Genomic DNA, 57671 nt, shown 5'->3' on the forward strand with positions numbered 1-57671 from the left:
ATCCTGCGGGAGCGGCTGGACGCCACCGCCCCCGGCGCGCTGCACATGGGGCACCGGATGCTCGACTTCGTCCAGCATCCGGACCGGGTGGACCTGCGGCTGCGTACCGCCGAGGGGGAGCGGACCGTGCCCGTGCGGTACCTGCTGGCCTGCGACGGCGGCCGGTCCGTCGTCCGGGAGCAGATCGGCGCGGTGGTCGAGGGCGAGACGTACCAGGAGCGGTACATGCTGGTCGACCTGAAGGTCGACCTGGACGTGGAGAACCCCCGCGACTACCCGTACCTGGCCTACTTCGGTGACCCGAAGGAGTGGATGATCCTGGTCCGCCAGCCGCACTGCTGGCGCTTCCTCTACCCGCTGCCGGCCGGGCAGGCCGAGCCGAGCCGGGAGGAACTGGTCGACAAGGCGCGCCGGTTCATCGGGGACACCAAGACCCTGGAGATCGTCGGCACCAACGTCTACAACGTCCACCAGCGGGTTGCCGACAGGTGGCAGGACGGGCGGGTCTTCCTGCTCGGCGACGCCGCGCACCTGATCACGCCGATGTGGGCGCTGGGTTTGAACACCGGGGTCCTGGACGCCTCCAACCTGCCCTGGCGGATGGCATGGGTGCTGCGCGGCTGGGCCGAGGAGAGCCTGCTCGACGGTTACCAGGTCGAGCAGGAGCCGGTCGCCACCAAGGGCTCCGCGTCGATGGCCGCGGCGGCGCGGGCCTACATGGCCCGGCGGGCGGACGACCCGGGGGTGATGACCGCCGGCAACTGGGGCAACGCGTTCACCCGGGCGATGCTCGGGGTACGCCTCGACGTGGACGGCACGGGCGACTGGTCGATGGTCGCCGCCGGGGACGAGCCGCTGCCGGTGCTGGCCGGGGCGCGCAGCCCCGACCTGCCGCTGTTCGGCCAGTCCGGCACGGTACACCTGCACGACCTCGCGGCCGATGCCTTCGTGGCGCTGTACTTCACCGACCCCCGCCGGGGGCCGGCGTTGCCGCCGCAGGACTCGCCCGCGCTGCGGCACCACGTGGTGAGCCGGTGGGACGCGCCGCACGACTCCGGGCTGCGGGACCGGGCGCTGTTCGACCCGGGCGACCGGGTGCGACGCCGGTTCGGGGTCGCCGACGACACCCTGGTGCTGGTCCGCCCGGACGGGCACGTCGCGGCGATCGTCCCGTTCGACCCGGCCACGGGCTCCGACACGGCCGCCCAGCTCTACTCCCGGATCACGGGATGCCCACCGCCCCGTGACCCGGCCTGACCACACCCTCGTCTGCGAAAGGGATGACAATGAGTAACTACGGTCACGCGACCGCCCCGGACGGAAGCCAGGTCGAGCTGGGCGCCGTCGGCCAGCGGGTGGTCTTCGAGAACGACCAGGTGCGGGTCTGGGAGATCAGCCTGGAGCCCGGTGAGCAGCAGCCCTGGCACCACCACCTCAACCCGTACCTGGTGATCGCGCTGGCGGCTGCCGACAACCGGATCGACGCGCTGGCCGGCGGCGACCCGCGGCTGGTGCACGAGGCCGTCGGCGGGGTGGTCTACCGCGCGCCGGGGGAGGTCCACATGCTCACCAACCACGGCACGACCCGCTACCACAGCCGGCTCGTCGAGCTGAAGTGCCTCGGGGAGAACCTCGTGGCCGGTCAGGGCGACCAGTGAGCGACCTGCCGCCGCTCGTGCCGGCCCCGCCGGTGCCGGCCGGCGTCGACCCGCAGGAGTGGGCCAACAACCTCTCCGAGCCGTCGAACTACGGCGGTGAGGCGGCCGAACGGTCACGGGAGGAACTGGTGCCCGCCCCGGGCGGCGTGGTGCTTGCCCGGTTCCGCGAGATCCTGCTCCAGACCGACGAGCTGGACTGGGCGGACAAGACGCTCGCCGGCCTCTCGCACAAGGCGCTGTGGCGTGACGAGGAGACCGAGGCGTCCATCTCGCTGGTCCGGTTCCGCAAGGGATCCGGCATCCCGCTGCGCCACTCGCACGCGTCCAACCAGTTCATGTTCTGCCTCGGTGGCCGCTACACCTACGTGCCCACCGGGCTGACCCTCACCTCGGGCTCCTTCTACTGGAACCCGAAGGGCAGCCTGCACGGGCCGACGCTCGCCGAAGAGGAGAGCGTCCTGCTGGAGATCTACGACGGGCCGCACTACCCGACCCAGCCGCAGTGGTACACCGATCCGGCGGACGCCCACTAGCCCCACCCTCGGAAAGAGAGGATGACCATGCCCAAGCAGCAGATCGTTTCCCCCGAGCTGGCCGTCCCGAACGGTCACTTCGCCCAGGCCACCCAGATCAGGGCACGGGGCCGGATGGTGTTCGTGTCCGGCATGACCGCCCGCAACCGCGAGGGCGGGGTCACCGGCGTCGGTGACATCACCGCCCAGACGCACCAGGTCTGCCAGAACCTGCGCGCCGCGATGACGGCCGCCGGCGGGTCGCTGGAGGACATCGTGCGGGTGGACGTCTACGTCCGCAACATGGAGGACTTCAACGCCATCCACGAGGTGCGCCGGCAGTACTTCACCGGTGAGCCGCCGGCCTCGACGATGGTGGAGGTCTCCAAGTTCGTGAACAAGGACTACCTCATCGAGATCAACGCGATCGGCGTGATCGACGACGGGCAGGACGCCTGATGAGGCTCGCCAGCGTGCTCGCCGAGGGCGGCCGGCGGATCGGGGTGGTGCACGGCGACACCGTCGCCGTGCTCCCCGCCGAGCTGGGCGGGCTCGACGAGGCGATCCGGGGCGGCGCGGACGCGTTGGACGCGGTTCGCGCCGCCGCGCGGCAGGTCGCGGCGGTGCCGCTGGCCGAGGTCCGGCTCGACGCGCCACTGCGCCGGTTCAACCGGGACATCCTCTGCACGGGCTGGAACTACTGGGACCACTTCGAGGAGTCGCGCGGCAAGCGGGAGGGGCAGGACCCCGCGGAACCCCCCAAGCACCCGACCTTCTTCACCAAGGGCCCGGACACGGTCGTCGGCCCGTACGACGACATCGCCTACGACCCGCGGATCTCCGCCAAGTGGGACTACGAGGCGGAGGTGGCGCTGGTCATCGGCGCGGACTGCCGTTCGGTGAGCGAGGCGGACGCGATGTCGTACGTGGCGGCGTTCTGCGTCGCCAACGACGTGTCGCAGCGCGACCTGCAACGCGCGCACGGCGGTCAATGGCTCAAGGGCAAGAGCATCGACGCCACCATGCCGCTCGGGCCGTGGCTGACCACCGCCGACGAGATTCCGGACCCGGCGGACCTGCGCATCCGGTGCGAGGTGAACGGCGTGGTGCTCCAGGACGCGTCGACAGCGCAGATGGCTTTCCCATTCGCCCGGATCATCGCCGAACTGAGCTGGGGGATGACCCTGCGGGCCGGCGACGTGGTGCTCACCGGAACGCCGAGCGGCATCGGGAACGCCCGCGATCCGCAGGTGTTCCTGAACGACGGCGACCTGGTGGTGACCCGGGTGGAAGGTCTCGGTGAGCTGCGAAACCGAGTGCGACTCACGAAGCTGCACTGATCCCTGGCGGGTGCGGGACGGGGCAACGTGGCACCGCCCCGCACCATTCCACGGCGGCGAAATTGGTACCATTTCCAAAGCGCGCCGGTGCGTTTGTGGGATAAACCGAACACCCATGAACCAGGATCATGTCCCGCATGTTCCCGACGATGACGGGACGCGGACGGCATCTACCAGCGGCTTTACCCGGAGGCACACCGTGGCAGCAACGCATCGTAGAACCGTCCTGGGTGACGCCGGCGATGACGGTCGGGTCGGTGCCGGTGGAGCCGACGGGCAGCACCGCACACTCGCCGACTCGGCGACCGCGGTCCTGCACGAGGCGATCCTCACCGGTCGGCTGCCGGCCGGCACCCCGCTGCGGCTCAACGAGATGGCCGACCTGCTCGGCATGAGCATGAGCCCGGTCCGGGAGTCGATCCGGCGGTTGGCCGCGATCGGCCTGGTCGAGGTGGTCCAGCACAAGGGCGCCTGGGTCATGCCGCTGACCGTCGAGGACGCAACCGACACCCACGAGGCCCGGATCGCCATGGAGACGGCGCTGGTCGAGCGCGCGGCGACCCGGTTCACCGCCGCGGACGCCCGGCGCGCCGAGGCGGCACTCGACGAGCACGTCGCCGCGTCCGAGCGCGGCGACGCCACGGCTGCCCGCCGGGCGCACACCGAGTTCCACTTCACCATCTACCGGGCTGCCGGTTCGCGCTGGCTGCTGCGCGGCCTGGAGCCGGTCTGGGAGAACAGCGAGCGGTACCGGTTCGCCACGGTGACCCCGACCGGGCAGAACGAGGAGCGGGTCCGGGAGCACCGGGCCATCCTCGACGCGTGTGTGGCGGGGGACGTGACGGCGGCGGTGGCCGCCGTGCAGGTCCACATCCAGCACGCGGCCGACCGGGTGATCGGCAAGATGAACATTGACGCCGCGGCGGTGCCCGCGGCCCGGGAGCCGGTGCGCGCGCGTACCGGCAGATGACCACCGGCTTTACCACCGCGCCGCCGCACCCGCGCCGGCCGGCCTGACGCGGCCCGCCACCCGGCGGGGCGGCGCTCGCCCGACTGGCGGCCCGTCGCTCGGATGGGCGGCTCCGCCAGTCACTGACCCGCACCGTCGGCGCGTCCCGTCGTGACCGCCGGTCGGGCCCAACCGTTAAGGAAGCCCAGTGTCCGGCATCGACATGCACGCCCACCTCGCCCCCGACCTGCGCCCCGCCGACCTTCCCGGGGTCGCGGTCGACGGTGACGGCGCGGCCCTTCTCGGCGGCAGGCGGGTCGGCCCGACCGACCTGTACCACCCGGACCGGCTCGAAGACCACCTGGACCGGGCCGGGCTGGACGAGGCGATCGTCAGCGTGCCCCCGCCCTTCTACCGCCAGGGGTTGTCGGGGCCGGAGGCGGCGGCATGGGTCCGCGCGGTCAACGACGGCCTGCTCGCCGTGGTCGCCGACCGGCCCCGGCTCACCCCGCTGGCGTACCTGCCGTTCGAACACCCCGAGGTGGCGCTCGCCGAGTACGACCGGATCGCCGCCGACGACCGCTGGGCCGGGGTGGTCGGTGCCGCCGGGGGAGACGCCGGACCGTTGGACGGCCCGGCGCTGCGCCCGCTGTGGCAGCGTCTCGACGCGGACCGGCGCACCCTGCAACTGCACCCCGCGCACTCGGCGGATCCCCGCCTGGAGCCCTACTACCTGGCCAACCTGCTGGGAAACCCGGTCGAGACGACGGTGGCGGTGGCCCAGCTCGTCTTCGGCGGGGTGCTCGGCGGGCACCCGGGGATCCGGTTCGTGCTGGTGCACTGCGGCGGTTGCGTGCCGGCGGTGGTCGGGCGCTGGGAGCGCGGGCACACCACCACCCGGCCGGGCGTACCGGTGCTGTCGCCCACCCCGGCCGAGGCGGTGCGCGCCCTCTACGTCGACAACCTGGCCCACGACCCGGCGGTGGTCGACCTGGCGGTGTCGGTCTTCGGCGCGGACCGGCTGGTGCTCGGCAGCGACTGGCCGTTCCCGATGGGCACCGCCGACCCGGCCGCCACGGTGACCCACCGGGGCGGGGACTACGCCCGGCAGGTGGCCACCGACAACGCGGCGCGGGCCCTGGGACGGGCACCTGCTGGTTCGTGACCGCGGCACCCCGCGTTGGGGTGCTGGCGATCACGCTGTCGCGCCGAAGGGTGTGATCGGATACGCCGACAAGTGAAGACGGCGCGCGCTGGCGCTGCCGTGGAGGAGGCGTACCGGTGGATGAGACGAAGCTGCTGGTCGGCCGCGGCCTGACCAAGCGGTACGGCGAGGTGACCGCGTTGGCGGACGTGTCGTTCGAGCTGCGAGCCGGGGAGGTCCTCGGGCTGGTCGGGCCGAACGCAGCCGGCAAGACGACGCTGGTGGACCTGATCTCCGGTACGCAGGCGGCCACCGCCGGTGAGCTGTTGCTGCGTGGGCGGCGGCTCACCGGACCGGCCTCCCGCCGGGCCCGGGTCGGGCTCGGCCGCACCTTCCAGCACCCGCAGTTGGCGCTGCGCCTGAGCGTCCGGGACAACCTGCTGCTCGGTCGGCACGCGCAACGAGACAGCAGGCCGTGGCGGATGTTCACCGGCGCGGTACGGCCGCACCGGGCGGCCGACCGCGAGGGCGTCCGCCAGTTGGCGCACGAACTGGGCATTGAGGGCCTCGACCGCGAGGCGGGAGACCTGACCCTGGGCGAGCAACGACTCGTCGAGGTCTGTCGGGCACTGGGTCAGGACCCGGTGGTGCTGCTGCTCGACGAGCCCTTCGCCGGCTCCGACGCGCAGGGCGTGGCCGCTATCGCCAAGGTGATCCGGAAAGTCCAGCGGCGGGGCCACGGGGTGATCCTGGTCGACCACAACATGGACATGGTCACCCGACTGGTCGACCGGGTGCTGCTGCTCGACCGGGGCCGGATCGCCTTCGACGGCGATCCCCGGGAATGCCTGGCGAGCCCGCAGATGCGGCAGGTCTACTTCGGCTCGACCGACGCCGAGGCCGACGCCGGTGGTGACGCCGACGGTGCGGCTGGTTACGCCGAAGAGGGTGACCATGCCGACGCCGAGGACCAGGGGCGGCCGGTGCCGTGACCGATGACGCGTCGGCCGGAGCCGACGCCATGGCGCTGCGCCAACTGGCCGCTGCTCGGCGACGGCCGGCCCTGCGCGGCCTGCTCGCCACCTCCGTGGTGGCGGGTAGTTGACCGCGCTGGGCCGGCCTTGGCAGCCTCCGGCGACGGATCAGAACGTGGGAGACAGGTGGAGGAGCCGGTTGGGCGAACCGGTGCCCGGGTTGCCCACCGCTACGTTGGCGACGCCGAACAGGTAGCTCGCCACCTGGGCCGGTGTCCACGTCGGGTAGTTGCTCAGCACCCGGGCCGCCGCCCCGGCCACGTGCGGTGCCGCGTGTGAGGTGCCGGTCATCATCTGTACCGCCGAGGGCGAGCCGATCCAGGCGGACCTGATGCCCACGCCGGCGGCGAAGATGTCCACGCAGGGGCCGTAGTTGGAGAAGCTGGCCCGGCTGTCGTTGGACTGCGTCGCGGCCACGGTCAGCACGGTCGGCACCGACGCGGGTGAGAAGTTGCAGGCGTTGGCGTTCGAGTTGCCAGCGGGGACCGTCACGGTGATGCCGTCGGCGACGGCGCTGGCCACCGCGTTGTTGAGCGCGGTGCTGGGGGTGGACTGGACCCCGATGTTCGCGACGGCGGGCTGCCCTGCCAGGTGGTCGCCGATCATCCAGTTGATGCCGCTGATCAGGATCGCCAGGGTGCTGGGCAGGACGCAGTCGAACACCTTGACCGCGACCAGCACAACGTCCTTGGCCACCCCGTGCGTCGTCCCGCCGACGGTGCCGGCGGCATGGGTGCCGTGCCCGGTGCAGTCGTCCGCCGGCAACACGCCGTCGACCGCGTCAACGCCGTAGATCGCCTGACCGCCGAAATCCTGGTGCCCGATGTAGATCCCGGAGTCGACGATGTACGCCCTGACTCCGGTGCCCTGGCTGACGTAACTGTAGGCGCCGTTGAGCCCAAGCGGTGCGTCGATCCGGTCCAGGTTCCACGGCGCGTTCAGTTGCGTGGTGGCCAACATGGTCAACCGGTCCTGCTCCACCTGGGCCACCGCCGGGTCGGCGGCCAGCCGGCGGGCGACCGCCTCCGACGCCCGCATGGAGAAGCCGTCCAGGGCGTCGCCCCAGACCTGGTCCGGGCTCACGCCGTACCGGCCGGCCAGGCCGCTGACCGCGCTGGACACCGTGGATCGGCTGCCGACCGCGCTCTCCTTGAGCGTCACGATGTAGCTGCCGGGAACCGCCGTCGCACTGCCGGCGCCCAGGATCTCGCCGATCGCACCTGACGTCGGCTCCGCAGCGGGTGCCGAAGACGCCGGACCGGCGAGCATGGTGGCGGCCAGGGCGGTGGTGGCGAGGACGGCCATGGCGGCCAGCCCGGGTCGACGGGTGTGGGTGAAGATCGTCCTGTGGCGGAGTCTCATCTCTGCGCCATCCCTCTGCTCCGGCCATTCCATCGTGCTCGTGACGCCGATGGAATGGTCTGATCGGTTTTCGGGATCGTACTGCGAGGTTGGCTTGATGGCGATTGGCGGAAATGCGTCCATCGATTGATGGAAGTCTTTTTGACGTGGGTTGATAATTATTGTTTCCGTGTGTATCAAGATCTGGCGACGGCAGCCGGCCAGGCCGTGGCGGCCTGGCCGGGAGCGTGTCGACGGTACGGGGCCGCAGACCGATCCGCTGTGGGGGCAGGAGCGCTTCCCGGAGCAGATCGGCCTGCGGCCGATCGGTTCAGCTGACGGTCACGGGGACGATCTTCGGCGGCTGTTGCAGCTGCCCGTAGTTGTCGGTCCCCCGGACCGAGACGGTGTAGGCACCCGCCGGGATCACCGGTGACGTGTACGCGAAGTTCGACCCCGGGGATCCCGGGCTGGTGAGGAAGACCGAGATCCAGGGGAAGTTGCCCGGGACGGACGGCGTGCTGAACACACCGGAGGCGTTCATCCCCTGGCCGGCGCCGTTGACGATCTGGACGTCCACCCGGAGCATCCCGACATCGTCCACGGCACGTCCGGAGACCACGATCCGCGAGTCCGGGTAGACCTCGCCGTCCTGCGGGGTGAGGCTCGGCTCCAGCCGTGGGTCGAGATCGCCCGGATACACGAGGTACCGAGCGGTGGCGCCGGAGGTCGAACCGTCCTGCTGGCCCGCCGTGTCGACGGCCCACGCCTCGACGCTGTACTCACCCTTGGTCGGCAGGTCGATCGACAGGGCGAACGTGGTGCTCGTCGCGCCGGGTGAGGCGAGGGTGGCGTTCACCGTGGCGAAGCTCGCCGCCATGGTGCCGTTCGGCTGTACGTACCGGCCGGTGTCCAGGTCGCGCAGCGCCACCCGCATGCTCTGCACGCCGTTGTTGTCGGTCGCGCTGCCGGCCAGGTTGAGGTGCAACTGGTCGACGTTCTGGTCGACGCCGGTGAAGTTCAACAGGCCGTTCGGGAAGGCGTCACCGGGCACCTGGGCGGTGACGGTGAGCCGGCCCAGATTGGCGGTCGTCGTGCTCAGGCCCAGGTTGTCGGTGGCCCGTACCCGGAAGTCGTACACGCCGGGCGTGAGCGGCACGGTGGTGTACGACCAGTTGTACGACGGGGCATTCAGGTTGATCGGTGAGACCCGGTGGTACGCCGCGATCGAGTCGGCGCCCCACGTGCCGTCGGCCGCCAGCGCCTCGCGCGTGGTGTTGTTGCGCAAATAGACCTCGACCGACTTCAGGGTGCCGTCGTCGCCGGCGGTCCCCGAGAACGTGATCGAGCCGCCCGGCGCGACGGTGATCGGCGCGGCGGCGGTGGGCGGCGTCATCGGCGTGGGGGTGCTGACGGCCACCGACGGCGCGACGCCGGTCGCCGAGATGATCCAGTCCCGGGTGTCGCCGCGCAGGTCACCCTGACCGGCGTTGTCGATGGCGGTGGCCGTCATCTTCCACTCGCCCTCGGTGGGGAGGGCCACCTCGAACTGCCAGGTGGTCGACAACGCGCCGATGACGTCCGGCTCGCCCCGGAAGGTGTTGTAGACCGGTGCGGCCGTCCCGTCGTCCTGGAGGTACTGGTTGTCCGACCTGCGGAACGAGTACGTCATCGCGCTGACGCCCTTGTCGTCGCTGGCGGTGCCGGTCGCGACGAAGCTCTGAGCGGCGACCAGGCCGGCGGGCGGTGAGGTGATCTTCGTGGTCGGCGGCAGGTCGTCGAAGCTGAAGGTTTCGATCTTCTTGACGGCCTTCGAGGCATCGGCCTGGCCGTTGTTGCCGAACGTCTTCGCCTGGACCTGATATTCGCCGACGGGCAGCGACACGGTGAGGGACCACGAGGTCGAGGCGGAGTTCACCGCTGCGACCGTCGCGTTGATGCTGTTGGCGGCGCCCCACGTCGTGAGGTCGTCCTGCAGGTACTTCTTGGAACCCCGGTTCTGGATCTCGATCCCGACCTTGGTGACGCCGGCCGGAGAGGTCGCCTGCCCGCCGAGCGCGAACGGCGCGTTGGCCTGCTTGACCGCCCCCTCGATGGGCGTGACGACCGTCGTGTCGACCGGCGAGGGCGCCGGTGCCCGGGTGAGGTCGAAGAACCCGACCCGCCCCACCGACAGGCCGCCCTTGGTGTTGCCGTCGCCACCGACGAAGAGGCCGCGCGGGGTGGCCAGCATCGCCTTCTCCCCCTCGTACGAGCTGGAACCCGGGTTCCACTCGATCGCCGTGCCCGTGGCCGGGTCGAGTGCGCCGAGGTGGTCACGGCGGACCACCTGGTCGCCGAGACCGTAGCCGCTCAGGCCCTGACCCGTGCCGTACCCGACGTTGTCCAGGCCGGGCCACGGGACGTTGGAGGTCGGCGATTCCTGCCAACTGAAGTGGCCGCCGACGTACACGGCCGTCTCGGTGATGGCGACCGAGTAGATGCTGTCGAAGTGACGCGACACCCAGATCGGCTCGACGTGGTCGGCGCCGGTCACCGGGAACGCGATCGCCGTGTCGTTGATCGGCGGGCGATCGCCTCCCGAACCGCTGGTGACGACGAAGTAGGAGTCGTCCGGCGCGACGTCACCGGCGAAGACCCGCTGGATGCCGCCGACGAAGGAGAGGTTGTCCTCCCACAGGCGGGTGCGCCACGGCAGGAGGGCCTTGGTGGCGGTGTCGACGAGACCGACGCCGTAGCGGTCCTGACCGGCGATCTGGCGACCGGTGTGCACGACCAGCAGCCTGCTGCCGTTGTGCGTCAGCTTGAGCTGCTGCACGGTGAGCATGCCGCCGACGCCGATGCCGCCGGTCAGGGGCAGGTTGAACCCGCTGTCCACCGCCCCCGTCGTCGGGTTGAGCGCGACCAGCCCGCCGCGGTTCACGCTGTTCACCTTCGTGAACTGGCCGCCCACGTACACCGCGGTGTTGCTCACGGCCAGAGCGGTCGCGCGCCCGTTCCCCTGCGCGGTGAACGCCGCGATCGGAGCGCCGGTGACCGGGTCGAGCCGTACGATCTTGCGCTTCGTCAGGCCACCGACCGTGTTGAACGAGCCGGCGACGTAGAGCGACGAGCCGTCCGGCGAGGCCTCGACGGCCTCGACGGATCCGTCGAACGTCGGCCGGAAGCCGGTGTCAACCAGGCCCGTGTCGATGTTGTAAGAAGCCAGCGACGGCTGCGCCACCGGCGTCCCGCCGACGTTGGCGATCGCGGTGAAGGAGCCGGCGATGAAGACCCGGTTGCCGATCACCTCGATGTCGGTGATCTCGCCGTCGGTGATCCTCGGTACGTCATTGCGCGGCGTGCTGGGAACCAGCCCGGTGTGTCCCGGCACCGACAGTGACGAGGCCGTGCGGACGGCCGTGCGCGTCGCATCGCCGCCGATCGTTCCCGTGGCGACGCGAGCACTGGTGCTCGCGACCTCGTCGGCGGCACTGCCCTGCACAGTGCCCGCAGCCGCCGGTTGGCCTGTCAACAGCACAGCCCCGGCGACCAGACCCGCGATGGCGCGGCTCCGAACGTGCATCGAGACAACCCCCTGTAAAACGCCTGAATCGCGTCGCCGGGTCGATTCCCGGCGACGTCCATTTCCTGGCGTGCCGGAAGTCACCGTAGGAGGTCACCATCCCTTGTGTACGGATGCCCGTCGGAAACCCGACCGGTCGACATCCGTTCCGGTCCTACCGGCCGGGTCCGCCGCCCTTGGATCCAGACCCGCTCCACCAATCGGCTCGGTCGCTGCGCCGAACAAATCGACGAGGCTTCACCGCCCCGGTCTCCGACACGCCCGGACTCGACATGTGGGGTGTGACAACGCCGTAGTCCCTATATATGGTGTCGACCGTAGCTGGTTCGGCCGCTCATCCGGGGCGGTCGAGGCAAGAGGGAACCCGGTGGAAATCCGGGACTGCCCCGCAGCGGTGAGTGGGAACGACCGCCGTCATCAGCACTGGGCCGCCAGCGGCCTGGGAAGCGACGGCCAGTAGAAGACCGGTGAGCCCGGTCACGCCCGCGAGTCCGAAGACCTGCCAGCGCGCCGCGCACCCATACCGGGGTGGGCGGCGGTCCGAGGCCGCGTGGGACGGCCGACGCCACCTGACCCGCGCCCCGCCGGCGTGACGTCCGCCGGTGTCTGTCTCCACGCGTCCGAAGGCCATCAGGTCTCGAGCCCGCGAGGAGTGAGTGGTGGCAGTCACCGAGGTTGTCCCGGTCGAGGGCATGACGGCCGACGAGGCAGCCCTACCGGGCCCGCGGCGGACGCAGATGCGCGTCCGCAAGCGCGACGGCGGCACCGAACCGGTCGATGTCAACAGGATCGTCCGAGCGGTCGAGCGGTGGACGGTCGGCCTCGCCGACGTCGACCCGTTGCGGGTGGCGACACGGACGATCAGCGGCCTGTACGACGGCGCGACGACCGCCGAGCTGGACCGGCTGTCCATCCAGACCGCTGCCGAGATGATCGGTGAGGAGCCGCAGTACTCGCGGCTGGCCGCCCGCCTGCTGGCCGGCTACATCGACAAGGAGGTCCGCAGGCAGGGCATCGGGTCGTTCAGCGAGGCGATCCGACGGGGACACGTCGAGGGCCTCATCGGCGGCGGCACCGCCGCGTTCGTCGCCGCCAACGCCACGCAGCTCGATGACGCCGTCGACCCCCACGGTGACCTGCGGTTCGAGTACTTCGGGTTGCGCACGGTCCATGACCGGTACCTGCTGCGCCATCCGACGAGCCGGCTGGTGGTGGAGACCCCGCAGTACTGGTTGCTGCGGGTGGCCTGCGGCCTGTCCCACGCCCCGGACGAGGTGATCGAGTTCTACCGGTTGATGTCGAGCCTGGCGTACCTGCCGAGTTCGCCGACGTTGTTCAACTCCGGCACCCGGCACACCCAGATGTCCTCCTGCTACCTGGTCGACTCCCCGCGCGACGAACTGGACTCGATCTATCAGCGGTACGCGCAGGTGGCGAACCTGTCGAAGTTCGCCGGCGGCATCGGCATCGCGTTCTCCCGGGTCCGGTCGCGGGGCGCGTTGATCCGGGGCACCAACGGGCAGTCCAACGGGATCGTGCCGTGGCTGCGGACGCTGGACGCCTCGGTGGCGGCGGTCAACCAGGGCGGCCGGCGCAAGGGCGCGGCCTGCGTCTACCTGGAGCCGTGGCACCCGGACATCGAGGAGTTCCTGCAACTGCGGGACAACACCGGTGAGGACGCCCGGCGCACCCACAACCTGAACCTGGCCAACTGGGTCCCGGACGAGTTCATGCGCCGGGTGGAGGCCGACGGGATGTGGTCGCTGTTCGACCCGGACGTGGTGCCGGAGCTGCCGGACCTGTGGGGGGACGAGTTCGACGCGGCGTACCGGGCGGCCGAGGCGCAGGGCCGGTACGTGCGGCAGGTGCCGGCGCGGGAGCTGTACGGGCGGATGATGCGGACCCTCGCACAGACCGGCAACGGGTGGATGACGTTCAAGGACGCCGCGAACCGGTTGTGCAACCAGACCGCCGAGCCGGGCAACGTGGTGCACCTGTCCAACCTGTGCACCGAGATCGTCGAGGTGTCCAGCGACGCCGAGACCGCCGTGTGCAACCTCGGCTCGGTCAACCTCGCCGCCCACCTCGCCGACGGCGGCATCGACTGGGAACGGCTGCGCGCCACCGTCCGCACCGCCGTGACGTTCCTCGACCGGGTCATCGACATCAACTTCTACCCGACCCCGCAGGCCGCGGCGAGCAACCCCCGCTGGCGGCCGGTCGGCCTCGGCCTGATGGGCCTGCAGGACGTGTTCTTCGCCCTGCGGCTGCCGTTCGACTCCCCGGCAGCCCGGGAGCTGTCCACCCGGATCAGCGAGGAGCTGTACCTGACCGCCCTGGAGACCTCCGCCGACCTGGCGGAACGCTTCGGCGCCCACCCGGCCTTCGCCGAGACCCGGGCGGCACGCGGCCAGCTCCAGCCGGACCTGTGGGGCGTCACGGGCAGTCAGGCGCAGCGCTGGACGGCGCTGCGGGAGCGCGTCGCCGCGCACGGCCTGCGCAACTCGCTGCTGGTGGCGATCGCCCCGACCGCCACCATCGCCTCCATCGCCGGCTGCTACGAGTGCATCGAGCCGCAGGTGTCCAACCTGTTCAAGCGCGAGACCCTGTCCGGGGAGTTCCTCCAGGTAAACACCGCCCTCGTACGCGAACTGAAGGCCCGCGGCCTGTGGACCGACCAGGTCCGCTCGGCGATCAAGCGCGCCGAGGGATCGGTGCAGGGCATCACGGAACTGCCGGCGGAGGTCCGGCAGCTGTTCCGTACGGCCTGGGAGTTGCCGCAGCGGGCGCTGATCGACCTGGCCGCCGCCCGCGCCCCGTTCATCGACCAGTCACAGTCGCTGAACCTGTTCCTCGCCGCTCCGACGATCGGCAAGCTCTCCTCGATGTACCTGTACGCCTGGAAGGCCGGGCTGAAGAGCACCTACTACCTGCGGTCCCGCCCCGCCACCCGGATCCAGCAGGCCACGGTCGCACCCGTCGGCCCGGTCAGCCCCGTCGGCCCCGTCAATGCCGTCAGCCCGGTCAATGCCGTCGGCGCCGTCGGTGTCGTCGCGCCGGCGGTGACCGTCGACGAGGCGCTCGCCTGCTCCCTGGAGAACCCCGAGTCGTGCGAGGCCTGCCAGTGACCGCCCCGACCGACGCCACAGCCACCGACCCGAGGACCACACACATGCTGCTCGACCCGGGGATGGACCTCACCCTCCGTCCGATGCGCTACCCGCACTTCTTCGACCGGTTCCGCGACGCCATCCGCAACACCTGGACCGTGGAGGAGGTCGACCTGCACGCCGACCTCGCCGACCTCGACCGGCTCTCCCCGGCGGAGCGGCACCTGGTGAGCCGCCTCGTCGCGTTCTTCGCCACCGGCGACACCATCGTCGCCAACAACCTGGTGCTGAACCTCTACCAGCACGTGAACTCGCCGGAGGGCCGGCTCTACCTGTCGCGGCAGCTGTTCGAGGAGGCCGTGCACGTCCAGTTCTACCTGAACCTGCTCGACACGTACGTGCCCGACGAGGCCGAGCGGTTCGCCGCGTTCGACGCCATCGAGAACATTCCCTCGATCCGGCGTAAGGCCGACTTCTGCTTCCGCTGGATCGACTCCCTCCAGGACCTGCGGGAACTGCGCTCGAAGCAGGACCGGCGGGTGTTCCTGCTCAACCTGATCTGTTTCGCCGCCTGCATCGAGGGGTTGTTCTTCTACGGCGCCTTCGCCTACGTCTACTTCCTGCGCTCCCGGGGGCTGCTGCACGGCCTGGCATCCGGCACGAACTGGGTGTTCCGCGACGAGTCCATGCACATGGCCTTCGCCTTCGACGTGGTCGACACCGTCCGCAGCGAGGAACCGGACCTGTTCGACGACGACCTCGCAGACCAGGTACGCCTGATGCTCACCGAGGCCGTCGAGTGCGAGGTCCAGTTCGCCGAGGACCTGCTCGGCCAGGGCGTGTCCGGGATGTCCCTGGCCGACATGCGCCAGTACCTCCAGCACGTCGCCGATCGGCGGCTCGCGCAGCTCGGCATGCCCGTCCACTACGGGTCGACCAACCCGTTCGCCTTCATGGAGTTGCAGGACGTGCAGGAGCTGTCCAACTTCTTCGAACGGCGGGTGTCGGCGTACCAGGTCGGGGTGACCGGCACCGTCGGCTTCGACGACGACTTCTGAGCCGACCGCGACCGGCGAGTCCCCAGCAGATGTGAAGATCGCGCAGCACCGGCCGTGACATTGCCTCCAGGAAAAACCGGCGCATGTACCGGTGCAGCGCGATCTCCTGCGGGTCGTGGCGCATCGCGGTCACCACCATCAGTCACAAGGAGGGAGTCGGGGGTGCGCGTTCGGCCGTACGCGCCTGTGCAAATCAGGGCCGGGCCGTACGCCGACACCAGCCCACCCGGCCGCACTGGACCCAGCGCGCCGGGCGACCCGACCTGCCATCAGTGTCTGGTGGCCCCGCAGAGACCTCGGTAGTTTCAGCTGTCGAACACCTCCGCTGTCATCGATTGGGGATGCCGGCCACGTGTCGCACACCGAGAAGATCACCGGTGAACTCCGCGCGCTGACGAGCGGCGTCGAACGCGCACAGGGGCTGGCGGCCGCCGCCGACAGGCAGGCGCAGGAGGTGGCGCTGCGGGCCGCAGGCGCTGGCTTCGTCGCCGTAGCGGCGGGCGTGGCGCGGGTGCGGAACGCGATCACGGGCATCCAGGGCGGCCTGGGTGGGCTCGCCGGTTCGATCGGTGAGGCGACGAAGGCCACCATGGCCGTGCCCCACAAAGCCACCCCGCAGGAGACAATCGCCGGGCTGACGCCTGTGCAGAGCGCCGTGCGCGGCACCCGTGATGTGGCGGCCGGGGGGCGTCGGGAAACTGACGGGGCTGGCGGTCATCTACCGGCCAGCCCCGCCCCTACGACTACCGTCGGCGGCCCACCCTCGACGGCCCCGGCCCTGGACGGTGCCGCTTCCACGGCCACTGACCGAGAAACCCCGTGGAACAGGCGTCCCACCGGCAGGGCCCCGGCAAAGTTGTGAGGGTCTCCGGCTTGGCAGGCCCCATGGGATGCGCGCTGCTGACACCATCGGCCCCTGCCGGGTCGGTCTTTGCCGGGTCGGCGTGCCCTGCGTTGGTTCCTTTGGAGCTGCCCCGTTTGTGCTGTCGGTGGAGTGGGAGCGTGGACGGGGCAGCTCCATAGGGACTGAAGGGCAGGTCCCCGACCGGGTGGGGGGCATTGTTCGGGCCGCCGCCCGGCTGCCCGGTGTACGGGGCGGCGTAGCGGCGACCTCCCGGGGCAGGTGCGGGAGAGGAGACATAGCTGAGGGCCGGCGAGACCGGGGCCCTGGCCAGGATCTCAGGTCATCCGCAAGGAGCGGAACGGGATTCCCGAGTTGATGCCTCCGCACACTGCGACTTGACGCAACCCGAGTTCGTGATGGGCGCCCTCATCCGGCCGAATCAGTCGTCAGCGCTCGGCCTGCCATGCAAGCGCCGGCGATCGGACAGGGCTGTCGGTCATTGTCCGAGAGGGCGGTAGCGGAGGTGTACGACGCCGTTTCGGAATCGGCGCTCATCGAGGAGTTCGAGGTCGGCGCGCATGCCGGTCGGCAGCCCTGGCTTGCCTCCGCCGACGACAACGGGCCAGATGAACAGCTGGCACTCGTCGACCAGCCCGGCCTTGAAAGCCTGCGTCGCGAGGTTGGCACCTCCTACGGTGAGATCGCTGCTGGCCGTGGCCTTCAGTTGGCGTACCGCGGCGGGGTCGAATTGGCGTTCGATTCGGGTGTCGACGGTTGACACCGCGGCGAGGGTCGTGGAGTAGACGACTTTGTTCGCCGCCTTCCAGGCGCTGGCGAAGTCTGCCGTGAGCTCGGACTGGGCGGCCAGACCGGTATTGGTTTCCCAGACCGCCATCGATTCGTACAGGCGCCGTCCGTAGAGGAACGTGCCGACGGATCGCAGGAGGTTGGTGGTGAACGCGAATACCTCGTCGTCGGGCGGGAGCCAGGCGAAGACGCCGCGCTCGTCCTCGATGTAGCCGTCAAGCGACAGGTTGGTCACGTAGATCAGCTTGGCCATGCTTCTACCTTTCGATGATCAGCTGCAAGGACACTGGAGATTCGTCAACGTGGCGTCCAGCTTGGTGAACGCCTGGCGCCAACCCTCCTCACTGGGGTGTGTCAGGTGCTCGGGCAGCCACTGGCGGATCTCCAGTCGCGTCCGCCCGTCGGCTTCGTCGTGGAACTCGACCCGCAACCTCGTCTCGAACGGCTCGATGCCCTCCTGCAGCCGGCCACTGACGTGCATGACGCCTTCGAGCAGTTCGCCGTCAGCGATGTCTAGAAGGTCGACATGGATGTGCACGCGAAGGCCGGGGTCGGCTGCGTTGACTTCCGTCCACCGTTGATAGCCGCCGGGGCGCACGTCGAACTCGATCTCGTCGCGCGGCAGTGAGTTGCCGGTCGGGCCCCACCACGCCGCCAGGTGGTCGGGGTCGGTGAAAGCTCGGTAGACGAGCTCCCGCGGCGCGTTGAACACGCGGGAAATGACGAGCTGCGGAGTTTCGGTGTTCATTCGAGCTCCATGGGGTCGTCGGCCATCCGGTCCGTTGCCGGTCCGGCGGCCTGCACCGCGGCGAGGTGGGCATCGAGGCGGGTGAGGGACGAGTCCCAGAACCGCCGGTAGCGCTCGATCCAGTCGGCCGCCTCGCGCAGCGGGGCAGCTTCGAGGTGGCTCGCGCGCCACTTGCCCGACCGCGACCGCGAGATGAGCGCGGCGCGTTCGAGCACTTTCAGGTGCCGTGACACCGCCGGCATCGAGATGGAGAGAGGAGCGGTGAGCTCGGTGACCGTGGCGTCGCGTGCGGCCAGCTCGGCGAGGATCGCCCGTCGAGTCGGGTCGGCGAGCGCCGAGAACACCGCGCTGAGCTGGTCGGTGCCAGTCATCGGAAGCCCTTTCACTTAACCACCCTGTTAAGCGTATTGGAGCGCGAGTGATGTTGTCAACGGATGACTCGCCGGGCCGGCTCGGTCCTGCCACCGACGCTGACGTGCCGGGGGCCCACGCCGGGCGCGGGCGCGTCCGCTCGGTTGCCCACGTTTGGATCGCGACAACGACCTGCTTCCCGTGGAGGTCGCCGGGCCAGGTGGCACCACCCAATCCGTCAACCGGTCCGACCCACCAGGTAGCAACCGTCCCTACATCTTCGATCTCCCCGAAACGCCACCTGGTGAGTGGGCTGGGTGGCCGGATCGGTCGGCTCAGTTCCGCGCTGGCGGCAGGCCGATCGCCGGCTCGGGGTAGTCCGGCAACTCGATGTTGTTGCTGCGATCCTCGGCAGTCCTGAGCATCATGGTCATGAGGAGTGGCCGGTTGAGGAGCCCGTTGCGTACCCGGGCCGCAGCGGCGGTACGCGGCGCGAAGAACTTGCCCGTGGTGTCGCCGCCCTTCTGGCAGCGCCGGGCGAAGTCGGCGAGCAACCGTTCGTAGCGTGGGAACGCGACGGTGTGGTCGCCGTCGGCGGCGGCCAGTTCGCCGGCTAGGACGTACGCCGCGACCACCGCGGTGCCGGTGCCCATCCCGCCGATCGTGGCTCCGCATGCGGCATCACCGATCAGGGCGATCCGGCCGCCCGACCACGGCGAGATGTCCACCCGGCAGATCGAGTCGAAGTAGAAGTCGGTCGCCTCCTCCAGCGCGGCGAGGAGCCGTGGCACCTTCCAGCCCAGCCCGGCGAACCGCTCGCGGACGATGCCGCGCTGCTGGTCGGAGTCGTGCCGGTCGTAGTCGATCCGGGGTGCGGCGAATGCCACGAAGGCGCCCGCCCTGGATGGATCGCGGTGATCGCCACCGATGCTGGCCATCCGGCCGGGGGCGTTGTACAACAGCGAGTGCCGGTCGAGTCCGAACTCGTTCGGCAGCCCCCAGGTCGCCACGTAGTAGCCGAGGTGCCGGACGAAGCGCTCCTCCGGCCCGAAGCTCAGCCGGCGTACGGCCGAGTGCACCCCGTCGGCGCCGATCACCAGATCGAAGGTGCGGCGCGTGCCGCTGGTGAAGGTGACGTTCACGCCCTGCGACGTGTCGGTCATGGTCGCGATGCTGTCACCGAACAGGTATTCGGTGCTGCCCCGGCTCCGCTCGTGGAGCACCCGGGACAGGTCGAAGCGTGGCACTTCGATGTCGCCGCCGGCGAAGTCGGCCGGCACTTCCATCAGCTTGCGGCCGGCGGCGTCGACGAAGCGCATCGCGGTGCCGCCGGTCTGCACCTCGCGCAGGTCGTCGAGTACGCCCATCCGCTCCAGCACGCTCAGGTGGGTCCGGCCGCGGAAGTCGACGCGGTTGCCGCCGGCCCGCAGGCCAGGCGCGATCTCGACGACGGTCGGGCGGAAGCCGTACCGGCCCAGCCAGTACGCCAGCGCCGGCCCCGCAATGCTGGCACCGGAGATCAGCACGGTCGAGTTCTTCATGGCAGGTCCTCCAACAGAAACAGTGTCCGGCGGACACGATTGCAACTGTGTACCATGGAAACAGATTTTGGACAACGACCAGACGCATGGAGGCCAGGTGCCGAGCGACTTCCTGTGGGAAGGCCGGGCGCAACCGACCCGAGGACCCAAACCCGCCCTGAGCCTCGAGCACATCGCCGACGCGGGGATCGCGATCGCCGACGCGGAAGGCCTCGCGGCGGTGACCATGCAGCGGGTAGCCGCCGACCGCGGGTTCACCAAGATGTCCCTCTACCGGTACGTGGCGGGCAAGGGGGAACTCGTGGCGCTCATGGTCGAGCGCGCGATCGGTGCGCCCCCGGCCATCGACCCGGCCGACTGGCGGGCCGCCCTGAAACAGTGGGCCCACCATCTGCTCGACGCGTACGTGCGGCATCCCTGGACGGTGGAGGCGATCCTCGGCCCCCGGGCCGTCGGCCCCAACGAACTGGGCTGGATGGAGTGCGCGGCGAGCATCCTGCCGTCCACCGGGCTGACCGGGAGCGAGCGCCTCGACGCGATCGGGGTGCTGGCCGGCCATGTCCGCGCGATCGCCCAGCAGGCCATGGTGGGCCGGCAACCCGAAGCGGACCTCACCGCCGAGATCGCCGAGCAGTTGCGCCGCCACGGCGACCGCTTTCCGGCGCTGGTCGCGACGATGGCCGAGGCAGCCGCCGACGGCGGGCACGACCAGGCGTTCGAGTTCGGTCTGGACCGGATCCTCGACGGTCTCGACCTCCTGGTCAACCGGCGTGGCGGCGGAGTGATCAGCGGACGGACGTCCCGATAGGGGATCGACGTCCGGAGGTGGCAGCCACTGGGCGCATAGCGGACGCATAGAGGGCGCAGACTGCCGTCGGCAATGCTGGCCGCCATCGATGTTGTGCGATTCGGGTGAGAACCCCGACCGCACACTTCACTGTCACGAACCTGAGAGGTGGATATGACCAACAACATCACGGCGGGTGCCCAGATGGTGGACCACGCGGAGAACTTCGTCGACCTCGACGACCTCGATCTCGCCGGGATCGACGTCGAGGCCGGCGAGGTCGCCGGTGGTATCAACTGGACCTCGATCATCCCGACCACCGGCTGCACCAGCACCACCAACCGGTGCGGCGGCGGCGGATCGTACTGATCGTCCAATAGTTAGGTAACGATCGATGCGACAGCTCGCCGCTACGCTGCTGTGGCTGCGCGACGGTCCGGACGAGGTCCAGAGCCTGGTAGCAGGCCTGGATCTCGTTCGTCGCGCCGCAGCCGAGGACGCCAGTGAGGCGTGGCTCTGCATGATTGCCAACGGCACCGCGCACTACCTTTCGACGTACGCGCCCGGTGACCTGCTGTCCCGGGCATACTCCGGCACCAACGCGGTCTACGGCGTGGTCGCCCAGGTCGGTCGGCTGGACAGGGGCCCGGACGGCGAGCTGGTGGTCGACGGGTGCTGGCGGTTCGGCTCCGGCGCGGACCGGGCCACCTTCATGGCCATGGGGTGCGAGCCGGTTCAGGGCAACCGCACCACCGTGCTGATCGACCGCGCCCGACTGCACGTCGAGCATCCGTGGGAGGGCCCGGGCCTGCTCGGCACGACGAGTCACACCCTGAGTGCCCGGGGCCTGGGGGTGCGACCTGAGGACGTCATCGAGATGTCGGCAATCCCGACGAATCGCCCGCTGGGGATCTACGCCGATGCGGAGCTGTTCCTGGCGAACATGCCCGGAGTGGCGATCGGGCTCGCCGAGCGGCTGCTGGCGCTGCTGGGTCCCGACCTGTCGCCGGGATCGCCCTGGCAGGCCGCCTACGCCGAGGCCGAAACCCGCACCATCCTGGCCCGACGTGGTCTGACCGGGATGCTGCACGGCTTCGACGCGCTGGCCCGGGACGGGCGGCTGCGGCCGTTCGCGCCGGCCCTGCGGGCCGAATACCGCGCGGTCCTCTCCGCCGCCTACCACGTCTGCCTCGACGCGGTTCTCGCCCTGGTCGAGGCCTGCGACTCGGCGGACCCCGGTGTGCAGCAGCGGCTGGCCGAGGCGCGTCTCGACGTCGCCACCATGAAGCCGCACGCGGCCATGCGGCCGCACAGATGACCGGAGCCGCTGGAATGACGCCATCCCCACGGACGCTGTCCACGCCGGGCTGGTGCCTGGTCCGGGTACCGGTGCTGCCGGCCGTGCCCTGCGACGACTCGTCGCCCCGGGTCGGCGAGATGGCGCAGCGGATGCTGGAACTGGCCGTGGAGTACGCCACCACCTTCCAGCGCTCCGGGGACGACGACCGCGACTGGCAGGACCAGCCGACCCGAATGGCGATCTACGGCAACCGGGCCCGATTCCGGCCCACCCCGTTCGGAATGTTCGGCTTCAGCATGCTCGCCGACCTTGTCGACGGTGATTCCACGACACGCATCGACCTCGCGACCGAGATCCGGCTGGCGCGCCTCGACCTGCCCCGGCCGACCGGGAACTGGTTCGTCAATCCCACCCTCGTCGCCGATGCCGGCCGCTGGTCGTACGTGCGCCCGGACCGGGGCGGTACGACGTCGTTGTCGGACGATCCGGCGATCTGCCGGCTCGCCGAGCTGCTCGGTGAACAGCGTGCCGCCGCACCGCGCTCCGCTGCCGACTGGGCTGCCGACCTCGGCGATGACGGCACGGCACAGTTCGACCTCTGCGTACGCAGGCACCTGCTGTTGCCGGAGCACGCGCCGGAGATGCTGGTGGGGACCGCCGTGGCGGCCTCGCCCGCGGATCCGGTGAAGGCGGTGCTCGCCGAGGAACGGCCCTTCCGCCCCGACCAGTTCGTGGACGCGTTCAGCGAGGTTCGACCCCGCCTCGACCGCGGCCCGGTGGAGGCGCTGGTCGACGGCGTCGCCCAGATGATGCGGGTGCCGTGGCCGTCCGACCGGCTCGAACGGGTCAGGGAGTACGTGGGCGGCATGTTCTCCGGCGGCGCGGTGCCGCTGACCTGGCTGTTGACCGCACCGGTGGACCACTCGCTGGGTAGTTGGCGGCGACCGCCGACGCCTTCGGAGACCCCCGACCTCCCGGATGCGCCGCGGCGGCTGTTCGTGCCCCCCGGCCGCCGCGACAACAGCGCGGTCCAGTGGTGGAACGACGCGGTCACGCTGGACCAGTGGCGGGCGGGGCAACCCGACCGGCCCAATGCCGGGATCTCCGATCCCGCGGGCTCGACCCGACCCCGGTTCGGCATGGCCTCCGGCGCGCTCCTGGCCGAGCCGTGCTCCGGTGCCGACGCCTGGCTGAAGATGATCATGCCGGGGTTCTGGGGCGGGCCGGGGGCCAGGTTCGGCGAGCATCTGCAGGTTCCGGATCTCTGCGCCACGGTGGAGGACGCCGGCCGGCTCGCCGTCGAGATCGGCTGGATTCCGCTGGACCGGCGGGCGCCGCTGGCCCGACGTCGGGTCGGCGATCTGCCCCGACTCAACCTCAACCTGCCGCACCGTGCCGGCGACCTCCTCCTCACCGACCTGGCGGTCGTCGTCGTGGAGGGGCGGCTACAGCTGGTCAACCGCGCCGACGGGCGCTTCGTGGAACTACGCTGGGACAGCCCACTGTCGTTGAGTCACGATCTCAACCCCTGGGCGGTCAGGTTGCTCGGGCTGCTCATGGACGAGGCCGCCGACACGATACCGGCCGCCGACCCGAGCCAGTGGCGGTCGCCGGGCGGCATGAATCCGCGCATCACCGCCGGTCGTTGCCTGCTTGCTCGCCGTGGCCTGGTGCTGAACGCCCAGCACCGGGCCGACCTGCTCGAGCTGGCCGCCGATCCCGTCGGGCTCTGCGACGTGCTGACCGAAGTCGGGCTGGGATCCACGGTGGAGCTGACCGAGGGCGCGGACCTCACCATGCGGATCGACCTCACCGACGCCGTGCAACGGCGGTGGTTCACCCAGCGGCTGCGCCGCGAGGGCCGGCTCCAGCTGCACGAGGCGCTGCCGGTGAGAACGCCGGTGTGGTCCGATCTCGGTGGCCACGTGCACGACCTCTGGGTGCCCTGGTCGTACCAGGAGCCGGCGGTGAGCCGGCCGCTGTCGCGGACCCGGCTCGTGGACCGGCTGCCGGTGGCGGACCCGGACTGGACCAGCTGGTACGTGTACGCCCCGGACCGGGCGGTGGAGACGTGGCTGGCCAGGGCTGACGCCATGGCGCTCATGCGCCGGGGCGAGCTGTTCTACATCCGGTACCGGGACGAACGGCCTCACCTGCGGGTACGCGTGCGCTCCTCGGCCGCGACCGAGGTGTTGCTCGCCGACCTGCGCACCCATCTGGCCAGACTGGTGCCGCAGCAACCATGGGAGGTCGAGGTCCGCGCCTGGGTGCCAGAGGACTACCGGTACGGCGGCCCGGCTTGCCGGGCGGACACCCTGCGTCATTTCTGCGGCGACTCGGCCTGGTGGGTGGGGCGGCTCACCGGCGGCCCGGACCAGGCGGGCCGGTACGCGCTGGCGGTGTCCCGGATCGCGGCCTGGTGCCGGCAACTCGGCGGGGACGACGGAGCCCTCGACCTGCTGTGCGACCTGCGTGGGCTGGATCCGCGGTTGCCCAGTTCCCTGGCCCAGCGGGACTGGATGGCGGCCTACCGTTCTGCCCGGCCCGATCTGGAGCGGGCCTTGGACTCCCTACTCGCCGAGCCTGACCCGACGCTCGGCCATCTCGTGGACATGAACGAGGACGCCCGTCGTCTGGCGCTCAGCAGCATGATCCACATGACCATCAACCGAGGGCTTTCGCTCGGGCAGGCGGTGAGCCGCGAGCCGGAGATCGTGATGGCAGCGGCGCGGCTGCTGAAGGGCCGGATGGCCCGGGTGCCACGGGGCGGGACCGGGCATGCCTGAGGTCGACGCCGCGCGTCGGCTGCTCCGCCGGCTGATGGCGCATCTCCGCCAACGTGGCAACGCGACCGTGGATGCGCTGGCTGCCCTGGCTCTGCTCGCGTCGCGGCTCGACCACCGTCCGCTGGCCGTGTCGCTGACCCAGCTCGCGTTGCGCGGCGAGCCCGTTTCCGACCACCGGGTCACCTGGCTGCTGCATCGTCTGGTGGACGAATGCCTCGCGTCGGCTGCCGGCCACCTGGATGTGCCGGCGTCGACCGGCCCGGCGGCTGCCGAGGTGCTGACCGCCCAGTACCGGCGCTTCGTCGAGGCCGGCGAGCTGGATCCGATCAACGGTGCCGGGGGTATCGGGATCACGCTGTGGGACGTGGCCGGCCCGGCGGCGCGTGACGAACTCGTTCCCGCGCTCACCCGGACCGCCCTCGGCATCCTGCGGACGCCGTCGAACGGGGTCTACCACGGCCGCAGCGGTGGCATCCTGCTGCTACGAATGCTCGGTCGCCGGTACGGCCGGGACGGGGTGCTGACCGGCCCGGTCGACGCCCTGGTCCGCGACATCGAGCGGCTGGAGCCGGCGGTGCTCGACACCGGTGGCCTGGGTGCCGGCGGGGTCACCCTGTGCTCCGGCCTGCCAGGGATGCTGGCCGCGCTGGGTCCGGACGCCGAACCGGCCGTGCTGGAGCGGATGGTCCGAGCACCGATCACCCAGGCGTCCCTACGTCGGCTCGACGAGTTGCTCGTCGACGAGACCGCCGACGTCACCTTCTGCCACGGCCTAGCCGGGCTGAGCCTCGCCATCCGGCTCTCGCCATGCTGGGCGGGGCTCGTCGGCGCCGATCGGGCGAGCGCGCTGGCGGCCCGGCTCTCGGCCCACCTCGACCGGGTCGACGAACAGGCAGTGGCCGACGCCTTCGACACGCCGTACGTTCATTCCGTGCTCAGCGGACCGGTCGGGGTGGCGCTGGCGCTGGCGGAGACCGTGACCGACACCCCGCCGTGGTGGGGGAGCGGGGTGAGCCTGGGCGACGGCACGTCCGCCGTGGCCGGAACACGAGTGATCGGAGTCCCCGTATGACGGTCAGCCTGCAGACGCAGGACAACGACTGCGGGGTGCAGGCCCTGGTCACCAGCCTGAAGCTGCTGGGCCACGACTTCCCCGAGCCGGCGTTGCGGGACGCGTTGTCCGTACGCGGAGCGCTCTCCATGCGGGACCTGCGGGACACCTCGGCCGAGGTCTGCGGCGTTCGCTATCGCGCCCGGCGGGACTGCCCCTTCGACGCGCTGACCCCCGGCGCCATCGTTCACCTGCGGGCTGACCACTTCATCACCGTCGAACGTCGGCGGCGGCGCCAGGTGCGGATCTTCGATCCGTCGTTCGGTCACGCGTGGCTCGATGAGCGCGGCTATCGCGAGCGGTCCTCCGGCTGGGTGCTGCTGCCGGGTTCCCAGCCGGTCACTTCAGGTGCCGGCGACCAGCCTGCGGCGCGGGTCACGTCGGCCGGGCGCGCCCGCCGGTCGGCCCGGGCCTCGTGGCTGTGGCCGCTGGTGCGTTCCGGAGAGCTCAGCTTCCGCCAGGTCGTGCCGCTGCTCGTGATGAGCCTCGTGCTCTACACCGGCCTGACCATGCTCAACCTGGTCCTGCTGCCGTACCTGAACCAGGTTGCGGCCGGCGGCCGGGTGGCTGCCGGCCCCCTGGCCGCCGCCCTCATCACCTTCTTCGTCGCGCTGAGCGTGCTGTTCTGGCTGCGGCACCGGCAGCTCACCTCGGTCGGGCTGGCGTTCGACCGGGCGATGCTCGGTAACCTCGTCGATCGGCTGACCCGCACGTCGGCGACGACCGAGATGACCTCGGGTGGGGTCCTGCACCGGGTGCAGAGCGCCCGGGAGGTGCGGGAGGCCGGCACCACCCTGGCCCTGTCGATGTTCACCGACGCCATCGCCGTGGTGATCCTGCTGGCGTTCATGGCGTCGATGTCGCTGCCGCTCACCGGCGTGGTGGCGGCCCTCGGTGCCCTGCACATCGGGGTGACGCTGCTCGCCCGACGGCCGATCAGCCGCCACTACGACGAGCAGCTGCGCCTGGACGGTGAGGTCCAGGATGTCCTGATCACCACGACCCGAGGACTGACCACCTTCCGTGGTCTCGGGGCCGTCTCGCACCTGAGGGCCGAACACGCCCGGCGGCTTGATCTGCTGCACGAGTCGGTACGGGCGTTGCAGTACCGGCTCTCCTGGGTGTACGGGCCGAGCGAGGCCCTGCGCTTCTCCGGCCTGTACGTGATTCTCATCGTGGGGTCGGTGCTGGCCGCGACGGGGCTGGTCAGCACGGGCGAGCTGTTCGGATTCCTCACCCTCGGCGGGACGGTGCTGTTCTCGGTCATCTCCATCGCGCAGACCCTGCCGGCCGTCGCCCAACTGGAGCGGCAGCTGCGTTACGTGGCGACGCTGCTGACGCTGCCGGCGATGGCGGCCGGCACGAACACCCGGCCGGTGCCGGACGCGCCGGCGGTGGAGCTGGACGGCGTGCGTGTCCACCGCCCCAGGGACGGCTTCGACCTGCGGCTCGACCTGCGTGTCGAGCGGGGTGAGACGGTCACCGTCGGCGGGGTGAGCGGCGTCGGCAAGTCCACGATGGCGCACATCGTCAGCGGGCTGGACCCGGCGCCTTCCGGCCGGGCCGTCATCTACGGTGTGCCGGCCGGGGACTGGGACCCGGACGGGTTGCGGCCGCTGGTCTGTTACGTACCGCCCCGCTCCGACTTCATGCACACCACGATTCGCGACAGCCTCTGCGCCGGCGTGACCGAGTTGGACGACCAAGAAATTCGAAACATGCTCACGTTAATGGAGCTGGACGAGGTGATGCGCCCGCTGCGGCTGGGGCTGCGCACCACGCTGCGGATCAACGGCGCCACCTTCAGCGCGGGTGAGGTGCAGCGGTTCGCGTTGGCCCGGGCGCTGCTGCGCCGACCATCGCTGTTGATCCTCGACGAAGCGACCAACTCCCTCGACCGCGAGATGGAACTGCGGCTGCTGACCGCCGTCCGGCAGCGGGTGGAAACGCTGATCGTGGTCAGCCACCGGCCGGTCGGCGAGCACCTGGGCAGCCGACACCTGACCGTCGTACGCGATCAGGACGGCGTCTCCCGGGTGGTGGCCGGTGGCTGAGCCGTTGCGCGGGGTGCACGCCTACTGGCGGATTCCCAGCCGGCATCCGCGCCCCTACCGGCAGTTGTCCTGCGCCACCTGGCTGCTGAGCATCCTGTCCTGGCAGCGGCACGCCGGTCCGATCGACCTGTATGCCGACCCGCCGACGATCGACTGGCTCGATCAACTCGGCTGGCTCGGCTACTACGACCGGACGGAGGTCCTCGACGACGCCGGGCTGGACCGACACTACGATCGGGTTGCCTGCTTCGCGTTGCCGAAGCTGCTCGCCCTCGATCGCTTTCCCGAGTCGGTGCTCGTCGACACCGATGCCTACCTGCGCGTCGGCCTGCGCCCGCAGGGGCCCGGTTCGCTCTTCGCCCACCTGGAACGCGGCGATGTCGACTTCTACACCCGGCTGCGCGAACTCGCCAACCCGGCCGGGGTGGATCTGCCCGACTCGCTGGCGCTGGTCGGCAACACCTCGCTGTTCCGGGCCGCCGACCCCGACCTGGCCCGCCGGATCAGCCGGACCGGGCTGTCCTTCCTGGCTGACAACCCGTCCACCCCGGGACGCGACATCCACTCGCACATGACCGTCGCCGAACAGGTGCTCGCCACGCACCTCACGATCACCGCCGGGCATCCGGTGGTGAACGTCTTCGGCGCGGTCTGGTCGCCGCAGACGCTCACCTGGATGACAGACCCCCCGAACTTCGGCCACCTGTGGAGCATCAAGCGCGGGCCGCAGGTGGCGACGCTGGTCGCCGCGTACGCGTCGGTCACCCGAATACTGCGGGACGAGTACGGGGTCGCCCCGGACCGGGTACGCACGGCGCTGGAGCAGGTGTGAGCCAGGCGGGCCTGTTCGACAGGCTGGCGAATGCGGGCGCCATCGTGACGTCGGCGGCATCGGCGGCATCGACCGTGCCCGGTGGACATCCGCCGGAATGGGTGGTGGAGCCCACGTCGCTGACCGAGCTCGGCGCGGTGGTCCGGATCCTCAACGACAGCACGGTCCCGTGGCGGGTCGACAGTCGCGGGCGCAACTGGGGGTACGACGACTCCCGCGTACGCACGCCCGGCGTGATCATCCGGCTGGCCCGACTGGACCGGCTCAGCCTGGACGTCGAGATCGGTCTCGCCACGGTGCAGCCCGGGGTTACCTTCGCCATGTTGAAGGCGGCACTGACCGACGCCGGAGCGGCGTTCTATCTGCCGCCGCCGGGTTCCGGACCGCACACCTCCGTCCTCGGCAACGCCCTCGACCGGGGGCTGCTCTCCGGGCTCGGCGAACGGGAGCGTCACTGCCGGGACTTCCTGGTGATGGAGCGCGACGGTTCGATGCGCCGGCTGGGGTGGACCGGTGCGGAGGACGCGCGGGTCCGGGGTGCCCTGCCCTACCCGCCCGGTCCGCACGGCCAGGGAGCGCTGTTCCAGACCGGCGGGTACGGCCCGATCGTGGTGGAGCTGACCCATGTCCTCCAGGCGGCACCGGCGCAGGCGATGCGGCTGGTGGTGCTCTCCGGGCCGGCCCTGACCGAGGAACTGGTGCGTTGTTGGCGTGAGCTGCTCGTGGAAGGGCTGGCGAGTAGTTCCATCCTGGCGCCGCAGGCGCGTCGGCGGGCGCAGGGGGTCGCCACCGCCCACGACGGGCTCGTCCTCGATGTGTCCGTCACCGCCGGCTCCGTGGCGACCCTGCGGGCCAAGGCCGCGGACGTCCAGCGGCTGGTCCGCGAGCACGGGCAGCGGCTGGCGCTGCGGGTCTCGGAGCACCCCGACGACCTGCGCATCGTCGGCGGTGACAGCGAGCACCCGGAGGAGGTCGCCCAACTCGCCGAAGGGTTGGAGTGGCACACGGCGACGCTGCCGTTCACACCGTCGATGGTCGTCGCCTTCGCGCACGCCGTGCAGGCGGAGGCGGTGCTGGCGGACACGCCGTGGTCCCTGCGCCCGCTCGACGACCGGGCAGTGGTCTGGCTGTCCCCGTTCGTCTACCGCAAGGACGATCCGGCCGACGTCGAGCTGCTTCGCCGCCGGGCTGCCGCCTTCGCCCGCATCCGTGGCGAATTCGGCCTGCCCTCGTACCGGTCCGGCGGGGTGCGGGGCGGGCGATGAAGCACCTTCTCGTCGTCAGCGTGCACCGCATCTCCACCGGGCAGTCGGGCGAGGCGATCCACCTCCGGGAGCTTGCCGGGGCACTGCGGACCGCCGGTGAGCGGGTGACGGTGCTGGACGGACCGATGGACCCGGGCGCGGCGGGCAGCGGGCACGACGCGGCGCTGCGCTCCCTGGTGGGATCGCTCGACCGGCTGCTCCACCAGGACCGTCCGGATGCGGCCCTGCTCTGGGGGCATCTCGGTGAGGAGACCGTGCTGGCGCAGCGGCTGCGGGCGGCGGGCGTGCCGATCGTGCTGGAGCATCCCGCGGCCGACCTTCGGCCCGTCGCGCAGACGCTCCGCCTCGTCGACGACGTCGTGGTCCCGTCCCGATTCGCCCGAAACCTCTTCTCCGGGCAGACCGGTCGGAATGCCCGGCCGATCGAGCCGCTGTTGCGCCCATGCTCCTGTGCACCCGGCGCGGACCCTGCTGGCGCCGCCCGGTCCGGCCCGTACCGGCTCACCTTCGTCAACCCGGAGCCGGCCAAGGGCCTCGGTGTGGTGATGCACCTGGTCGCAGCCACCATTCGGGCGAACCTGCCGTTCCGCTTCCGCTTCGTGGAGGGTCGGTGGACCGCCGCGGATCTGGCCGCTCAGGGCATCGTCGCGGCGGAACTACCGTGCGTCGAGGTCGTCGGCTACCGCGCCGACGTCTGTTCGCTGTACGCCGAGACGGACCTGCTGCTGGCGCCGAGCCTGTGGCGGGAGAGTTTCGGGATGATCGCCCGCGAGGCCGTGGTGCACGGTGTGCCCGTCGTCGCCACCCGGACCGGTGGGTTGCCCGAGGCCGTCGGCCACGGCGGGATCTGCCTCGACCCGCCGGAGTGCGGCGACGACTACCTGGTACGGATGACCGGGGACGAGGTCCGGGCGTGGCTGTCCGCTGTCGTGGACGGGTTGCGCCGTGGGCGCCGGCCTCAGCCGGAGCTGCTGTCCCGGGCCACCACCGAGAGCGTCCAGGCGTACCGCGAAGTGCTGTCGGGGCGCGCGGCGGCGTGAGGACGCCGCTCGGCACGCCACCCCGGCAACGCCGTGCCCGTGACAGTGGCGGAGCCGTCCGGCGCGGCCCTCTCGTCAAGATCGAGCTTGGGATCCTGCCGCAGGATGGCCAGCTCCAGGTCGCGGAGCAGCGGGCCGGGGTCGAGCCCGTGCTGATCGGCGAGCATCTCGCAGCCCTGCCGGGCCACCCGGAGCGCCTCAAGCTGCCGGCCACAGCGATACAGCGCAATCATGAGCTGGGTGCGCAGGCGTTCGCGCAGCGGATACTCGGCGACGTACCGGGTCAGTTCGGCGATGAGCTCGTGGTGCCTTCCGAGGGTCAGCTCGAGGCCGAGGAGCCATTCCAGGTCGGCGAGGCGTCTCTCCTCCAGATGCAACCGGCCGGGTTCGACGAAGTCGGCGGCCGCACCGGAGAGCGGCGTTCCCCGCCAGAGCGCCAATGCCTCGCGCATGAGCTTGCAGGCATTCTCCAGGAGGCCCCGCTCACCCTCGACCCGAGCCGTCGTGGTCAGGGTCGTGTACCTCGCCAGGTCGAGCTGGTCGGCCGCCAGCGCCAGCACATATCCGCCGGGCTGGGTGGCGATCGGCTCGGTGGCGATGTCGGCCTGCTGGATGCTCCGGCGCAGCGCCCAGATCTCGGACTGGATCTGGGCTCTCGCCGTCGACGGCGGGCTGACTCCCCAGATCGCCGCGGCCAGCTGGTCGACCGACACCACCTGGTTGGCGTGCAGCAGCAGGTAGGCCAGCACCGCCCGTCGGCGGGGCCGATCCACGTTGACCGGGGAGCCGTGAGCCGTGACACCCACCGGGCCCAGTAGCGTGAAGCGCAGGGTCATGATGTTCCACCCGGGGACAGCGGCGCCGGGCTGCCGCCCTCGCAGCCGGTGGTCGGATCGACCCTCTTCCGAAGCCGATGACAGTCCAACGGGATATCCATCGTGGATGTTCTCCTCGCGAGGCTGGGCGAGCCGTTCGGGAGCATCCTCGTGGGTGGGCGTCCGTCGGCACCCGAGATCGATAGCTACTCCCATCGGGTGGAAGCTAATGACGGGCCGGTACGCGGGACCGACGTCCGGCTTCCCGTAGTTGTCCCGTACCGGTTCCCTACCGTTCCCTCTGGTCAGAATCGGGTGGCCGGTGGCCGAAGCCGCCGTCGGGTGAGGGCGTCCGCCATCCGGTCCGCCCCTGCGGCGCGATAGATGGTCACCGCCTCGTCGACCAACCGACTCGCCGTCCGGGGATCCTGCCCGGCCAGGCAGTGGGCGTGCACCGCCAGGGCATCCGCTTCAAGAAGGCGGAAGCCGTGCGTCCGTGCCGTGTCACGGGCCAGCTCGCAGGCCCGCTGCGCGGCGTCGCGGTCGCCGGTGTGCAGGAGCGCGCCGGCCAGACCCACACCGGCGCGGGCGTCGAAGTACGGGTAGTGGTGCTGCCTCGCCATGGCCTGCGACTGGAGCAGGCACCGCGTCGCCTCCGACACGTCCAGGCCGGCCAGGTGCGCCTCGCCCAGCGTGGTCAGCAACGCCACCTGGGCACGCTGGTCGCGGACGATCAGGGCGACGTCGTAGCCCTCCCGGGCCGCGCTGACGGCGGCGACCGGGGCGGACTGCTGCCGGTGGAGTTGGCTGATCTCGTCCAGGGTGGACAACTCCCCGTGCATGTTCGAGCGTAGTCGGTAGCCGGTCAGTGCCGCTGTCAGATGAGATGCGGCCTCGTCGAACTCGCCGAGTTGACGCAGCACCATGCCGAGGTTTCCCCGCGTCGACAGCGCAGACGCCTCCCGGCCGGCCCGCTCGTTGATCCGTAGCGCGGCGGTGAAGCACTCGGCGGCGGGCCGGAGCCGCCCCTGATCCGCGTACATGGCACCCAGACCGCTGAGCGCGAGGGACCGGACGTACCCGGCGCTCTCGTCACCGCACAGGGTGAGCGCGCGTCGATACGAGGTGTGGGCGTCGTCGAGCAGGCCCTGCTCCGCCTGTACGACGCCGATGCTGTGCCACAGGTACGCCGCGGCCGCATGCCATGCGCACGCCTCGGCCAGCAGTGCGCCCGCCAGGTAGTCGTCCAGTGCCTCCCGGTGGCGACCCAGGGCCCACATGGCCTGCCCGCGACTGATGAGCAGCGCGGCCTGTGCGGGCTCGTCCGCTGCCTCCGCGGCGACCCGCAGACCGGCTTGCGCCGTTCGCAGCCACCGATCCACATGCCGTCGGACGAGGAAATATCCCCGTAGCTGGTCGGCGATCTGCCAGCTCAGCGGGTCCGGTCCCCGCGCGGCGGTCTGCTCGACAAGGGCCACCAACGCGGCGACCTCCCGGTCCAGCCACTCCAGCGCCCGGTCCTGTCCCGCGAAGGCATCCGCCCGCCCGGGGACGGTGGTCGGTAGTTGGACCGCGTGTGGGGATACCCACCCCATCGCGGCGATCAGGTGTTCCAGATACCAGGTGTGCAGACGCCTCCGGCCGGCGTCGCGCTCGCCGGGATCACCGTCGGCGAGCAGCTTGCCGGCATACAGCCCGAGCAGGTCGTGGAACCTGAATCGATCTTCGGTCAATTGGAGCAACATGTTGCCATCCAGGAGCTCGCAGACGACATTGTCCGTCGCGACCGGGTCCAGGCCGAGCGCCTCCGCGGTGGCATCCAGACCGAAGTCGTCACCGGGATGCAGGGCACAGAGCCGAAACGCCCGCCGGGCGGCTTCGCTGAGGTCCTGGTAGCTGAGCTGGAAGCTGGCCAGGACGCTGGAGTCGCCGACGCTCAGTTCAGCCAGCCGCCCGTTCACGTCCCGCAGCCGCCGGGCCAGCTCGGCGGTGCTCCAGGCAGGCCGGTTCGCGAGCCGGGCGGCCACGATGCGAAGTGCCAGCGGCAGCTTCCCGCACGCCAGCGCGACCTCCTGGGTCGAGCGGGGGTCTGCTTGCGGCCGGCTGCCGCAGGCATCCGCGATCAACTTCACGGCGTCCGAGATGGGCAGCGTCGGGACGTCGACGACGGTCGCGCCGGCGAGGTCCGGCAGTCGCCACCGGCTCGTGACCAGTACGTCACAATGGCCGGGACCGGGAAGCAGCGGCCGTACCTGCGCCGCCTCACGCGCGTTGTCGAGAATGATCAACATTCGGCGGTCGGCCAGCTCGCTGCGCAGAGACGCCGACGCCTCGGCCTCATCCACGCCAACCTGGCGAGCCGGCACGCCCAGAGCGCGCAGGAACCGTCCAAGCACCTCCATGGGTGCGACGGCTGCCCCGGTTCCGCCCCGCAGGTCGGCGTAGAGCTGCCCATCCGGGTAGCCGGTGCGTAACTGGTGCGCCGCCCTCAGGGCGAGGGCGGTCTTGCCCACTCCCGCAGCCCCGCTGAGCGTGACGATGTTGGGGGAGACCTGCCCCTCTTCGGACGTACGTCGTTCGAACGCGGCCCTGATCGTGATGAGTTCGGTGGCCCGTCCGACGAACCCCGGCGGCGGGGCGGGCGCCTGCTGGAGCACCGGGCGGCGCGCCGGCACCGCAGCCGGCGACTCGCGGCGCTGCAACGCGTAGTCGTGCGCCTGCCGGAGCTTAGGGCTGGGCTCGATGCCCAGGTGCTCCACCAGAGCGGCACGAATCCGCTGGTAGGTGGCGAACGCCTCGGCCTGCCGGCCGCTGGCTGACAGGACCATGATCAGCTCGGCGTGCACCGGCTCGTCCAGCTCGAACTGCCATGCCAACTCCCGCAACGGCGGCAGCACCTGCTCGCAGCCGCCGAATTCCCGGGCGAGCGCCGCCCAACTGCGCAGGAGCTGTGCGTACTGATGCCGCAGAGCGGTGGTCACCGGGATGTCGCGCAGCGCCTCCACGTCCGGCTCGCCACGCCACAAAAGCGCCGCTGCGGCGAAATGGTTGCTGGCCAGCTCGGGGTCGGCCTCACCGGCACCCAGCGCGATGAGCCGGCGAAACCGAAGTAGATCCAGTTGCCCCGGCGCGAGCGTGAGGCGGTAGCCATCGCCTGCCGCGCGGAGCACCCTCGTCGCGTCGTGGAGTCGCAGCTTCCGGCGGAGCCGGCCGACGTAGCTCTGCAACAGTTGCTGGGCCCGCTGTGGCCGCCGGTAGCCCCACAGCAGCTCAATGAGTTCCTCGCGTCCCACCACCTCGCCGGCGTTCAGCGCCAGTCGCACGAGGATGCGGCGCTGCTTGGGGGAGGCGAGTTCCACCTCGTGCGGACCGCACCGCACCTGAAGTGGCCCGAGCACCGCCACCGAGATTTCGTCGACGGCATCGCCGGGCACGGGGTCGGGCTGCGGTGCCCGTTCCGTGCGGGCCGTGGCGGCTGCCCGTACCAGCTCAGCTCCGTCGCCGGACAGCCCCAGTGCCTCGATCATGGCGTGCAGCGATGCCCGGCGTGGAAGTCGGCTGCGGCCCTGCTCCAGATCGCGAATGGTCGCGATGCTCACGCCGGCCCGGTCGGCCAGCTCCCGCTGCGTAATACCAGCGCGCTCGCGGGCTGCTCGCAGGATGACGCTGAACGGCACGTCCGGGGCCGCCCCGGGCGTCGAACGAAACGGAACTGCAGGAAGCGAGAACTCCCATGCCGGCACGGGGGCCGATGCTACAAGACCGGGGCAGGACGGTGACGGGGGTCACCTCCGCCAGTTGGGCGGACAAGGGACTGAGCCGTTCGGTCTGGCAGCGGCTCGTCGTGCCGGTCTTCGCGGCAGCGGCGGGAGCGTGACCGGGCCCCGTTTGGTCGTCCATCGGCTGCGAGAGCGTTGGTTACCGGTTGGTGACCTACTGATGTCGGTAGGCATTGGGGGTGAGCAAGTCGAGCGGCGCGGCCGAGCCGTGGGATCGATCTCCAGCTGCCGTCCGCTGGTAGGCGTTCGACCCGGAAGAAGCGGTGACAGACGGCGATGACGACGACCCGACATATCCCGGCAACACCCCGCCCGACACCACCCGCCGAACGGTGACCCGGCGTCCGCGTCGTGACCGGAGATACCGCTCGAAGATCAGAAGCGGTGCCCCGAGGGCCGCCGCCGGCAGGAGCGTTGCCCTCCAGCACGTCATGATCTTCGATGATGTGCGGTAGGTGTGCTCCCCAGCCGGTGCCACTGCAGGCCGGGTGCCAGTCAGGGCCGACCGGTCCGGCGGCCGGGGTCGCAAGCCGGGGTTCGGGTGCTCGGCGTGTGCTCTGGCCTGGGCCAACCTGGCCCGGGCAACCCAGGTCGACGCAGGCCACTCCCTGCCACCCCGTACGAACCCGCAGGTCGCTAGACTAGGCCCTCGCGCCCCCGTAGCTCAGGGGATAGAGCATCGGTTTCCTAAGACGGTTCTCTATCTGTACCCGCAGGCAAATGACCTGCGGCTTCCTATTCTGTTCTTCATGTTAGTGGGTCGCACACACGCGTTGCTGTGCTCGCTTGCCTAAGATCGGCAGAACAGCCGTAAGTCCTGCTCAGGCCGTGCTTCGGCCGGTCCGGCGCGTCCTGCCGGGATCGGGCGAAGTTGCCGCGCTCGTCAGCTTACGGTGCCGCGAGAGCTTGGGCCAGCAGCGTGGGAAGCTTGGCTGCGCGTGGCTGCACCGCCGGGGTGCAACAGCAGCACTCCGGCATCGCTGGGCATCCTCCAGCGACCGCAAGCTGGTGGCATCGCTCAACTCGGCTGCCGACGCATCAGCGCTGCTGTCGCGGCGCGCAGGAGTGAGGCGGAGCCACTTCCATCGGCTTCACGGACAGGTGTTCCCGGCCGACAGTTCGCACGGATGAAGCCAGTCGCGGCGTGAGTCGCGCACCTTGTGGCCATGACTACGACGTCGGCACGCCGAGCCCACTGTCTTAGTTGCGTGCCGCCGACGTGATCATGGCTGGTGATGACGTTGACCTGTGGTGCGACGGCATTGAAGGTCCCGGCTACCCGGTCGAGGACTTTTTCGTCCAGTGAGTACAGGAGCAGATCCTGCGCCATCACTAACGACCATGCTTCTGCTGATGTTTTCGGTGCGGGCCCAGGCCACGGGAGTTCAACGGCGATTTCGGCACTTAATTGAGCGGCAAAAGTGGCCTGATCGGGGTCGAGGCGGGTGCTGTGATCGCTCAGCGGTCGAAGTAGGCGGTAACCCAGTCGAAGCCGGGCGTCGGAGTCTGGACACGCCGACCGTGCGACGAGGTCGACGAGGTCGAGGACGAGTGGGGCACGATCGGGGCCGGCCCATCGCGGTGCTTCAGCCGTCAGGTCGTCCAGGAGGTGTGCGTATGCGGGGGCGTCCGGTGCGGACCGAAGGACGATTTCCGTGAGAGCGACGACGCCGGCCAGGTCACCAGGGCTGAAACGGTCATGGGTGAGCGCGTTAAGGAGGAACTCACGTGCTGATTTCGCCGCTGGGGTCAGGTAGCGGTCCGAATCGACGAATGGGCCAACAAGTGACCAAATTCGGTCCGCCGCTGCATCGTCGAGTTGACCGAGGACGGCCGCGATCTGGTCGTCGTGCTCGACTGCTTGTGACCATTGGCGCCACTGCTCGCCGGCAAGGACCTCAGTGACGGGTGACCGTACTGCGACGGCTTGTATCAACTGAAGCCATGACGCTGGTGCTGCTGCCGGCGGGCTGGATCTGCGTTCGGTCGGTTCTGGGACATTGCCTCCCCCATACGGTTCGGGGCGGGTGTTGCGGTATTTCGCGGCCAGTTCAGGTGCCAACCGTTCGACCGCTTGGAGGACATCGGGTTGGTCGCGTAGGAGGTCTAAGATGGGTGTGCTGTTTACGACGATTGCAGCTAGCGCAAGGACAGTGAGCGCTTCAGGGCTCAGTTCGGAAAGTTCGCCGTTCATGAGGGCGGGGACCAGAGTTCCGGCCTCGATGAGGCGGGTCCGCGCAAGGTCGAGGTCGCCGTTTGCTAGGGGTTCCGCCAGTGCGGTGGCAAAGATCGCTGCGAGGATGGCGTCGCGTACAGGGATGGGTGGGTGCGTGATGGCGACATCTGGCAGTTCTGCGAGCCGGAGCAGTTCGCTGTTCCGGCCGAGGCGGGATAAGCGCTTGATGCGCAGGTGAGCGACGTTTGTGGCGCTGAGCCCGCCGGTGGCCGAGAGTTGGTCGAGGATCGATGCTGAGGCGGAGTTGTCGCCTGCGGCCATGGCGATGTCAAACTGGCTGAGCAGCCGGCCGACGGGAGTCGGCGTATGCCAGGACCGTCGTGGGCGTGCTCGTATGGCTTGCTGGAGTAGCCGTACGGCGTCCCACATGTCTTTCTCTTTCGAGCGTGGGCTCGCGATGACGAAGATTGAACTGTGGCCGGCGAACTCAAGGACAGCCCGATCTATTGGATCATTCGGGTTGAGGCGTGCGGGCAGTCCGTGAAATCTTGCGAAGCTGGTGCCGATGAACGCCTGGAGCAGTTCACCAACCGTCGCCGCATGTCGTTCATCGTGGGGGATGACGTATGCCACCCATTGCCGGGTCTCGGGGTCCTGGCGCGGCAGGATGATGGGGACGTCAGATGCCTCATGAAGGACTTGGAGGTAAGGAACGAGGCGGCGTCCGACAGGCGAGCCCGGATCGCGGTCCGGCCACACAGGATTTGCTGGACCGAAGAACGCTTCGATGAGCCGGTCCGCCCGAGTGGCGTAGCTGCTCTCGGTGCGGCGCCCGGTCATTCGAGTCCTCCAAAACGGTGCCGGAAGTCGAGGCGGGCGGTAGCGGCAGCTTCACTGCTCACCTTGTAAGTGACGGCTTCGTCGTTGATCTGCATGCCGCGAAGGGTGAGGTTCATGGACCCCGTGAGGAGCCAATCGTCTCCGCAGAAAGTCTTCTCATGTACGTCTTCGTGTTGCTTGATCTGCAGGTTCTCGCCGTCGGCGCTGCGGCGAAGGCGGTCCAAGAACGTCGAGTTGTGCCGGTCGGGGCGCGAGACGACTGTCACCCGGGCCTGGTTGTAAGTAAGCAGGGATAGGACTTCGGAAAGGGTGTACATCCGGTTCGAGGGGTCGACGAACACGCTGTCGAAGCTGCCGCTGGTGTTGTCGATGGCCGGTACGTCGCTGATCCAGGGAGACACGAGCCAGAGTTGGCTGCTCGGTGCCACCAGTTCAGCGGTGAGCACGGTTGCCAGCACTGTGTCGATGCGAAGGCCGGTCGCCCGGCCGGTCCGGACAACTCGTTCCAACGTCACTGCGTAGCCTCGCGAACTTCGATCGTCGCGCGTAGATTGTCGCCGTCACGTGTGATGGTGCGAACGTCGCCGTAGACCCGCAGCACGTCGCGATCTACGGCGACCGCCGGCACGGTCCTGAGGGCTGTGCTGAAGGCTCGCATCCGCTGTGCCGGGGCGACGAGCACGACGGCGCCGCGGTCGCGTACTGCCGTTCGGTAGTTGTCGAGCCAGTCGACGTCGTCGACGTTGACCACAGGCAGCCGTTCGTCGTGTGCTGCCTGCGCCAAGAGCCGATCGAGGATCGGCGTGGGGGCGTATGGCTGGTAGTGCTGTAGGTGTTGGACTCGGGCCTTGTTGCCCCGGGGCCACAGCAAGCTGAACACCTGGTCCGGTGTAAAACTGGTGTTGCCTGCATTCGGCACGGCGACTTGTCCGCTGCCGATGAGATATGCGAACACTGCTGCCTCGACCTCGAAGCCGAGGCGTTGCTGGAGGGCGTCCCAGGCGTGGACGAGTCCGAGCGCTGCGGCGTCGGTGGCGTTGGTGGTTCCTGGTCTTAGCAGGCGGGTGGAGAGCGCTGCCACGGCTTGATGGCGTGGGTGGCCGGTGAGTTTCGCCCATGCTGATCGAAGTTGTTGCAGCGCGCTCTCAGCGGCATGGGCCGAGCGCGGGTCACGGAGCGTGGACATTGCCTGCGCGGCGGGCCCTGATGGCTGGGACACGACATGGTCGAGCAGTTGTACGACGGTACTGTGAATGTAGTCGTGGTCGCTGGGGCCTAAAGCGCTGTCGACGAGGTTCCAAAAGCGGCGCGGATTCTCGGCATAGTAGTGCGTCAGTTGTTCGATGATTCCGATACCGCCCAGCGACGTTTCGCTCAACCAGACCGCGGCGGGGCCTCCGGTCCCAGGCGGCAAAACGACGTCGACGATCAGGTCGCGGTCTTGAGCGTCGGGGCACGCGCGTTGGGCAGCGGCCAGAATCGCGGCTGCCACGGTCTCGCGGTACGTCCGTTGGGCGAGGTCTTCCGTGAGGCTTACGACTTGATCGGTCCAGAGCAGCCGTGCGTGGCGGTCGAGGCAGTCAGTGAGCCGCGCATCGTTGCTGAGTTCAGTCAGACCGGCGACGAGCCGCTCAGGTGCGGCGGTCGCGACGGATCCGGCGTCGCGGTAGAGGGCACGCAGGATCTGTTGGACGTCGTTGCGCCAGGCGCCACGACTCAATTGGGCGTGAAGGCGTTCGCCGGAGGTCGCGTTGTTGGGCTGGGTCGCGGCCAGGGCATATGCAGCCGTATACACGGTGGTCAGCCAGTTCCGCTGGAATGGATTCGCTACACCGTCGAGCGCCGGGTCCTCCGCGACGGCGGTGGCGAACGCCAGCGATCGCCACTCTGGCGATTTCAAGTGTTCGGCGACGGTCGGCCGAGTGAGGTTAAGCGGTGCGAGGTCGAACCGGACTGCGTCGACGTTTAGGCGAAAGCCCAGCGCGGCCGGATGGCCGTCCAAGCTGTAGCGGACGCTGCTGGTGACGGTGCCTGCGGTGCCGCGGTCATAGGTCGTGTCGCATTCGGCCCCGAGCGTCATTCGGCGGACCTCAGCCGGGTTGCCGGCGGCGCTCGTGGCGAAACCAACGGCGGTGATGCGGTCGGTCGAGTTGGACGGCTTGGGGATGTCCGCCATGTAGAGGCCGCTGCTGGGTTCAAGGATTTCAGACGCCCACACCGGAATGCCCTGCGATCGATCGGCGACCTCGTCCGGTGGCTGCTGCAGAGCGACGACGTGGGGCCGGAAGACCTGAACCGGCTGATGTCCCGTCGGTGACCAGGTGCCCTGTGGTGTATAGGTCTCGACGAAACTGTCGATCTCTAGAGCGCCGTTGGCCTGGACATCTGGCAGCGGCAGCCACGTGCGGTGATTGCTGCGGCGGTGGCCATAGCGGCGGCTGACGCGTCCGGGCACTGCCTCGCGGAGCGCCCGCTCGATGGGAAGGGCTTCCCAATCCTCTGCGAATGGCAGCCGGAAGTTGACCTCCGGCACGTTCAGCGGCTCGTACAAGGCCGTGGTGAGGAACTCGGGTAGCAGGCTTCCGGGATGCGCGCCTGGGTCCGGGTCGACGGGTCGCCACCCGGACCGCAGCCGGCGCAGGGCGGTGGGCACCACGCCGAGCAGGAGGGCACGCGGCTGTTCCCAGAGCAATGCCTGAGCCTCATCGGCGCTGATGTCCAGGGCACGACGCAGGTGGACGATCAGGCTGTCCTGCAATGTTGGGTCGATGATGAGTTTTTCTAACAAATCGGCGAGTGCCTGCCCCTGTGCTGGAGACGGCGGGCGGGCAGTCGGGCGTGGCGCGGACAGGAGCCGGCGTGGGTCGATCCGGTTGTCCCGTAGCGTCGTGGATAGCCAGTCCAGCAGAGCCTGCGCGCCTTGGATTTTGAGTACGAAGCGGTTGCGGACCGGGAGGCGGCGCGCGGTCAACTCGGGCGAGAACAGGGAGTCGTAGGCCTGGTATGCCAGTCTGTCGCGGCCGTAGTCCGACAGGGTGATGACGGTCCAGGGGCGGGTTCCTCGGCGACGTCCGGCGCGACCGCGGCGTTGAATGAAGGCAGCCGCGTCGTGTGGCGCCTTGTGCTGAAGGACGAGACCCACGCGGTCGTCGTCGTAGCCCACCTCCAGCGACGCCGTTGCAACGATGAGATCGGCATCATCGTCCACACCGACGTCCTGCGATGACGTACGTCCTACGGCTAACTGTCCCATCAGAGCGCGAGGGTCTATGTCACGTCCAATCTGACGTACCAGATCCCACGACTGCCCGTCGATGAAGCGTTCAGCCCGGAACGGCGCTTCCGGTGACCGGAGCCCGGCCAAGACTCGCCCGGCTCGTCGAGGTCCGCGTCTAGTGCCTCCTCCTTCGGCGTCGCACAGGTCATCGTAAAAGCGGTTCGTGACGTCCAGGTCATCAGTGAATAGGAAACCACGCGAGCCGTGAAGCATCTCCCGGCCGGGTAGGTCGAGGATTCGGCCGTACAGCATGGCGGTCTGAATGGACGTCGACAGCTGGCTCGCGCCGGAGACCGGGTCGGCGCGTAGAGCAATGGCGTACTCCCGGCCTTTGTTCTCCAGGTCTCGCGGCTGCGGCGTGACGTACTCCACCGACGCGTCCGACAGACCTGTGAGCAGTGCGAAGAATGCAGCGGCGTCACGCAGGGTGGCGCTCAGGCCGACGAAGGTCACCGGGTTTCGCACGGCGTGGCGCCATCGCCGGAGTACGAGTCCCACCTGGGCGCCGTGCATGCCGGTGTAGGTGTGAGCCTCGTCCAGGAGCACCAGCGAAGGCCGGCGTGGGCCGCGCCAGCCAAGGAGTTGACCGAGCCCAGGGTCGGTGGCGTTGCGGTTGAGCATCTCCGTCGTGGTGAATAGAAGGTCCGGTGGATTGTCGCGTAGCGAGTCACGGGTCAAAACGACATCGTCGATGACAAGCCCACAGGTGGCCTGAGTGCAGTGCAGGCGATCCCGGTTCTCGTTCTGATCTTGGCGAGACCAGATCAGTTCCTGGCGGCACTGGGGACACGACAGGTAGGGGCACACGACATCGGCGCCGCGACTGCGCCACGCACGGGTCAGGTGAGATGTCTGTGCGCGTAGACGCTGGGCGTTGTGCGGCGTGTCGCCGTACAACACTCCGATCCTGAGCCGGCGGCTCGTCCCGGCGCCGGCCTCCCCATTCACCCGCAATGAGGTGGCGACCGCCTCCCGCAACTGGTCACGCAGCAGTTCGATCCGAGGGTAAAGAGCCAGCGTATGCACACCGGTTCCGCCCGTCCGCATGTGCGCAGCCATGGCGGCGAATGCGGGGAGGTAGAAACCCAGCGTCTTTCCGCTGCCGGTGCCGGCACCGACGATGACGCCCGCGCTCTGGCGCGCATTCAGCGCCGTGGTGATCGCTCGCGTCGCGTCCACCTGGAATCTCGCCACAGTTGGATGTCTGAGCAGCGCTCGGGCGGTTGACTCATGCCCGGCCGTCCACGCCTCGGTGAGGGCAAGTTCCTGCAGGGCGTCCTCGATGAGGACGTTGCGCTCAGGGTAGCGACGCGGTGCTGTGTGGAGGCGGTAATCGGCGACGAGCGTCTTACCTTGCTCCCACCAACGCGCTGGGGGCGACGTGAGGTCGCGGGGGCCGAATAGCTGTCGCAGTCGGGTGGTGAGACGCACGGTCTCGCCCATGCGTGTGCGGTAGCGGGGCGGTGACGTCGCCGGGATGCGCATCAGCAGTGCGCCATCGAGGAGGGCCGTGAGGACGTCGTCGGGGTCCACGTTTGCCGAGGTCGGGGACTGCAGGAGTTGCTCATTGATCGTCTCGAGCACCTCCTCGTGCGAGAGGGTGCCCGTGGTCACGCCCCAAACCAGGAGGGGCAGTTCGAGATCCTCCAGATGATCGAGGACGCCAGACAGGGTGCGTCCGTCGAGCCCCTGAGTCACAAACCCCTCCTATGGAGTTCAATCTGGTCGGCCAGACCGTACTCCCGTAGCATTTTGATCTCTGCGTCTGAGACTCGATCGAGTGACACCCGCCGGCCAAGGCGAAACAGTAACGCCTCAAGCTCCGGTTCGGGTTCCCGCAGGTAGCTCAGCGACTCCTTCAGGCTGGCATGTGTCGTCACGAAGGAGGAGATCTCCCGTACGTGAGGCACTTCGATCTTGCCAAGTCTCTTCAGTTCGGTGAACGACGTCTGCTGGTCGCGCTGGGCGGCAGCGGGCAACACTGCCAAACGTTGAATCGGGAGTTCGGCCAACCGCTCGCTGGTCCACCTCAGCCACGCCCCTGTCAGCGTGGCCTGCACCCGCTCAAGGACGCCCTCTACCTTCTGGCGGGCCGCAGTGATGGCGCGAACTGATGGCAGTCCGTCCGCGGCAAGTTGCGCGAATCTCTCGCGTCCCTCATCGACCTGACCCACCGGCACATCGGCGCCTTGTTCCTGCAGAGCGCGACCCGCTTCAAGCAACCGGCGCAGTTGCTCAAGCGCGCTGCCGAGGCCATCGGCCTGCGTGAAAACCCGCTTGGCGTTGTCTTCCGCGACAGACCCTTCGCGTAGCCGGTTCGCCTCAGCCGTGAGCGCCCTCGCCTTGTCTAGAACAGACATCGCTGTCATGGCCCCACCTCTGTCCACTGCCGCAGAACTTCTTGAACCCGTAGTGCCGCCGACTCGCCAGAACCGCCAGTTTTCAACCTGGCCTGGTCCAGTCGCTCGGTCAACCAAGCGTTACCAGCGACGAGGAAGCGTTCAATCGCGGCCAGGTCCGCCCCTCGGTCTGCTGCGCATGTCGCCAGGATGGCGCGGAACCGGCTGTCGTCGTCCTCGGCAGCCGCGACACGCGCTATGTCACGCTCCAGCCGATCGATGGATTTCCAGTCGCGTTGCCGAACGTCAGCCAGCAAGGATCGGAATGTTGGCAGGTCCACCGGGCCAAGGCCCTCGTCGACCGCGGCACGAAGAGCCTGGTCAACCGCCAGCACCGTCTCGGCGCCGCTGACTCCTGCGGGTAGCAGAGCGCGAACCTTCTCGAGGGTGTGCCGCAGGTCGGCAAACTGCGCATCGGCCACGACAGCAAACTGATTGAGTCCGGACACTGCCTTGGTGGCCCACGAGGGAAGCTTGTCGGGGCGCTCCCAGGCCCACTCTTGGGATGCCTCACCAACCAAGGGCAAGGCCCGTGTGCCGTCGACGATGCGGACGTTGCCTCGCACCCCTCGCGTGAAGCCCACACTGTCTCGTAGCCTGGCGACCAGTTCGCCACGGCCGCTGCGGTGAGCCTCCCAGAGCCGATTCCAATGCGGTGTGCGGCTCAGTCCATCCGCTCGTTCCCACCCACTCCCGTCGGCAAGCGCCGCGTTCAGCAATTCTGTGTCCTTCATGCCCGGCCAGGCGTGGCCGGCAAGCGCGGCGCCCAGCAGAGAGGCGCGGAACCCGAGGATGAGTTCCCGGTTTGAGAAGCCACGGTGGCGTTGTACGGCACGCTGGAGGTCGGGTTGGTGATGCTCCGCGATCTCGTGGAGGCGTCGTATCGCTGCCGCGTTACCTGCCACACCCACGCTCGCCAGGAGTATCTGTCGGAAGAACGTGGCGTTGCTGGGATTGCGCTTGAACCGAATCGGGGCGTCTGCCGTTCCCGGCAACCGCTCGCTCGCCGCACCTTCGATCGACACGACGGTGGAGTTCGATGGCCATGCCCTGTCAAGTTCAGCAGACTGGGGGTCCGCCACAACCGGATCGATCCACATGCACCTGTTGATCACGGCCTGTCTGATCGTCCCTCGAAGGTGAGCAGCGGTAGTTTGCGGCAGTTGACTGTGTCGTCCCTGCCATTCTTCGACATGATCGATCATCATGGCCAGGGCGCGAGGAAGTTCTTGCGCGTTGGCGCTGGCCGGCTTCCTCCTCCCGGAGGTGGTGTCTTCCGTTGCGCGTGTCGTTGTCTGGCCGGGTCCGCTGGCGAGATCGTTGAGATCGAGAAGGCCAATGCTGAATGCGGCGTGCATCGCCGGGTCAAGGTTGGTTATTTGGTCTGGGGCGTCGCCCCAGAACTCAAGGAAGGCTTTTCGGCGGCTAGCGTCGGCGTGGTCGCGTTCCTCGATCTCCCGTTGCACTGCGCCGAGCATGTAATCCTCACCAGCAGGAGTGCGGTAGTCCTCGCTGAAGCGTTGATCCGGGAAGGATCCGTCACGGAGGGCATGAGCGTGATCGACCAGGACGGGCCGGATGACCTCGCCGATCACCGCCCGCGGGTTGAACGAGTTGGGATTATTGTGTGCCGGTCGTGCTCGGATGGCCCGTCGCAGGGTTGGCCAGTTAAACGGGTAGAGCCCATGCCCGTCGACCGACGCACCGAAGGTGGAATGGCATGTCTCTTGGAACTCGCACGTGACGCATCGGTTGGGCACGTCTGCCCCGTTCGCGATATTGGCATTATCTAAGGCCTCTCGGCCGACGCGCGCGGCGTTGAGGTACCGGCCGGCGAAAGCCGTGATGTCAGATCGGCCCTGCTCGCCGGTGTCGAACCCAGCATCCAGGTCGTAGAGGTACGGCGTAGCCGCCTTCGCGCGGGTGAGCACCGTCTCGGCCAGCCGCGCGAAATAGCCGGTAGTCACGGCCATTAGCGTTCGGACAGGAGCCAGTTCGGCCTTGCCACTGCGCACCCCCGCCTCGATCAGGGCGTCGAGCAGGTCACGCTGAACACCCTGGAGGACGACGAAGTCCTCGATCAGTAGGACGATTTCTTTGCCCTGGGCTGCGTACTGGCGGCGAATCTCCAACATCGCTTGCTGTAGGCGGCCGCCGCCCATGTTCCAGGCAGCGGTGATGGCGACCGGTAACTGCTCGGTGAGGATGTCGATCGCGGCGGTTTGCAGTTCCGGCCTGTTCGTGATGAGACTCAGCAGGCGTCTGGCTTTGTCGGATGCCTTGTTGACGTCGGCGATGTCTAGTGGCAGGTCGGTGATCGAGAAGGCTGTCGGTCGGTCGTCTTCGCCATCCCGTCGGTCGGAGAGGAGACTGGCGGCAAGCCGCGGGATCAGCTTGCCCTTCTGCAGCAGATGGTCGCGGACATGGGGGTCAAGCAGGAGAAGAGCGAGATTGCCTGGCCCGGCGAGGACGCGTCCTTGGCCTGGTCTGGCGTCAGCGACCGCAACGGCCTCGGACAGCTCGTTGATGAGGCGGCGTTCCAGACCTTCGACGTCCAGTTCCGAGCTCATGCGGTCGACGTCGGCGCGCAGTTGCGCCAATTCAGGGCTGTCGACTCCGGGTTGATCGAGCAGCGTCCGGACGACGGCCCGCAGGCTCGTGCTGGTCTTCGGCAGGTAGATCACCACCCGCTTGTCGGTCGACGGCGTTAACTCGTGCACCCAGCGGACCAGATGCGATTTTCCGGTTCCGGACTCGCCGGTCACGGGCATCAACAGGACCCCGTTCGGGGTGTCCCGCCCCAGGAAGTCTCGCCGTACGTCCTCCTCGGTGACTGCCGTGCCGGGGTCGTCGGTTTTGGCCTCGGGGTGTCGGCGCCTGATGCGCAGTGGCGCATGGGTGGCGAAGAAGACGGACGGTGACGGGCTGACGGCTTCCGTGCTGATGGTCGTCGCGGCCTCGATCGGTGACCAACAGAGGAACTGGCGGAACTCAGCCATCGAGTGGCTCCAGGATGTCAAGGTGGGTGATCCGGTGCGTCCCGTTAGCCCGGTCGGGATCGACGAGCAACACCTCATCGTCGGCGTCGGAGCGGCGGTCGAACTTGAGCCAGCCTCGCTCCTCGCCGCAGAAGAGTGCGAATGATAAGGCGGAGGACACGTCTATCGAGGTTTCCTTGAGGTCGAGCGCGAGGCTGTAGCGGCCGCCAGGTAGGACAGGCAGAACCTCAAGGAGAGCGGCGATCGCGTCTCGTGCTGCCAGCCGCGCGCCCGCTGGCCAAAGCATCCGAGCCGCACGCTGGACAGCGACCGCGCAATCGGGTTGGAGCGTCAGCTTGGTGGGCGTTTGCAGGAGCGGGCCGGTCGCGAAACCGAGGGCTTTGGCCCAGTAACCGAATCGGTTCCGGCGGACGTCGTTGAAGTTGGGGTCGCTGACGTGTTCTGGCAGAGTCCTGCGCAGCAGGTCAGCCATGGCGTCCTCGTCGACTGGCGTGAACGCGTCGAGGGTGAGGAAACATGCCAACGCTCTGACCAGGTCCTTGGGCCCCTGGTCGCCTTCGTGGGCGATTCCTTCATTGCGGTGAGACTCAAGGACACGTGTGCGCAGCAGATCGGCGTACCCGGGGTAGTCATCTGGGGACTTCAGTCGGCCGTCGTCGCGCAAAGTGAGGCGATCGTCTTCTAGGGCGATCAGATTCAGGTCCTGAAGCGTTTTGACCGCGTTGTCGAAGGTCTTGTCGGCGTCGGCCTTGTCAGGTGGCAGCAGGCTGCCTGGCCTCAGCGCGGCCCGTACAGCGTCGTGGGTTTGGCGCCGGCCAGGCGCCGACGCTAGGTGCCTGGCAACCACCCACATGGCAGTAGGAAAGGACGCAGGCTCGTTCAACAGCGTCATGTCACAGCGCTCCAAGGGCGGTCTCGAGCGAGAGTGAAGCGTCGCACATCTGCCGCAGACTAATGGTCGGCCGTTCGGGATCGGGCAGGTCCTGGGCGTGCACGAGGTAGGTCGGAACGTCGTCCTGCAGGCGCAGACGTACGGCGGTCGGCAGGGCGGGCAGGTCGTCGGCGACCCAGACTAGCGGCCCGGAGAAGGATTCGGTGAGGTTGCCGTCGTGGTCCACGATGACCGGGTGGGGCCACGCTTCGCGCTGTATGCGGTTCGCGAGACGTGCGGTAATTCCGGGGCCAGCAAGCACCCCCAGACCGCGCCGCGCGAGCTGCGACAGCAGTTCGGGCAGAAGATCATCGCGTGCAGTTGGCGTCCGCCACCAAATGCTCAACCACGGATGGTCGCCGCGGATCAGTGCGAGGGGATCACGGCCTCCCTCCCAGTGAGGAATTGCGGGATGGGGTTCGCCGCCGTCGCGGTAAAGAGGATCGTCGCCTCGCATGTCGGGCCATCGCCGGCAGTGAGGGCATCCTCGACAGCTCACGGCGGTGCCCAACAACCCGCCTCGCCATGGTATGCGGTAGTAGTCGCCGAGGACGTCGCCGACGCATCGGTCACCCTTTATCAATTCCTGCAGGCGGTCGAGCGCAGCGGTTTGCTGCTGCGCGACAAGTGCCCGTTGTGTGCCGAATGCTCGCCCCCAATGTGATCGGTCATTTGTCTGACCATCCTGCAGCCGAAAGACCACCCGGGCATCGAGGCCGCTGAAGTACTGGTCCAGCCTGGCCTGCCACAGGCCATCGGGCTCGTCCGGTAGCCGTTCAGGGGCTTGTGATTCTTCAAGTGTGATGAGGCCGGCGCGTGACATCAGGTTCAAGGTGCGGACGTTCCACTGGCGGTTGTGCCGTGACTCGGCGAGGACGTGCGGCGGAACCGCATCAAGACTTGTCTCGTGGCGGCCGTCCCCGAGGTCAGAAGCGGCTCGAGACATGGTGCGCCACCGGTCCCAGCCTTTCTCGGGGCTGATGACGATGGAGGCGTTGAGCCGCTTCGCCGTCTCGTCGTCACCGGGTGCGATAGTCAGGTAGACGGCTGCGGGGCGGCCGTCGCGCCCACTGCGTCCTACTTCTTGGTAATACCGGTCCAAGGTTTCGGGCAGGCAGGCGTGTACAACGCTGCGCACACTGGACATGTCCAGCCCGAGGCCAAAGGCTGACGTCCCGACGACGATGTCGTGTTCGGTGGGCGCCGCTTTGCCTTCGTCGCTCTCTCCGCGCCATCCCATCACGGCGGCTCTGCGCTCGGCATCGGACATGTCGCCCGTGACCTCCGCGACGCGAAGGAGCCCGGCAGTCTTGAGCCGGCGAGTCCACTCCTGCGCATCTCTCTTCAGCGATGTGTACAGGATGAGCGGGCGCGGCAGGGTGCCGACCGCATGCAAAACCGCGGCGCACCGGTCGGCTTCGGTTCTGAAGCGTTCGACGAAGTAGGACGGTTCGCGGCGTGTTTGCGACGCCCAAACCAACTCGACGCGACCCGGTGAACTGAACAACTCCACCAGCGTCTGGATCTGGTGTTCGGTCAGCGTGGCGCTCATGGCCAATGTGATCAACTCACGGCCAGGCGGGGCGATGGCGAGCCAGGAGCGACGCTGCCCGCTCATCGCCTGAAACTCTGGACGGAATTCATTGCCCCACTGCTCGACCAGGTGCGCCTCGTCGATGATCAGGTGAGTGAGGTAGCCCTGCCGTGTCGCGTCGTCCAGTGCCTGGCTGAGCCCGGTCAGGATGGCTTCGGGAGCCGCGATGACGACGCGTTGGCGACCACCACGGATGTCTTTGCGGATGGCCTGTTTGACGTCTTCCGAAGTCCCGCCGGTGTAGGCATAGTGGCCGCTAGGACTTTCCTGCTCCCCGAGCGATGTGAGTAGCGCACGCAGACGACGTTCCATGTCCATGGCCAGTACGACCGTGGGGACCACGACGACTGCGACACCGCGCTGCCGTGTCGCGGGCAGGACAGCAGCCCACGCCACCTCAGTCTTTCCCTGGCCGGTCGGCAGACACACGATGGTCGTGCTGCCGGCCGGAGCCGTCACGATCGCGCGGGCTGCCTGCCGCTGTCCCAGTGAGGTGTAATGCTGAAAGCCGGTGCCGAGTGCCCGGCTCCAAAACGGATCCGCCGGATGAGCTGACCTAGGGGTGGCGTCCCCGCTGTAGACCTCGAGAACCTCCTGCTTGGCGGCGCCGTCCGACACAGGGGCGTCGGTGCGAGGATGCCAGATTCGTGCCGTCACCGAGAAGCCCGCAACCACTGACAATGCCTCGCAGCCCACGTCCTCCCACTGTTGGCGGCTCGGGAGGACCGGGCTGGCGGGCACAATGAGGGGCCAGTCGCCACCCTGGCGTGCCTCGTTCTCGAGCAGAATCTGACGGGTCAGCCCGACCACATCACGCCATCCTGCACCACCGGCGGTAAGGCCAACGAGCGCATCACGCAGCCGCGCACAACTGCCCGAGGCAGGGAACGTAGCTGGAACCTCGGGCCAGCTAGCCCAAAGCTCCTGGGCGCATGACCAGCCATCAGTTGCCATCTTGTGGCACCCCCAATTCGCCGCCGGTCACGCAGGTCACGGCCATTAGCCGGACCTTCGGCTCCTTCAGGGCGTCGATGAGAGCAGCCGCCACGCGCACATCGGTGAGGTAGCTATCAGTATCGGACAACAGCCGGCCGGCGTTCCGGCGCGCCTCGGCTTGGGCGCGACGGACTGCCCAGACCCGGCCTGCTTCATGCTGCGCCTGCTCCGCGCGCCGTACGAGCTGCGCGGAACGGGTCAACTCGTCGCGTGCGGATGCTTCAGCGCTGCGGGCGGCCGCCGCAAGCCCTTCGATGTCGCCGAAGTAGTTCCATAGATCAGATATTCGCTCTTCATTGAGGTTGAGGTCGCCGCGATCCTGCGCGTACGGGGCTTCCAGCCACCGCAGGAGGCTGGAATCCTGCACGGCCCGGTCTGCCTGCGACGGCAGCCAGATCCGCCGCATGATGGGCGGAAGAATGACGCTGGCCTGACGTCGGAGGGCAAGTACAGCGTCCGCCGCGTCTCCGACGAGTTCTAGAGCCGGCTCGATGTCGGCCTCGACCAGGAAGTCGAAGCCGAAGTAGGAGCGGAGCTCTCGACCGCGGATGCCCGGGCGCCAGAACACGCACGCCTGGCCGCGATCGTCGATCGCCACAACGTTCGCGAGCAGGTCGACAAAAGGGTTACCCAGCCGGAAGAGCCGGGTGTTCGGTGTACGCAGAGCGGTGTTCCTGTTGAATGTGCCTTGCATGGCTGCCGTTGGGACGGACCGTCCGGAGATGGCGAGGAGCCGCGGGGACACCAACGGGTTTGCACGGGCGCGTTCGAACCGCATGACGTGCCGAATCGATCCCTCGGGATGAACAGCGAACCGCAGCCCGCCGGCTTCGGCGCCGGCATAGAGCCGCATCGCCTTCTCGTGGGCACCCCAGTGAACCTCGGTATTGGTCATCGCCTCAGCGACGGTGAGGCCGAGTGAGCCCTCGTGCACGGCCTCGACAGTGTCCATTCCGTCGATCTCCCGACGCTCCTTCCTGAGGGCATCGGTGACCGTATCGGCCATCTCCAGCATCGCCGCCGGTCCATCCCGCAGGCCGGTCTCCCAGATCGTCGTGGTCAAACTATTGAGGGCGTACTGCAGCGCCGACACCGAGTCGTCGAAGATGCTTACCGCACTCGTGAGCAGCGTCGTCCAAGCGGCGGCAAAGGAGTTGTCGGCGTGACCGCCAGGGGCGACGTACTGCATGGCTGCCCGGTGTCCGGCACCGAACGCGCCGGCGAACCGGTCTACTCGTCCCAGCCGTTGCTCACACTGGTTGGGGGACCACGGCAGCCGTAGATGGATTACGGCATCGGCCTCTTGCAGATTGACGCCGTCCTCGGCGCTGTCGTCTGCAATGAGGACGCCGCCCTCGGCCCGCCAGCGATCCACGTTTACGGCACTCGCCGCAGCACCTCGACGATGGGTGTGCTCGGTGGTCCGGACTCGCGCGTTCGGTGTCAGGACGTCGGCGATCAAGCCGGCCAGACTTCCTCCGCCGCAGAACATCACAGCGCGTTTGTGCTGTCCGAGCACCTGAAGGTAGTCACGCATGTCGGGCGCTGCGGCCTCGTTTTCGTCGAGTTTACGCAGAAGGTCCTCGTCGTCAGGCAACACAGCCGCCGCAGCAAGCACCTCACGCTCGTGCTCACTCAGGCCGGCGCGCCGAGCAGCCGCGTCGTCACGGTGGATGCGCCACCGGAGAGCGTCCTTCAGATCCCCGGAGAGACCGTCACTGCGCGACGACAGCACCGCCAGAACGAGTCCGTACGCTCCGGCGCGGTCGTCTGCGTTGTGGTCGAGCAGCCAGTGCGACACGTGTTGCTGCCACGTCACCAGCGACTCGCTGATTAGTTCGTCATTGGCGACGACGCTCAGTACGGTAGGTCGCTGCCGGCCAGTGACCTCGAAGGGCAGTGCGTCCACGGAGTCGTCGCCTGCCGACGTAAGGACGTTGTGCCGGCGGTGGCGGATGACTCTGCGATGCATGCGGTACGTCTCACTGATGTGGGCCCGCATGGCATCGACGTGTGAACGGAGGATCTCGCGCTCGCCTTCGTCGATCAGGTCGCCATCGGCAGTCAGCAGGTCCGAAACGCGACCGGCAAGATCGCGGAACGTTATGTCGCCGGGGAGGAGGTCCGAGATCTCCGCGATGGCGCTCGGAAGTAGAGGCTCGAAGTCCGCGTCGAGCGCGAAGACGGCGTTGGCCAGGACGCGCCGTGCCTGGAATCGCTGGGTGAATTGCGGCAGGTCCTCCCAGCGGTAGAGAACGGGATCGAGCAAATGCAGCATGCCGAGGTGCGCCTGCGGCCGCGACATCGGCGGTGTAGCCGACAGGAGCAGCAACCGGGGCGTGGAGTGCGCCAACTGGGTCAGTTCCCAATATCGGGCTTCCGTTGGGTCGGCCGCATCGGTCAGGCGATGTGCCTCGTCCACCACAACCAGGTCGAAGCCGTGGTATTCCTCCCACTTGTCTGGGGTTTCATGGCGGCTGATCTTTATCGTTGCTGCCGGGAAGTCCTCGGTGAAAAACTTTCCCTGCAGTTCACGGCTCCATTGCTGCCGCAGCATGTCCGGCGCGAGGACGACGATCCGAGCGGTCGGCTGATCGAGGAGGCGCTGCCGGATGACCAGTCCAGCCTCAATGGTCTTCCCGAGGCCGACCTCGTCGGCCAAGAGGTATCGCTGCACAGGGTCGCTGAGCACGGTCAGCGCAGCTTGCACCTGATGCGGATAAATTTCGATCGCCGCCGACAGCAGCGCGGGAAGGTCGGCGCAGGCGGCCCGTTGGGCCACGAGGCTGCTGAGCATCGGAAGCCGGGCATCCCGAAAGTACGGCGACTCGTTGGCGCCCGCTGCGAGGACCTCAACCGGAGAGGCGATCGGCCTGTCCCAGCGCACCCGCAGATGCTGCTGTGGAACCTGGTAGTCGAGGTCCTTGTTGGGTAGGCGCACGAAGTAGACACCAGGGCCACCGCCGATGATCCGGCCCGCCCGCCACCGTCCCGTATCAGGGTCCTGCCAGTAGACCCTCGTCTGGGGTAGCAGTTGCGCCAGACGGCACTCGTCGGCCGGGACCCAATAGCTCTGCGCGACCGGCCTCGCAATGGACTCGAAGGCATCAATTCGCACGTCGCCGCCACGACGTTCTCCCACACGTCCGATACCTGGAACCTGTGGGTGCTCAACGAATTGACCGGTCGGCAGCAGCATGATCGGACTGGTCCCCGTCCCTGCGCGCCGCCCTGCGGACGGATCGGCACCTAAACGCACCAACGCAGGGTATCGACTACCTCGGAGATGTGGCAGCAGCAGCGGTGCCCACCTTGATCAGCCGAATAGCCCAAAAGACCAACCCAACTCCTGAGCTGGATTCACGTTCTCGTCTAGGGCGCCCATCGCTTCCCACGCAGGCGCGGTTCGGACCCGGCGCGGCGGCGGCGCGGCGGCGCCTGTGCCCTCAGGAGGCCACGACGCCGCTGCCCCACCACCGTCCGGCTGCCGGCCACGTCTGGCGGCCGGGGCTGCGACGTAGGGCCGACCCGAATTCGCCTCAGCCCAGCGCGACACCCAGTAGCCGCACGCACTCGATGCTTGACTACCTATTCCGGTACCTGACCTGCAGGAAATCCGCGACGCGCTTGATATCGCGAGGCGTGTTCTGGATGTCGTTCCACCTGCGGACGATGCCGTTGCCGAAGTCCCACTCACCGTCAGTCCAGCGGCAGTCATCGGCGATCGACTTGAGGTGGGCGGCGAACTCCTCAACCTCGACGATCCCGTCGCCCTCCTCAAGCGCATGGCTAATGGCGTCCATGAGGTAGCCCATACTGATGATTCCGACGCCGTGCATGAGGCGCGACTTGCGGGGCGGCTTGCCCCATGCTTCGGGGAAGACCTGGCTGACAGCGGTCCAGAAATTGAACAGGACGGTCAACATATAGCCGGTGGTCGGCAGCGCCTCGTCGTTGCGGAACCGGTAGAGGGCGCCGTCGCTCAAACTGGTCTCCAGCATCCTCAAGACCGAGTTGTCCTTGATGACGCCGGACGGGTTGGTCGGGGTCTGGATCATCCGGTTGAGTGGAGACCGGGCGTCGAAGTTGAGCCCCTCGAGCAGGGTTGCCGGCAGTTGACGTACCCGCAGCGGAGTTGGCAGCGCGCCCGAGGCTCCGGGCAGGAGTTCGTGGATGAGCCCCTTCGGCAGTGCCTTGGTGGAGTTGACCAGGATGAACTGTGAGCGCTGATCTGCGGTCTCGTTCGTGATGAAGGCGCTGATGCTCACTGGGAAAGCATCGACCCTGGCGTCGCGGATGGCTGCGCTGCGCTGCTGTCCATCCACAATGAAGCCGGGCCTGTCGTGATCAGGGCCTTCGGTGATCGGGATGATCAAAGTTCCGCTGCGCACGTAGCCGGGGCTGTCGGATCCCGTCTGGCCTGGCTCGAAGCGCACCCGTTCGTCGAACGCGATGACGATGGCGTTGGGGAGCAGGGGGCTCGCGTCGGTTTCGATGTATCGGCGGATCGCCGCGACATGGGCAAGGACCTCGGGCCGTTGATAGCCGTGCAGCAGGGCGTCCTCGTCGCGGCGGATGCGGGAAACCGTAGCGATCTTGGATACGAGCTTGCCGTCCATGGCAAAGGTGTACAGAAGGCGCCCGCGGCCCTGCTGGATCTCCAAGGCGGGCAGGCGTAACTCCTGGGTAACGGCGGAGTCAGCGGACTCCTCGGTCCGGGTCTTGGTCACGCGGTTGTCCTTCCTCGTTGTGCGCGGAGACGCTGTTCGAACACGTACAGGTTGTGGAAGCCGCGCCGTTTGTTGCGCTCGGAGCCCCGAAACACGACGATCTCAATCCCAACGGCGACACAGAGATCGCAACGGCAGTCGCGCCACGGCCGAGCCGCCAACGTCGCACGGTACTGCTCGCTGCGGTCGGACTTGCCGCCGTCCCACAGCGCGCTGTAGGCGACGAGTGCCTCCACGACCGGCTCGAGGTCAGTCTTGTCAGCGTCGTACTCGCGCAAAAGGGTGAGGGCAGTCCGCTCGAGCGCCATCGCCTCGCCTTGGCCGATCTCGCCAGAGCGGATCCGGGCCTTGAGCTTCGCGTTGCCGTCCACCTGCGGAACGCGCAGGGCGACATGGGTGCGGGTGGGGGTGTAGTAGTTGTCCCGGTCGTCCTTGAATGCCTGGCGGAACGGTGAGGTGCTGTCGAAGCTGGTGACGCCGTGGCTAACGAACGTCGGCACGTCGTCGACGCGGCTAACACCCAGAAGGTGCAGTTCGGTGGAGTGCTCTCGGACCTGGTCGATCGCTCGTAGGCAGGCGAGGATTTCATTGGTCTTCAGCGGCACCATGCCGCCGAGCGCGATGCGGGAGTAGCCGATGCGCTGCAGTTCCGTGATCGCGTCCGCGTAGGACTGCGGGCTCCAGCCCTGGGCAACACCGACAGGGGCGAAGCTGACGTTGCGGGCGTCGCACCGATCCCAGAACTCCTGGGCCAAATCGAGGGTGATCTTCTGGCGACGGACCCATTCCTGTGCCCTGGGATCGTCGCGTGACGTCTCGGGCTCGTACTGAAAGATCACGTGATCGACGGCGATGCCGTAGTTGAAGCCGCATCCGTCGTAGAAATCGATGACTTCATCAACAGTGTACGGCGGCCGCTCTTCGGCGACGTAGGAGAAGGCACCGCAATCGCCCATGATCTCCAACGGGGTATGGCCGTTGTCGAGCCGGAAGAACTTGGCGGCGCCTTCACGATAGAGGCGGTGGCGTTGTGCTCCGGTGTACTTGCCCGTGGTGCCGCTGGCCAGCCCGTCCACGATGGCCTTGGACACCAGCAGCCCGTCGAACGGCGCTTGGGTCAGGACCTCGTGCGCGTACAGGTCGTCGCGTTGCCGGACGCGGAACGGGTCCCGTTCTTCGGTGATGAAGTCGAAGCTCGGATCGACCTGGTCCTGGCTGTCAGGAAAGAAGAATTTCATCGCTGCTCCGCCTGGGCGTTGCGGTGCACCCGGATGAGGTAGTTGGACAGTGCCTGGATGTCGCGGGGGGTGTTCTCGACCTCGTTCCACCGCATGTTGAGCTCGTCCCACGTACCCGAGGTCCAGCGACAGTACGGGACGATCAACGCAAGGTGCTCGCGGATCAGGCGAGGCGCGTCCGCTCCGCGGGGATCGACGATGCCGAGCACCCGGTCCATGAGGCGGCCCATGGCGCGTATCCCTGCGCCGTGCATCAACCGGCTCTTGGCTGCCGGTTTCCCCCAGGCATCGGGGAAGGTGTCACGCACGGCACCCCAGTAGGTGTAGAGGGCGTGCAGGATGCCGTCGAAGTCAGTCTCGTTGCGGCCCACGTCCCGATACGGGAAAAGGCACCCGGCCGACGTCAAACTGTCTTTGATCAGTTCGACGAATCCCGTGTCGGTGATGACCGCGAGGGCGGTCTGCGACTTGTCCGTCGACGCCCGCTTGATCATCCCACGCAGCGGTGAGCGTTCGTCGGTGTTGAGCACGTCGCATAGCTCCGACGGAGCCCGGCGGATGGCCAACCGCGTCGGCAGTGGGCTGTCGACCGCCGGTAGCAGCTCCGTCACCAAACCGCGTGGCAACGGCCGGGTGTTGTTGATGCGCAGGAACTGATCGCGTTGGACCTTCACGGCGTCGGCGACGAACGCGGTGATTGGGACGGGGAAGTCTTTGCGC

General features: G+C 68.6%; 39 protein-coding genes and 1 riboswitch (2 of these 40 running past the window's edge). Of the genes, 20 read left to right on the plus strand and 19 right to left on the minus strand.

The window, feature by feature from the left end:
• The 8 genes from ACQPZO_RS03195 to ACQPZO_RS03230 form a co-directional block, all read left to right on the plus strand.
• Positions 1-1257: the 3' portion of an FAD-dependent monooxygenase gene (locus ACQPZO_RS03195; protein WP_433346868.1), read on the plus strand. Its footprint begins 348 nt before the window's first position; only the last 1257 of its 1605 coding nucleotides appear in the window; its start codon lies beyond the left edge, outside the window; its stop codon occupies positions 1255-1257.
• Between the two features lie 29 nt (positions 1258-1286).
• Positions 1287-1658 carry a hypothetical protein gene (locus tag ACQPZO_RS03200; protein ID WP_161689239.1) on the plus strand — a complete coding sequence of 124 codons (372 nt, stop codon included), beginning with the start codon at positions 1287-1289 and terminating at the stop codon, positions 1656-1658.
• Entirely contained in the window at positions 1655-2191 is a 537-nt protein-coding gene (locus ACQPZO_RS03205) for a cupin domain-containing protein (RefSeq protein ID WP_433346870.1), read from the plus strand. The genes ACQPZO_RS03200 and ACQPZO_RS03205 overlap by 4 nt, the downstream gene beginning before the upstream one ends.
• Positions 2192-2218: 27 nt before the next feature.
• Entirely contained in the window at positions 2219-2629 is a 411-nt protein-coding gene (locus tag ACQPZO_RS03210) for a RidA family protein (RefSeq protein ID WP_433346872.1), read from the plus strand.
• Entirely contained in the window at positions 2629-3510 is an 882-nt protein-coding gene (locus ACQPZO_RS03215) for a fumarylacetoacetate hydrolase family protein (RefSeq protein WP_433346874.1), read from the plus strand. The genes ACQPZO_RS03210 and ACQPZO_RS03215 overlap by 1 nt, the downstream gene beginning before the upstream one ends.
• Positions 3511-3709: 199 nt before the next feature.
• Positions 3710-4480 carry a GntR family transcriptional regulator gene (locus ACQPZO_RS03220; RefSeq protein WP_433346876.1) on the plus strand — a complete coding sequence of 257 codons (771 nt, stop codon included), beginning with the start codon at positions 3710-3712 and terminating at the stop codon, positions 4478-4480.
• A gap of 187 nt (positions 4481-4667) precedes the next feature.
• Entirely contained in the window at positions 4668-5624 is a 957-nt protein-coding gene (locus ACQPZO_RS03225; protein WP_433346878.1) for an amidohydrolase family protein, read from the plus strand.
• A 116-nt stretch (positions 5625-5740) separates the two neighbouring features.
• Entirely contained in the window at positions 5741-6595 is an 855-nt protein-coding gene (locus ACQPZO_RS03230) for an ABC transporter ATP-binding protein (RefSeq protein WP_433346880.1), read from the plus strand.
• Positions 6596-6745: 150 nt separating this feature from the next.
• Here the strand turns inward: ACQPZO_RS03230 and ACQPZO_RS03235 are convergent, their stop codons facing one another.
• Positions 6746-7999 carry a S8 family serine peptidase gene (locus tag ACQPZO_RS03235; protein ID WP_433346881.1) on the minus strand — a complete coding sequence of 418 codons (1254 nt, stop codon included), beginning with the start codon at positions 7997-7999 and terminating at the stop codon, positions 6746-6748.
• Positions 8000-8309: 310 nt separating this feature from the next.
• On the minus strand, positions 8310-11543 hold the full coding sequence (locus ACQPZO_RS03240; protein ID WP_433346882.1) for an Ig-like domain-containing protein: 3234 nt from the start codon (positions 11541-11543) through the stop codon (positions 8310-8312).
• Positions 11544-11848: 305 nt separating this feature from the next.
• Positions 11849-12064: riboswitch (cobalamin riboswitch) on the plus strand.
• A 171-nt stretch (positions 12065-12235) separates the two neighbouring features.
• On the opposite strand from ACQPZO_RS03240, the gene ACQPZO_RS03245 reads away from it, so the two are divergent.
• The 3 genes from ACQPZO_RS03245 (at position 12236) to ACQPZO_RS03255 (ending at position 16573) form a co-directional block, all read left to right on the plus strand.
• Positions 12236-14671, plus strand: coding sequence for a ribonucleoside-diphosphate reductase subunit alpha (locus tag ACQPZO_RS03245; protein ID WP_433350760.1), 2436 nt, complete (start codon positions 12236-12238; stop codon positions 14669-14671).
• Positions 14672-14715: 44 nt separating this feature from the next.
• Positions 14716-15711: a ribonucleotide-diphosphate reductase subunit beta gene (locus tag ACQPZO_RS03250; protein ID WP_433350762.1), complete on the plus strand. Its 996-nt coding sequence runs from the start codon at positions 14716-14718 to the stop codon at positions 15709-15711.
• Positions 15712-16063: 352 nt separating this feature from the next.
• Complete coding sequence (locus ACQPZO_RS03255; RefSeq protein WP_433346884.1) at positions 16064-16573, plus strand: hypothetical protein; 510 nt, start codon at positions 16064-16066, stop codon at positions 16571-16573.
• Between the two features lie 478 nt (positions 16574-17051).
• On the opposite strand, the gene ACQPZO_RS03260 is transcribed toward ACQPZO_RS03255, so the two are convergent.
• From ACQPZO_RS03260 to ACQPZO_RS03275, 4 genes are all read right to left on the minus strand, one after another.
• Positions 17052-17615, minus strand: coding sequence for a dihydrofolate reductase family protein (locus ACQPZO_RS03260; protein WP_433346886.1), 564 nt, complete (start codon positions 17613-17615; stop codon positions 17052-17054).
• An 18-nt stretch (positions 17616-17633) separates the two neighbouring features.
• Positions 17634-18110 (minus strand): SRPBCC family protein, encoded by a 477-nt coding sequence (locus ACQPZO_RS03265; RefSeq protein ID WP_433346888.1) that lies wholly within the window; start codon positions 18108-18110, stop codon positions 17634-17636.
• Complete coding sequence (locus tag ACQPZO_RS03270) at positions 18107-18481, minus strand: ArsR/SmtB family transcription factor (RefSeq protein ID WP_433346890.1); 375 nt, start codon at positions 18479-18481, stop codon at positions 18107-18109. Before ACQPZO_RS03270 ends, ACQPZO_RS03265 begins: the two co-directional genes overlap by 4 nt.
• 315 nt (positions 18482-18796) lie before the next feature.
• Positions 18797-20002, minus strand: a complete 1206-nt coding sequence (locus ACQPZO_RS03275) for an FAD-dependent monooxygenase (RefSeq protein ID WP_433346892.1) — start codon at positions 20000-20002, stop codon at positions 18797-18799.
• 97 nt (positions 20003-20099) lie between these two features.
• On the opposite strand from ACQPZO_RS03275, the gene ACQPZO_RS03280 reads away from it, so the two are divergent.
• The 9 genes from ACQPZO_RS03280 to ACQPZO_RS03320 all read left to right on the plus strand — a co-directional run bounded on the left by ACQPZO_RS03280 (position 20100) and on the right by ACQPZO_RS03320 (position 31177).
• Positions 20100-20810 (plus strand): TetR/AcrR family transcriptional regulator, encoded by a 711-nt coding sequence (locus tag ACQPZO_RS03280; protein ID WP_433346894.1) that lies wholly within the window; start codon positions 20100-20102, stop codon positions 20808-20810.
• A 153-nt stretch (positions 20811-20963) separates the two neighbouring features.
• Positions 20964-21158, plus strand: coding sequence for a hypothetical protein (locus ACQPZO_RS03285; protein ID WP_433346896.1), 195 nt, complete (start codon positions 20964-20966; stop codon positions 21156-21158).
• Positions 21159-21183: 25 nt separating this feature from the next.
• Complete coding sequence (locus tag ACQPZO_RS03290; RefSeq protein ID WP_433346898.1) at positions 21184-22107, plus strand: hypothetical protein; 924 nt, start codon at positions 21184-21186, stop codon at positions 22105-22107.
• 14 nt (positions 22108-22121) lie between these two features.
• Positions 22122-24875: a thiopeptide-type bacteriocin biosynthesis protein gene (locus tag ACQPZO_RS03295; RefSeq protein WP_433346900.1), complete on the plus strand. Its 2754-nt coding sequence runs from the start codon at positions 22122-22124 to the stop codon at positions 24873-24875.
• A complete protein-coding gene (locus ACQPZO_RS03300) occupies positions 24868-25947 on the plus strand; it encodes a hypothetical protein (RefSeq protein WP_433346902.1) in 1080 nt (359 codons plus the stop codon). Before ACQPZO_RS03295 ends, ACQPZO_RS03300 begins: the two co-directional genes overlap by 8 nt.
• Entirely contained in the window at positions 25944-28040 is a 2097-nt protein-coding gene (locus tag ACQPZO_RS03305) for an ATP-binding cassette domain-containing protein (protein ID WP_433346904.1), read from the plus strand. Before ACQPZO_RS03300 ends, ACQPZO_RS03305 begins: the two co-directional genes overlap by 4 nt.
• Entirely contained in the window at positions 28033-28872 is an 840-nt protein-coding gene (locus ACQPZO_RS03310; RefSeq protein ID WP_433346906.1) for a hypothetical protein, read from the plus strand. Before ACQPZO_RS03305 ends, ACQPZO_RS03310 begins: the two co-directional genes overlap by 8 nt.
• Positions 28869-30137 carry an FAD-binding protein gene (locus ACQPZO_RS03315; RefSeq protein WP_433346908.1) on the plus strand — a complete coding sequence of 423 codons (1269 nt, stop codon included), beginning with the start codon at positions 28869-28871 and terminating at the stop codon, positions 30135-30137. Before ACQPZO_RS03310 ends, ACQPZO_RS03315 begins: the two co-directional genes overlap by 4 nt.
• Entirely contained in the window at positions 30134-31177 is a 1044-nt protein-coding gene (locus ACQPZO_RS03320; protein WP_433346910.1) for a glycosyltransferase, read from the plus strand. Before ACQPZO_RS03315 ends, ACQPZO_RS03320 begins: the two co-directional genes overlap by 4 nt.
• On the opposite strand, the gene ACQPZO_RS03325 is transcribed toward ACQPZO_RS03320, so the two are convergent.
• From ACQPZO_RS03325 to dbpB (ACQPZO_RS03385), 13 genes are all read right to left on the minus strand, one after another.
• Positions 31096-32013 (minus strand): AfsR/SARP family transcriptional regulator, encoded by a 918-nt coding sequence (locus ACQPZO_RS03325; RefSeq protein ID WP_433346912.1) that lies wholly within the window; start codon positions 32011-32013, stop codon positions 31096-31098. The genes ACQPZO_RS03320 and ACQPZO_RS03325 overlap by 82 nt on opposite strands.
• Before the next feature lie 284 nt (positions 32014-32297).
• Positions 32298-35669 (minus strand): BTAD domain-containing putative transcriptional regulator, encoded by a 3372-nt coding sequence (locus ACQPZO_RS03330; RefSeq protein ID WP_433346914.1) that lies wholly within the window; start codon positions 35667-35669, stop codon positions 32298-32300.
• Positions 35670-36789: 1120 nt separating this feature from the next.
• A complete protein-coding gene (locus tag ACQPZO_RS03335; RefSeq protein ID WP_433346916.1) occupies positions 36790-38787 on the minus strand; it encodes a protein DpdD in 1998 nt (665 codons plus the stop codon).
• Complete coding sequence (gene dpdK / locus ACQPZO_RS03340; protein WP_433346918.1) at positions 38784-39245, minus strand: phospholipase D-like domain-containing protein DpdK; 462 nt, start codon at positions 39243-39245, stop codon at positions 38784-38786. Before dpdK ends, ACQPZO_RS03335 begins: the two co-directional genes overlap by 4 nt.
• 53 nt (positions 39246-39298) lie before the next feature.
• Complete coding sequence (gene dpdJ / locus ACQPZO_RS03345) at positions 39299-43762, minus strand: protein DpdJ (RefSeq protein WP_433346920.1); 4464 nt, start codon at positions 43760-43762, stop codon at positions 39299-39301.
• A complete protein-coding gene (locus ACQPZO_RS03350) occupies positions 43759-44433 on the minus strand; it encodes a hypothetical protein (protein WP_433346922.1) in 675 nt (224 codons plus the stop codon). Before ACQPZO_RS03350 ends, dpdJ begins: the two co-directional genes overlap by 4 nt.
• Positions 44430-47462 carry a protein DpdH gene (gene dpdH, locus ACQPZO_RS03355; protein WP_433346924.1) on the minus strand — a complete coding sequence of 1011 codons (3033 nt, stop codon included), beginning with the start codon at positions 47460-47462 and terminating at the stop codon, positions 44430-44432. The genes ACQPZO_RS03350 and dpdH overlap by 4 nt, the downstream gene beginning before the upstream one ends.
• The gene (gene dpdG, locus ACQPZO_RS03360) at positions 47455-48354 is read right to left on the minus strand and encodes a protein DpdG (protein ID WP_433346926.1); all 900 of its coding nucleotides are present in this window, start codon (positions 48352-48354) and stop codon (positions 47455-47457) included. Before dpdG ends, dpdH begins: the two co-directional genes overlap by 8 nt.
• 1 nt (position 48355) lies before the next feature.
• Complete coding sequence (gene dpdF / locus ACQPZO_RS03365; RefSeq protein WP_433346928.1) at positions 48356-50941, minus strand: protein DpdF; 2586 nt, start codon at positions 50939-50941, stop codon at positions 48356-48358.
• A complete protein-coding gene (dpdE, locus tag ACQPZO_RS03370) occupies positions 50931-54182 on the minus strand; it encodes a protein DpdE (protein WP_433346930.1) in 3252 nt (1083 codons plus the stop codon). The genes dpdF and dpdE overlap by 11 nt, the downstream gene beginning before the upstream one ends.
• Before the next feature lie 385 nt (positions 54183-54567).
• Entirely contained in the window at positions 54568-55713 is a 1146-nt protein-coding gene (gene dbpB / locus ACQPZO_RS03375; protein WP_433346932.1) for a DGQHR domain-containing protein DpdB, read from the minus strand.
• Positions 55710-56951 (minus strand): tRNA-guanine transglycosylase DpdA, encoded by a 1242-nt coding sequence (gene dpdA / locus ACQPZO_RS03380; RefSeq protein ID WP_433346934.1) that lies wholly within the window; start codon positions 56949-56951, stop codon positions 55710-55712. The genes dbpB (ACQPZO_RS03375) and dpdA overlap by 4 nt, the downstream gene beginning before the upstream one ends.
• Positions 56948-57671, minus strand: partial view of a DGQHR domain-containing protein DpdB gene (dbpB, locus tag ACQPZO_RS03385; protein WP_433346936.1) — the 3' portion only. The gene runs 437 nt beyond the window's last position; the window shows 724 of its 1161 coding nt (coding positions 438-1161); its start codon lies beyond the right edge, outside the window; the stop codon is at positions 56948-56950. The genes dpdA and dbpB (ACQPZO_RS03385) overlap by 4 nt, the downstream gene beginning before the upstream one ends.

This window comes from Micromonospora sp. CA-111912, assembly GCF_050948415.1.
Taxonomy (GTDB): domain Bacteria; phylum Actinomycetota; class Actinomycetes; order Mycobacteriales; family Micromonosporaceae; genus Micromonospora.

Bases quoted from the DNA above. Each gene is read 5' to 3' on its own strand.
- ACQPZO_RS03200 (WP_161689239.1), top strand. From the start codon at position 1,287: ATGAGTAACTACGGTCACGCGACCGCCCCGGACGGAAGCCAGGTCGAG.
- ACQPZO_RS03210 (WP_433346872.1), top strand. From the start codon at position 2,219: ATGCCCAAGCAGCAGATCGTTTCCCCCGAGCTGGCCGTCCCGAACGGT.
- ACQPZO_RS03215 (WP_433346874.1), top strand. From the start codon at position 2,629: ATGAGGCTCGCCAGCGTGCTCGCCGAGGGCGGCCGGCGGATCGGGGTG.
- ACQPZO_RS03235 (WP_433346881.1), bottom strand. From the start codon at position 7,999: ATGAGACTCCGCCACAGGACGATCTTCACCCACACCCGTCGACCCGGG.
- ACQPZO_RS03240 (WP_433346882.1), bottom strand. From the start codon at position 11,543: ATGCACGTTCGGAGCCGCGCCATCGCGGGTCTGGTCGCCGGGGCTGTG.
- ACQPZO_RS03245 (WP_433350760.1), top strand. From the start codon at position 12,236: ATGACGGCCGACGAGGCAGCCCTACCGGGCCCGCGGCGGACGCAGATG.
- ACQPZO_RS03250 (WP_433350762.1), top strand. From the start codon at position 14,716: ATGCTGCTCGACCCGGGGATGGACCTCACCCTCCGTCCGATGCGCTAC.
- ACQPZO_RS03260 (WP_433346886.1), bottom strand. From the start codon at position 17,615: ATGGCCAAGCTGATCTACGTGACCAACCTGTCGCTTGACGGCTACATC.
- ACQPZO_RS03265 (WP_433346888.1), bottom strand. From the start codon at position 18,110: ATGAACACCGAAACTCCGCAGCTCGTCATTTCCCGCGTGTTCAACGCG.
- ACQPZO_RS03270 (WP_433346890.1), bottom strand. From the start codon at position 18,481: ATGACTGGCACCGACCAGCTCAGCGCGGTGTTCTCGGCGCTCGCCGAC.
- ACQPZO_RS03275 (WP_433346892.1), bottom strand. From the start codon at position 20,002: ATGAAGAACTCGACCGTGCTGATCTCCGGTGCCAGCATTGCGGGGCCG.
- ACQPZO_RS03285 (WP_433346896.1), top strand. From the start codon at position 20,964: ATGACCAACAACATCACGGCGGGTGCCCAGATGGTGGACCACGCGGAG.
- ACQPZO_RS03290 (WP_433346898.1), top strand. From the start codon at position 21,184: ATGCGACAGCTCGCCGCTACGCTGCTGTGGCTGCGCGACGGTCCGGAC.
- ACQPZO_RS03295 (WP_433346900.1), top strand. From the start codon at position 22,122: ATGACGCCATCCCCACGGACGCTGTCCACGCCGGGCTGGTGCCTGGTC.
- ACQPZO_RS03300 (WP_433346902.1), top strand. From the start codon at position 24,868: ATGCCTGAGGTCGACGCCGCGCGTCGGCTGCTCCGCCGGCTGATGGCG.
- ACQPZO_RS03305 (WP_433346904.1), top strand. From the start codon at position 25,944: ATGACGGTCAGCCTGCAGACGCAGGACAACGACTGCGGGGTGCAGGCC.
- ACQPZO_RS03320 (WP_433346910.1), top strand. From the start codon at position 30,134: ATGAAGCACCTTCTCGTCGTCAGCGTGCACCGCATCTCCACCGGGCAG.
- ACQPZO_RS03325 (WP_433346912.1), bottom strand. From the start codon at position 32,013: ATGACCCTGCGCTTCACGCTACTGGGCCCGGTGGGTGTCACGGCTCAC.
- ACQPZO_RS03335 (WP_433346916.1), bottom strand. From the start codon at position 38,787: ATGACCGGGCGCCGCACCGAGAGCAGCTACGCCACTCGGGCGGACCGG.
- ACQPZO_RS03350 (WP_433346922.1), bottom strand. From the start codon at position 44,433: ATGACAGCGATGTCTGTTCTAGACAAGGCGAGGGCGCTCACGGCTGAG.
- dpdH (WP_433346924.1), bottom strand. From the start codon at position 47,462: ATGGCTGAGTTCCGCCAGTTCCTCTGTTGGTCACCGATCGAGGCCGCG.
- dpdG (WP_433346926.1), bottom strand. From the start codon at position 48,354: ATGACGCTGTTGAACGAGCCTGCGTCCTTTCCTACTGCCATGTGGGTG.
- dpdF (WP_433346928.1), bottom strand. From the start codon at position 50,941: ATGGCAACTGATGGCTGGTCATGCGCCCAGGAGCTTTGGGCTAGCTGG.
- dpdE (WP_433346930.1), bottom strand. From the start codon at position 54,182: ATGCTGCTGCCGACCGGTCAATTCGTTGAGCACCCACAGGTTCCAGGT.
- dpdA (WP_433346934.1), bottom strand. From the start codon at position 56,951: ATGAAATTCTTCTTTCCTGACAGCCAGGACCAGGTCGATCCGAGCTTC.